The organism is Pseudomonas sp. P4_C1 (assembly GCF_056402155.1).
The window spans coordinates 111,430-166,876 of sequence record NZ_JBFUHY010000005.1 but is presented as its reverse complement, the minus strand read 5'-3'; the positions used below and the strand labels follow the sequence as shown (position 1 = coordinate 166,876).

Sequence of the window (55,447 nt, the reverse complement as noted above, 5' to 3'; positions counted from 1 at the left end):
ACGTCGGCGTGATGGCGTTCGAGTTCTTCGAAGTCGACGGTGGCCTCAAGGCCAACGAAATCGCCCCGCGCGTGCACAACTCCGGGCACTGGACTACCGAGGGCGCTGAGTGCAGCCAGTTCGAAAACCACCTGCGGGCCGTCGCCGGTCTGCCGTTGGGTTCGACGGCCAAGGTCGGCGAAAGCGCGATGCTCAACTTCATCGGCAAAGTGCCGGACACCGAGAAGGTCGTGGCCATCGCCGATTGCCATCTGCATCACTATGGCAAGGCCTTCAAAGTCGGCCGTAAGGTCGGTCACGCCAACCTGCGTTGTGCGGATCGCGAAACGCTGACCGCGCAGATCCTCAAGGTCGAAGCGCTGATCGCCGAATAGTTTCATGTGGCAGCGGCGGAACCATTCAGGGGCCGCCGTTCTCTCATGGCAGGATGCCAAAGTCTGACTAGGCTTTGGCTAGGTGTCCTGTCTCACCAATACTGTTCCTTTTTGACGGGGTCTGTTGCCGTCATGCTGCGTTGCCGCTCCTCGCCATAGCCAGCTATGACTCGTCGCGGCGCCTTGCCTGACAACAACAGTCACTCGCCAAAAGAGGAACATTATTGGTGAGACCGGACACAGCCACTTCATTCAGAGGGAAATGCCATGGGAATTATCGGAACCATCTTTATCGGCTTGATTGTCGGCCTGCTGGCACGGTTCCTGAAACCGGGCGATGACAGCATGGGCTGGATCATGACCATCCTGCTCGGTATCGGCGGTTCGCTGGCGGCCACTTACGGCGGTCAGGCCCTGGGCATCTATCAGGCTGGCCAAGGCGCAGGTTTCATCGGTGCGTTGGTTGGCGCGGTCATCCTGCTGGTGATTTACGGCCTGGTCAAAAAGAACTGAGCCAATCGACAAAGTCCTCTCGGCGGCACAAGCCGGGAGGGCTAGAATGCTCGGCGTTTCCTGTTCTTCCCTTTGCCGAGCACCTTCATGCGCCGTCTTTTGTTGACTCTTGTTTTACTGGGTTCGGGCCTTGCCCATGCCGGCGAACTGCCGGAAACCGACTGGCTTGAATTGATGCCAAAGTCGGACCAGAAGGCCCTCGAGGCCATGCCTGAAATCGACCACAACTCCCCTGAAGCCAATGGCACTTTCACCGACAAGGGCGGAATGAAGCAGGCCAAAGGCTTGCCGGCGGTGATGTACTCGACCAAAACCGTAGCGTCGATGAACGACAAGAACATCCGCATCGGTGGTTATCCGGTGCCGCTGGAGTCCGACGCCAAGGGCCGCAGTACATTGTTCTTCCTGGTGCCGTACCCGGGCGCGTGCATCCATGTGCCGCCGCCGCCGCCCAACCAACTGGTGCTGGTGCGTTATCCAAAGGGCTTGAAGCTGAACGATATCTACACGCCGCTGTGGGTCACCGGCACGCTGAAAGTCGAGAAGGTCAGCAATGACCTGGCCGATGCGGCGTATGCGCTGGATGCGCAGACGGTCAGGGTAGTGAAAGAGTCGGATCTGTAACGCGCCGCCAGAAGGCCTGGCACAAGAAACTGTGGGAGCGAGCTTGCTCGCGATGAGGCGATAACATTCAACATTTATGTTGCCTGTTACACCGCCATCGCGAGCAAGCTCGCTCCCACATTTGTTTTGTGGTGTTGCTTAGAGCGGCTTGCTACCGACGCTCACGCCCAGCGTATGGCTCGCCCCTGGTGCCAGGTTCACCACATCGCTCATCACGTTCGCCGTCTCGATGCACAGCATGCGCTGCCAACCGTCGTCGGCCATGTCGCTGAACGCGGCGGCGCGGTCGATCCACGGGTTCCAGATCACCGCCGTACGCGAGCCGGTGCTGGTCAGTACGATGCGTCGCTCCCAGGCCGGATCGACGATGTTCAGCTGTGGCGGGACGTCGAGATAGATGCGGTCAGTTTCGCCGGAAAAGCGCAGATCACCGGATTGTTGCTTGGTTTTCCAGTCTTCCAGCGTTTCGATGTAGCTCAAGTCATTCAAGCCTTCGACATGCACGTCGCGCACATCACTGACGGCAAAGTAACTGTGCAGCGCCTGGCTGATGCTGACGGTTTCGGCGCCCCGGTTGTGGCTGGTCAGCTGGATGTGCAATTGCTCGTCGAGGTGAATATTCAGCGTCAAATCCACCTGGTGCGGCCAGCCGGGAAAGCCGCCTTCGGGGTAGGGCAGAAGGAATTCGACCTTCAGGCTTTCGCCTTCGGCTTTGATGCCGCCCAGCTCCCAATCCATCGCTCGCACTAAGCCGTGAGCCGACGGCGCTTCATTGCTGACGCGCATCGCCTGCACGCTTTGCGGGTTGCGCGCAAAGTTGCCGAACCACGGCCAGCACACCGGCACGCCGGCACGGATGCTTTTGCCTGTCTTGAACACGGCTTCGTCGTTGAGCCAGATCAGCGGCGGCTGGCCGGCCAATTGATAGCTGAGGATGTGCGCGCCTTGCTGGGCCACCAGTAATTCGGCTTGACCGTGGCGGATGCGCCAGCAGTTCAGTTCATCCAGTTTTACAGCTTCAACATTGGGCGTGCTCATGGGACAGCTCTCGATCAGTAACGTGGACGACTATCGACCGCAAAACGGCTACCAGGTTTAGAAGCTCTTTCAGCGAGCCCGAGGCGGAACCGAACGGGTGCGACCGCTGCCGTCGATGGCAACGAATACAAACACCGCTTCGGTAACTTTACGCCACTCGCTGGACAGTGGATCGTCGCTCCAGACCTCGACCATCATCTTGATCGAGCTGCGGCCGATTTCCAGGGCCTGGGTATAAAAGGAGAGCTGCGCGCCCACCGCCACCGGAACCAGAAAGGCCATGCGGTCGATCGCGACGGTGGCAACGCGTCCGCCAGCGACTTTGCTGGCCATAGCGGTGCCCGCCAAATCCATCTGCGCCACCAGCCAGCCGCCGAAAATATCGCCGAAGCCGTTGGTTTCGCGAGGAAGCGCGGTGATTTGCAGGGCCAGGTCGCCTTGCGGGATCGGATCTTCTTGTTCGAGCTCTATCATTCCGGGGGTGCCTCTGACCCGTGACTCTTCGTTGGTATTGCTGGTGGTAGCCGTCTTCGGGAAAAACGATTCAGCACCGAACATACTACGTTCGTCACGTTTTCCATAAGGCGCCTAAAGGGAAACTCTGCGAAATCGCCTATGAACCCTGACAGGCGTTTTCGCACAGCAACCCCTCAAAAACCGGAGCAGGCTTTGAGTATATCGGTCGGTAGACTCCGCGACGACCGTCCGGTTCTCATTTTGACCGTCAAAAACGCACCTCTATGTGCTTTTTCGAACAATTTGCTATCGTGCCGGACCTGCTCAAACCTCAGCCAGCGTTGTTGAGGTTGCAGATCCGACTATAAGAGAAGCCCTTGCCATGACCACAGCGCCCTCGAGCATCGCGCAGCCAGACCAACCCGCACGTCCGCTGACCCGCAACGACTACAAGACTCTATCGTTGTCTGCTTTGGGCGGCGCGCTGGAGTTCTACGATTTCATCATCTTCGTGTTCTTCGCCACGGTGGTGGGCAAGCTGTTCTTCCCGGCGGACATGCCCGAGTGGCTACGTCTGATGCAGACCTTCGGCATCTTCGCCGCCGGCTACCTGGCACGGCCACTGGGTGGCATCGTGATGGCGCACTTCGGCGACCTGCTGGGCCGAAAGAAAATGTTCACCCTGAGCATTTTCATGATGGCGGTGCCGACCTTGATCATGGGTCTGCTGCCGACTTATGCACAGATCGGCATGTGGGCACCGATCCTGCTGCTGCTGATGCGGGTGATCCAGGGCGCGGCCATTGGCGGTGAAGTGCCGGGGGCGTGGGTCTTTGTTTCCGAACACGTTCCGCAGCGGCATGTCGGCTACGCCTGCGGCACCCTGACCAGCGGCCTGACGGCGGGTATCCTGCTCGGCTCGCTGGTCGCCACGGCGATCAACAGCATCTACACCGCGGTGGAAGTAGCGGATTACGCCTGGCGCATTCCGTTCCTGCTGGGTGGCGTGTTTGGTTTGTTCTCTGTGTACCTGCGTCGCTGGTTGCACGAAACCCCGGTGTTCGCCGAGCTGCAACTGCGTAAGGCCCTGGCCGAAGAGGTGCCGCTGCGGGCGGTGCTGCGTGACCATCGTGGTGCGATTGCCATTTCGATGTTGCTGACCTGGCTGCTGTCGGCCGCCATCGTGGTGCTGATCCTGATGACCCCGACCGTGTTGCAGATGGTCTATCACGTCTCGCCAACCACGTCCCTGCAGGCGAACAGCGTGGCGATCGTATTCCTGAGCTTTGGCTGCATCATTGCCGGCGCACTGGCCGATCGCTTCGGTGCGGGACGAGTCTTCGTGATCGGCTGTACAGCGTTGCTGGCCAGTTCCTGGACCTTCTACCACAGCCTGGCAGACCATCCCGACTGGCTGTTCCCGATGTACGCCCTGACCGGTCTGCTGGTCGGCACCATCGGCGCGGTGCCGTACGTGATGGTCAAGGCGTTCCCGCCCGTGGTGCGTTTCAGCGGCCTGTCGTTCTCGTACAACGTCGCCTATGCGATTTTCGGTGGTCTGACGCCGATGATCGTCAGCCTGTTGCTCAAGGAGAGTGCGATGGGGCCTGCTTATTATGTGGCGGTGCTGTGTGGGGTGGGGATTCTGGTAGGTGCATATCTCTGGAAGAAGGGCCGCTGACAGCGAACGATCACAGCACTCCTCACATCTATAGTTACAACTGAAAGGGCAGCCTTCCGAGCGGAGTGCTGGCCTTTCATCCAATTGTCATATTTCAGCCATAGAGTGTTCACACGGCCTGCTGATACTTGGCCCCGAATAACACACCCTATCTGCTAGGAGTAAGGCATGAAACTGAAGCGTTTGATGGCGGCAATGACTTTTGTCGCTGCTGGCGTTGCGACTGCCAACGCGGTTGCCGCTGTTGACCCTGCTATCCCGAGCTACACCAAGACCACTGGTGTGTCGGGCAACCTGTCCAGCGTTGGTTCCGACACTCTGGCCAACCTCATGACCCTCTGGGCCGAGAACTACAAAAAAGAATACCCGAACGTAAACATCCAGATTCAGGCCGCTGGCTCCGCCACTGCACCACCTGCGCTGACTGAAGGCACCTCCAACCTGGGCCCGATGAGCCGCAAGATGAAGGACACCGAACTGGCTGCCTTCGAGCAGAAGTACGGCTACAAGCCAACCGCTATCCCGGTTGCCGTGGACGCCCTGGCTGTATTCGTACACAAGGACAACCCGATCCAGCACCTGACCATGGAGCAGGTCGACGCGATCTTCTCGTCGACTCGTCTGTGCGGCGCTAAAACCGAAGTCAAAACCTGGGGCGACCTGGGCGTGACCGGCGACCTGGCCAACAAGCCGGTTCAACTGTTCGGTCGTAACTCGGTATCCGGCACTTATGGCTACTTCAAGGAAGAAGCCCTGTGCAAAGGTGACTACAAGCCAAACGTGAACGAGCAACCAGGTTCGGCTTCGGTCGTGCAGTCGATCAGCTCCTCGCTGAACGGCATCGGTTATTCGGGCATCGGTTACAAGACCGCTAGCGTGAAAACCGTTGCTCTGTCCAAGAAGGGCAGCACCGAGTTCATCGAAGACACCGAAGAAAACGCCCTGAACGGCAAGTACCCGCTGTCCCGCTTCCTGTACGTATACGTGAACAAAGCCCCGAACAAGCCTCTGGCCCCGCTGGAAGCCGAGTTCGTGAAACTGGTTCTGTCGAAACAGGGCCAGGAAGTTGTTGTGAAAGACGGTTACATCCCACTGCCGGCCAAAGTAGCTGCCAAAGCTCTGGCTGACCTGGGTCTGGCGGAAAGCGGCGCTGAAGTCGCAAAAAAGTAACAAATTGAGTCTAGAGTGAATCGCTCTGGACTCACATGGGGGCGGCAGGAGCCGCCCCCATACACCTCGAATTCTCTATCCACTGCTGGTTACCGCTAGCGGCGGATTTGTCGCGTCACTGCATTGTCATCTTTCTGTCATACAGGATCGCTAGGGTGTGCGCATGAATGATCTGGCCAATTCCAACATGACTACTAATCCCCCCAAGCGAATTGACTTCAATACGCCTGAGCTACAACGCAAGCGCCGCATTCGCGCGCTCAAAGATCGCCTGACCCGCTGGTACGTCCTCGTTGGCGGCCTAGCTGTACTGGGCGCGATCACCTTGATCTTCTTCTTCCTTGCCTACGTCGTCGCGCCCCTGTTCCAGGGTGCCAGCCTGACCGCCAAGGACGCCATCACGCCGGCCTGGATGCAAGACGCCGGCAAGCCGCTGATGATCTCCCTGGAAGAGCAGAACCAGGTTGCGATGCGGGTTTCCGACAAGGGCCAGGCATTGTTCTTCGACATCGACAGTGGCGCTGAATTGAAGCGCGTCGATCTGTCGATCCCGGCCGGCACCACCGTGACATCCATCGGAGAAGATCAGCCAGGTCACCCGCTGGTGGCCGTGGGTCTGTCCAACGGTCAGGCTCTGGTGTTCCGTCACACCTATAAAGTCAGCTACCCGGAAGGCAAGAAAACCATCACCCCGGCCGTCGAGTATCCGTACGGCGAAGCGCCAATCGCGGTCAACGAAGCCGGCGGTGCGCTGGAGCACGTCAGCCTCAACGCCAACGATTCGACCCTGATGCTGGTTGGCGCCACCGGTTCGCAACTCAATGTTCTGTCGCTGACCAGCGAAGAGAACATGATGACCGGCGAAGTCACCAACGAGCAGAAGCGCATCGACTTGCCGCAGATGAACGAGCCGGTGAAGAACATCTTCGTCGACCCGCGTCAGCAGTGGCTGTACGTGATCAACGGGCGTGCCCAGGCCGACGTGTTCAGCCTGCGCGACAAGAGCCTCAACGGTCGCTACAAGCTGCTTGAAGACGGTGAAGCTCAAGTCACTGCCAGCACCCAGCTTGTGGGCGGTATCTCGCTGATCATCGGTGACTCCAAAGGTGGCCTGGCCCAGTGGTTCATGGCTCGCGACCCCGATGGCGAGCAACGCCTGAAGCAGATCCGCACCTTCCAGATGGGCACCACGCCTATCGTTGAAATCACTGCTGAAGAACGCCGCAAGGGCTTCGTTGCCCTTGACGCTTCCGGCAAGCTTGGCGTGTTCCACAGCACCGCCCACCGCACCTTGCTGGTGGAGCCAGTCGCTGAAGGCCAAGGCGTTTTCGGTCTGTCGCCTCGCGCCAACCGCGTGATCGTGGAAGCCGGCGGCAAGTTGCACCCGCTGCTGCTCGACAACCCGCACCCGGAAGTATCGTGGAGCGCACTGTGGAGCAAGGTCTGGTACGAGAACTACGACGAACCTAAGTACGTCTGGCAATCGACCGCCGCCAACACCGATTTCGAACCCAAGCTGAGCCTGTCGCCGCTGACCTTCGGTACCCTGAAAGCCGCGTTCTACGCCATGCTGCTGGCCGCTCCACTGGCCGTTGCCGCTGCGATCTACACCGCGTACTTCATGGCCCCGGGCATGCGCCGCAAGGTCAAGCCGGTGATCGAGTTGATGGAAGCGATGCCGACGGTGATCCTCGGATTCTTCGCTGGTCTGTTCCTCGCGCCGTATGTGGAAGGGCACTTACCGGGCATCTTCAGTCTGCTGATGTTGCTGCCGATCGGCATTCTGGTCGCCGGTTTCACCTTCAGTCGCCTGCCTGAGTCGATCCGCCTGAAAGTCCCGGATGGCTGGGAAAGTGCGCTGCTGATTCCAGTGATCCTGTTCGTGGGCTGGCTGTCGCTGTACATGAGCCCGTTCATGGAGAACTGGTTCTTCGGTGGCGACATGCGCATGTGGATCTCCCACGACCTGGGCATCACCTACGACCAGCGCAACGCCCTGGTGGTCGGCCTGGCCATGGGCTTCGCGGTCATCCCGAACATCTACTCCATCGCCGAAGACGCCGTGTTCAGCGTGCCTCGCGGCCTGACCCTGGGGTCCCTGGCCCTCGGTGCCACGCCGTGGCAGACCATGACCCGCGTGGTGATCCTCACCGCCAGCCCGGGCATCTTCTCGGCGCTGATGATCGGCATGGGCCGGGCGGTCGGTGAAACCATGATCGTGTTGATGGCAACCGGTAACACCCCGGTCATGGAAATGAACCTGTTCGAAGGCCTGCGCACCCTGGCAGCCAACGTTGCAGTGGAAATGCCCGAATCGGAAGTCGGCGGCAGCCACTACCGCGTGCTGTTCCTCTCGGCGCTGGTGCTGCTGTTGTTCACCTTCGTCATGAACACCCTCGCAGAACTGATTCGTCAGCGTCTGCGCAAGAAATACTCGTCGCTTTAAGAAAGGTAGAAGTCTGTGAAACAGAACTCCCTGAAAGGATGGTTCAAGAGCGGCGCCCCCGGCGTCTGGATCAGCGGTGGCGCGGTGTCCATCGCGGTCATCATGACCATTGGCCTGCTGGCAGTGATTGCCGTGCGTGGCCTGGGTCATTTCTGGCCGGCGGATCTGATCCACGCCAGCTACGACGTACCGGGCCAGGGCCAGCACCTGGTCATTGGCGAAGTGGTGCAGAAGGAAGAAGTGCCACGTGCCCGTCTGAAGAGCGCCGGCCTGCCGGTGCCTGACGAAGGCCCTGAATTCATGACCCGCGAGCTGATCAAGGTCGGCAACCGTGACCTGAACGGCAACGACTTCACCTGGATCGTCGGCGAGTGGCTGACCAACCAGGCGACACCGCCAGAGCTGATGGCCGTCGAGCGTCGCGAGTGGGGTAACTTCTACGGTTATCTGGTCAACGTCAAACAGGATGGCAAGGTCATCGCCGAAGGCGAAGCGGCATGGCCTGAGTTGCAGGCCCGTGTCGACCGCGTCAACAAGCTGGCTGCACAGCTCAAGAACCTGGAAAAAACCGACATCGGCGCGATCAACGCCGGTCTCGAGCGCATTCGCTTGCACGGCCGCAAGCTTGAGCTGGAAGGCAAACTCGACGCCACCGCACAAGCGGACATGGAATCCGAGCGCGCCGAACTCAATGCTCGCTATCAGGATGTTGAAGCGCGCCTGAGCGACCTGCACGCGCAGTTCAACCGCGACAGCCTGACCGCCCGCGATGCGAACGGTAAGGAAATCGAAATCGGTATCGGTAAAGTGGTTCACGCCTATCAGCCGAACGCCATGAGCACGACCACCAAGATCGGTTTCTACTTCAGCAAGGTCTGGGAATTCCTGAGCGACGACCCGCGTGAAGCCAACACCGAAGGCGGGATCTTTCCGGCCATCTTCGGCACCGTGATGATGACCCTGATCATGGCGATGATCGTGACCCCGTTCGGCGTGCTGGCGGCGGTGTACCTGCGTGAATACGCCAAGCAGAACGCGCTGACCCGGGTGATCCGCATCGCGGTGAACAACCTGGCGGGCGTTCCGGCCATCGTTTACGGCGTGTTCGGCCTGGGCTTCTTCGTCTACGTACTGGGTGGCTCGCTCGACCGTCTGTTTTTCCCGGAAGCACTGCCGGCACCGACCTTCGGTACACCGGGCCTGCTCTGGGCTTCGCTGACCCTGGCGCTGCTGGCGGTGCCGGTGGTGATCGTGGCCACCGAAGAAGGCCTGGCGCGGATTCCTCGCACCGTGCGTGAAGGCTCGTTGGCCCTCGGCGCGACCAAGGCGGAAACCTTGTGGAAGATCGTGCTGCCGATGGCCAGCCCGGCCATGATGACCGGCATGATCCTCGCCGTGGCTCGCGCCGCGGGTGAAGTGGCGCCGCTGATGCTGGTGGGTGTGGTGAAACTGGCGCCGTCGCTGCCGGTGGACGGTAACTACCCGTACCTGCACCTGGACCAGAAGATCATGCACCTGGGCTTCCACATCTATGACGTCGGCTTCCAGAGCCCGAACGTCGAAGCTGCGCGGCCGCTGGTGTACGCCACGGCGCTGCTGCTGGTGCTGGTGATTGCGACGCTGAACCTGTCGGCGGTGTACATCCGTAACCACCTGCGCGAGAAGTACAAGGCTTTGGACAGCTAAGACAAATCCTGTGGGAGCTGGCTTGCCAGCGATGGCATCACCGCGGTGCTACTGGCAGACCGAGTCACCTGCATCGCTGGCAAGCCAGCTCCCACAAGGATCGGCGCAAGCCTCAGATTTTCAGTAACCCATTGGCCAGGCCAGTGGTTAAACGAACCGAATTTGTTAGCACAGGGAGCCTCCCATGCAGCACGAAGCACATACCCACGGCATCAACATGTCGGCGCTGGGTCGCGACAAGCAGAGCCTGAACCTCGAGCAGGAAACCGTGGCCATCGAAGTGCCGGGCCTGAGCCTGTTCTACGGCGAAAAACAAGCGCTGTACGACGTCAGCATGAATATCCCGAAGCAGCGCGTGACCGCCTTCATCGGCCCGTCCGGCTGCGGCAAGTCCACGCTGCTGCGTACCTTCAACCGCATGAACGACCTGGTGGATGGCTGCCGTGTCGAAGGCGAGATCAACCTGTACGGCAGCAACATCTACCGCAAGGGCGAAGACGTGGCCGAACTGCGTCGCCGCGTCGGCATGGTGTTCCAGAAGCCGAACCCGTTCCCGAAAACCATCTACGAAAACGTGGTTTACGGTCTGCGCATCCAGGGCATCAACAAGAAACGCGTGCTCGACGAAGCTGTCGAGTGGGCGTTGAAAGGCGCGGCATTGTGGGACGAGGTCAAGGACCGTCTGCACGAGTCGGCACTGGGCCTGTCCGGTGGTCAGCAGCAGCGTCTGGTGATCGCCCGCACCATCGCCGTGGAGCCGGAAGTGCTGCTGCTCGACGAACCGTGCTCGGCACTTGACCCGATCTCTACGCTGAAAGTCGAAGAGCTGATCTACGAACTGAAATCCAAGTTCACCATCGTCATCGTGACCCACAACATGCAACAGGCGGCGCGGGTGTCCGACTACACCGCGTTCATGTACATGGGCAAACTGGTGGAATTCGGCGACACCGATACCCTGTTCACCAATCCGGCGAAGAAGCAGACCGAAGACTACATCACCGGTCGCTACGGCTAGCAGCAGCCACAAGCCGCACGCTTCAAGCGGCAAGTAGGAGCGGTTCGGGTACGACACACATCAGCTTGCAGCTTGTAGCTTGCAGCTCACAGCTTTTGCGGAGCAGACAACATGATTTCTAAGGAAGGCCTTACACACCACATCTCCCAGCAGTTCAACGCCGAACTGGAGGAAGTGCGCAGCCACCTCCTGGCCATGGGCGGGCTGGTCGAGAAACAGGTCAATGACGCGGTGACCGCGCTGATCGAGGCCGACTCCGGCCTGGCCCAGCAGGTGCGCGAGATCGACGACCAGATCAACCAGATGGAACGCAACATCGACGAAGAATGCCTGCGCATTCTGGCCCGTCGTCAGCCGGCGGCTTCCGACCTGCGCCTGATCATCAGCATTTCCAAATCGGTGATCGACCTGGAGCGCATCGGTGACGAAGCGACCAAGATCGCCCGTCGCGCCATCCAGCTGTGTGAAGAAGGCGAAGCGCCGCGCGGTTACGTCGAAGTGCGCCACATCGGTGACCAGGTGCGCAACATGGTCCGCGATGCACTGGATGCCTTTGCCCGTTTCGACGCCGAGTTGGCGTTGTCGGTGGCGCAGTACGACAAGATCATCGACCGCGAATACAAGACCGCACTGCGTGAGCTGGCGACCTACATGATGGAAGATCCGCGTTCTATCTCGCGGGTTCTGAGCATTATCTGGGTGCTGCGTTCGCTGGAGCGTATCGGCGACCACGCACGCAATATCTCGGAGCTGGTGATTTACCTGGTGCGCGGCACTGACGTGCGGCACCTGGGCCTCAAGCGCATGAAGGAAGAAGTTGAAGGAACCAGTGGCGAAACCGCTAATGTTCCGGGCAAAACTGACGATAAGTAAGATTGCCCAAGTAAAGCGCCCGGCCTTTTGGCCGGGCGTTTTTGTTTGCGGCTTACAAATTCGAAAAGCAGCACCCGCGAACGAAAAGTCCGGCGTGACTGAAGGTTTTTGGCAATGTGCCATCAGCAAGGCGGTATGCTGGCCGGGATTTTTTAAAGGGGTGGTGGATGAGTAAGGTCAGTGTGTTGGTCGTGGACGACGCGTCGTTCATTCGTGACTTGGTGAAAAAGTGCCTGCGCAATTATTTCCCGGGCATGCGGATCGAAGACGCGATCAACGGCAGAAAGGCCCAGGCCATGCTGGCCAAGGAAGCCTTCGACCTGGTCCTGTGCGACTGGGAAATGCCGGAAATGTCCGGCCTGGAATTGCTGACCTGGTGTCGTGAGCAAGACAACCTCAAAACCATGCCATTCGTGATGGTGACCAGCCGTGGCGACAAGGAGAACGTCGTCCAGGCGATCCAGGCCGGAGTTTCCGGTTACGTCAGCAAGCCGTTCACCAACGAGCAACTGCTCACCAAGGTCAAGCAGGCGCTGCACAAGGTCGGCAAACTCGACGCCTTGATCAACGTAGCCGCGACCAAAACAAGCTCGGCATTCGGTAACGACTCCCTCGCCGCCTTGACCGGTGGCAAGGCGCCCGTTGCCACGCCAACGGCCGCACCCGCACCTGCACCGTCCAAGGGCTTGCTCAACAATCCGCCGGTCAAGGCGCCAGCGGCCTCTTCGGCACCCGCCAGCGGCCGTGGCCAGGGTCAACTGCGTTTGCCGAACGGCATCCAGCAATGTGTGATCAAGGCCTTGAGTCTCAAGGAAGCCCTGCTGGTGGTGAAGCGCAGTGAGACCCTGCCGCAGATCCTCGACAGCGCCGTGCTGGACCTGGAGCAAGGCGACAATGCCGAAGTCGCCCGCCTCAACGGCTATCTGCACGCCGTCGTGGCCCACGAACCGAAGCCTGACAGCGACTGGCTGCAACTGACCTTCCGTTTTGTCGATCAGGATGCGCAGAAGCTCGATTACATCTCGCGCCTGATTGCGCGGGGTACGGCGCAGAAGCACTTCATTCCTGGCGCTTGATTTAGCGTCGCCTGCAAGTCCGCTTTCGCGAGCAGGCTCGCTCCCACAGGTCCGGCGTGAATCCTGTGGGAGCGAGCCTGCTCGCGAAGGGGCCATCACTGCTACCGCATATCTGCTGAACACCTTTTCTGAAACATCTGCCGACTACCCGGGTCCATTGCAGCTGCTAGGCTCAATCCCAGGCCTCACTCGACAGAATCCTTGCTCATGTTCACGCGCCTGCTGTTTTTATGTGGCCTGTTCATGGTCGCCACCTCGGCCATGGCCATGACTATCTACAAGTCCAAAGACGCTTATGGTGTGGTTTCCTACAGCGACCGCCCCAGCAAAGGCGCCCACGTGTTCGTTTTTCGCGATGGCATGGTCGAGCACCTTGAGCGTCAGGTGCGCCTCGTCGTCATGAAGAAAAATGGTGTGCACAGCGTTTACGTGCGCAATGACCTGTATGCGCCGGTAGAAGTCGAATTGAGTTTTGCCGGGGTGAAGAACGCCAGCGGTGTGCCGGGCGGGACGATTCGGCGCGTGATACCGCTACGCAGCAGCGTTCGCCTGGCGCAGCTTACGGCGACTAAAGGTGGAAGGCCCCTCGCGTACGTCCCGAAGTTCAAATACTCCCTGGGCGACCCCTCAGGGCCCACGGTGGGCTATCGGTACCCCTTGCCCTGGCGTGGCGGACCGTTCCGGATCAGTCAGGGTGCCAATGGCCCCTACAGCCATTTCGGGCCCAAGAGCCGATATGCCATAGACATCGCAATGCCTGAGGGTACGCCGATCATTGCCGCGCGTGGCGGCGTGGTGGTGAAAACCGAAAATCGCCAGAGCGGGCGCGGCACTGATGCATCCGGCAATTTCGTGCGGGTGCTGCACGATGACGGGACCATGGGCGTTTACCTGCACCTGAAGAAAGGCTCGGTCTGCGTTCGGGAAGGTCAGAGGGTAAAGGTCGGCAGTGCGTTGGCGTTGTCCGGCAACACCGGCAACAGCACCGGGCCGCATTTGCACTTCGTGGTGCAGCGCAATACCGGGCTGGGGCTGGTGTCGATTCCTTACCAGTTCAACCAGCCGGTGGGTGCGTTGCCCAACTTTGCGTTGGGCAAGAAGTGAGGCGTTGTCTGGTCTGACGCCATCGCGGGCAAGTCGGATAAGCCGGTTAATCCAGCATCAACACCTTGGCCAGAACGATCTTCGGCCCTTTCATCTTCTTGATGATGATCCGCAGGCCTTCGACTTCCAGCACTTCTTCCTCTTCCGGAACACGCTTGAGGCTCTCGTAGACCAGCCCGGCGAGGGTTTCGGCTTCGACGTGGTCGAGGTCGATGCCCAGCAGTCGTTCAACCTTGAACAGCGGTGTATCGCCCCGCACCAGCAGCTTGCCCGGCTGATACGCGAGGATCCCGCGTTCGGCCTTGCGGTGTTCGTCCTGGATGTCGCCCACCAGCACTTCCAGCACGTCTTCCATGGTCAGGTAGCCGATGATGTTACCGTCGGCCTCTTCGACTACAGCGAAGTGCGAGCCACCCTTGCGGAACTGCTCCAGCAACTGCGACAACGGCATGTGCCGCGACACGCGCTCCAGCGGTCGGGTCAGTTCGGCCAGGTTGAACGACTCGGGAATGTGGTCCAGCGCCGCCAGTTCCAGCAGCAGATCCTTGATGTGCAGCAGGCCGACGAACTCCTGGCGTTCGCTGTCGTACACCGGATAACGGCTGAACTTGTGGCGACGGAACAACGCCAGGATTTCCTTGAGCGGCGCATTGAATTCCAGGGTGACCAGGTCTTCTCGGGAGTTGGCCCAGTCGACCACTTCCAGCTCGCCCATTTCCACCGCTGACGCCAGCACGCGCATGCCTTGGTCGCTCGGATCCTGGCCACGGCTGGAGTGCAGGATCAGTTTCAGTTCTTCGCGGCTGTAATGGTGTTCGTGGTGCGGGCCGGGCTCACCTTGGCCAGCGATGCGCAGGATCTGGTTGGCGCTGGCGTTGAGCAGGTAGATGGCCGGGTACATGGTCCAGTAGAACAGGTACAGCGGCACGGCGGTCCACAGCGACAGCAATTCGGGTTTGCGGATCGCCCAGGATTTCGGGGCCAGCTCGCCGACCACGATGTGCAGGTAGGAAATGATGAAGAAGGCGGTGAAGAACGAAACAGCCTTGACCACTTCAGCGGAATCTACGCCCACGGCACTCAGTACAGGCGCCAGAAGGTGCGCAAACGCAGGTTCACCCACCCAGCCCAGGCCCAGGGAGGCGAGGGTGATACCCAATTGGCAGGCCGACAGGTAAGCATCGAGCTGACTGTGCACGGTGCGCAGGATGTGCCCGCGCCAGCCGTTTTTGTCAGCGATGGCCTCGACCCGGGTCGAGCGCAGCTTGACCATGGCAAATTCCGCCGCAACGAAAAACCCGTTGAGCAAAACCAGGATCAGAGCAAAAAGAATCATGCCGAAGTCGGCGAAAATTGTAGCGAGGGTCAAGCCAGGGGAAGGGTCCATGATGGAGTTTTGCGGGTTCCGTATAATCGAGAGGGAAGTAAAAAACCGCGCCTGAAAGGCAGGCGCAAGTCAGCCAATGTAGCGGCTGACCGGCCAGTTGCCTAGTGGTGCGTGCTGACCGGTATCAGTCGGCGGTGCTGATAACCCGGGATTTGGTGACCTGGGCCGGGGCAAAGTGGCAGGTGAAGGTGCTGCCGTGGCCCGGTACGCTGCTGATTTCCATCCGCGCCCGATGCCGTAACAAGACGTGTTTGACGATCGCCAGCCCCAGGCCGGTGCCTCCGGTGTTGGAGTTGCGGCTGGAGTCGACGCGATAGAAGCGTTCGGTCAGGCGCGGCAGGTGTTTGGCATCGATGCCGATCCCGGAATCCTGCACGCTCAAGTGCGCCCCTTGGTCATCGCCCCACCAGCGAATGCGGATATTGCCTTCGGCCGGGGTGTATTTCACCGCGTTGAACACCAGGTTGGAAAACGCGCTGCGCAACTCCGCTTCGCTGCCCTTGAGCAGAATCGTCGGGTCGGCTTCCAGGGTGATTGTCTGGTTTTTCTGGCCGGACAACTGCTGCGCATCGCTCTTGATCGATTGCAGCAAGCCGTCGATCGGCACCGGCTGGTTGTCCGACGGATAATCGGTGGCTTCCAGCTTGGCCAGCAACAACAGATCATTGAGCAGGGTCTGCATGCGTCCGCCCTGTTGCTGCATCTGCTGCAAGGCACGGCTCCAGCGCGGGTTCACCTCGTCGACGTTATCGAGCAAGGTTTCCAGGTAGCCGCAGATCACCGTCAACGGTGTGCGCAGTTCATGGGAAACGTTGGCGATGAAGTCTTTGCGCATTTGCTCAAGCTGATGGATACGTGTCACATCGCGCACCAGCATCAAGTGTTCGTTGTTACCGTAACGGGTGATGTACAGCTGGATGCGCACGCGGTCGTTGGTCGGCGAAGGAATTTCCAGCGGCTCGGCGTAGCTGTCTTGCTCGAAGTATTCCTTGAAGCGCGGATGGCGCACCAGGTTGGTCACCGGCTGGCCGCTGTCCTGCGGGGTCTTGAGGCCCAGCAGGGTTTCGGCGGCGCGGTTCCACCATTCCAGGTTGCCGTCGCTGTCGAGCATGATCACCGCGTCTTTCAGCGCGGCGGTGGATTCCTGAACCCGGTCGATCACCGCTTGCAGGCGTCCGCGTACCCGTTGGTCGCGGCGTTGCAGGTGATAAATGCTGTCGAACACTTCCCCCCACAGGCCATAGCCGTCGGGTGGTGCTTCATCGGGTTTATGCAGGCGCAGCCACTCGTGCAGACGCAGCAATTGCTTGAGGGTCCAGGCCAGGTAAAGACCCAGGCCTGCGGCGAGGCTCCAGCCGTAATAGCCGGTGATCAGGCCGATCACCAGGCAGGCGGTGACCAGCAGCAGCATGTGGCGAATCAGGGTGCCATGCCAGTTTTGGTTCACGAAAAAAATACGTCCTTGAAAGTGGAACCGCTGCGATCATCAGGCCTTGGTCGAGAACCGGTAGCCAGTGCCGCGCACGGTTTGTACCAGATTTTCGTAAGCATCGCCGAGGGCTTTGCGCAGGCGTCGAATGTGCACGTCAACCGTACGCTCTTCGACGTAGACGTTGCCACCCCAGACCTGATCCAGCAACTGGCCACGCGTGTAGGCGCGCTCCTGGTGGGTCATGAAGAATTGCAACAGGCGGTATTCGGTCGGACCCATCTCGGCGGGACGGCCATCGATGGTCACGCGGTGGCTGATCGGGTCCAGCAGCAGGCCGCCGACTTCGATCGGTGCTTCGCCATCGGTCGGGCCGGCACGGCGCAGCACGGCCTTCAGGCGCGCGACCAGCTCACGGGGGGAAAACGGCTTGGTGATGTAGTCATCGGCGCCGACTTCCAGGCCCTGGATCTTGTTGTCCTCTTCGCCCTTGGCGGTGAGCATGATGATCGGGATGTCCCCGGTCAGTTCATCACGCTTGAGACGACGGGCCAGCTCGATGCCGGAGGTGCCGGGCAGCATCCAGTCGAGCAGGATCAGGTCCGGTTTGCGGTCGACGATAATGGCGTGGGCCTGCTGGGAGTTTTCAGCCTCCAGGCAGTCATAGCCGGCCATTTCCAATGCAACGGCGATCATTTCGCGAATAGGCGCTTCGTCGTCGACGATCAGAATGCTCCTGCCAACCATGCCCTTAATCCTCTTGTCATTTAACTGTCTTGCGCCGCATTAGATAACGGAATTATTGCAGTCGTGTGACAGTATTTTAGTCGGTCGGCGATTGGCTGGATCCTGGGCTAAGCTTTAAGTCCGAATCCTGACAACCACAAAAGGAAGGTTTCCATGAACTACATTGCTCAATCCTGGAAGGCTTTGCTGGTCACTGCTGCGTTAACGCTGCCGACACTGGCCTTTGCCGCCGAACCGGGCATGATGAAAGACGGCATGATGGTCGACCACAAAGGCATGACGGTCTACACGTACGACAAGGACGCGGGTGGCAAGTCGATGTGCAACGGCGACTGCGCCAAATACTGGCCGCCAATGATGGCGCCGGCGGGTGCCAAGGCCGAAGGTAAATGGACAGTCATCAAACGTGATGATGGCAAGATGCAATGGGCCTTCGACGGCAAGCCGCTGTACTACTACGAGGACGACAAAAAACCCGGAGACATGACGGGTGACAAGAAAAAAGACGTCTGGCACGTTGTTCACGAGCATATGTAACGGTTGTAGCGTGCCGCACCAGATCGCTGCCTTCGTTGCTCTGCAGGAGCTGCTGAAGGCGGCGATCTTTTTGATGCTTCAACGCAGCGCGTAATCCAGCACAATCCCGACGAAAATCGCCAAACCCGCCCAGTGATTGTGCAAAAACGCCTTGAAACAGCGCATCCGGTCCTTGCCTCGGGTGTACCAGAATTCCCACGCAAAACAGCCCGCCGCCGCCAGCAAGCCGAGATGGAACCAGCCACCGAGCTCGAACTTCGACCCGGCCAGCAACAAGCAGGCCAGCGCCAAGCCTTGCAGGGTCAGGATGATCACCCGGTCTGCATCGCCAAACAGAATCGCCGTGGATTTCACGCCGATTTTCAGGTCGTCATCGCGGTCAGTCATCGCGTAATAGGTGTCGTAACCCACCGTCCACATCAGGTTAGCGATCCACAGCAGCCACGCGACAGCCGGCAATTCACCGGTTTCGGCGGTAAAGGCCATCGGCATGCCCCAGGAAAACGCCGCGCCCAGTACCACTTGCGGGTAATAGGTGTAGCGCTTCATGAACGGGTAACTGAACGCCAGCGCCAGGCCGCCCAATGACAGCCAAATGGTCGCGGCATTGGTGCACAGCACCAGCAGGAAACTCACGCCCATCAGTAACGCGAAGAACACCAGCGCCTCTTTGGAACTGATCTTGCCGCTCACCAGCGGCCGCTGTTCGGTACGCTTCACATGGCCATCGACTTTGCGGTCCGCCCAGTCGTTGATCACGCAGCCGCCGGCGCGGGTCAGCACCACGCCGAGGACGAAAATAACGATATTGGCCAGGGACGGCGAACCCTTGCCAGCAATCCACAGCGCCCACAGCGTCGGCCACAGCAGCAGGTAAATGCCGATCGGCTTGTCCATGCGCGTCAGCTGAATGAAGTCCCAGGCCCGAGGATTCAAGCGGTTCAAGGACTTGAGCAGGCTTTGGTACATCAGTGGTTCTCCGGTTGGACGCGGGCGGCGTTCCATAGGGAAGGCAGGAAAATTTCGGCCACCAGCACGCTCAGCGCGCCACGGTCAAAACGCGAACGGCGGCCCCACAGCCCTGGCGATTGCACCTCGGCGGGCAGCCACGCTTGCGGATAATGGCAAACCTCGATGGCCCGGCGCTGAAAGGCCTGATCGCAAAACAGCAATTCGCCCAGCGAGCGGCTGCCCAGTTCGTCCATGTGCAAGCCGTCGCCTTGCAATGCACTGCGTGACGCCACGCTGCGCGCAAACACCCACGCCTGGCCGTGACCGCGCAAATACACCTCACGAACCCAGCCCTCACTGCCTTCGGTCAGGTCCAGTGCTGCGCATTCGTCGGCACGCAGGGGCTGCCAGCCTTCGAACGTCGGCGAGACGCTGAAGGCATCATTCGACAGATGAATCAGACGTCTGGTCAGCGAGCCTTCGTCGAACAGCCAGTCGAGGGTGGAGGCATCGGGGAGGGGCGCCAGTTCGCTGCGCGAGAGCCAGAGAGGAGCTGGAGAGGGGGATTCTGTGTGTTGCACAATGAGTCATTATTGGCAGCAAATGAGGCGGCGAGCTTAACATGTTGGCCGCTGATATCGATTGAAATGGCCTGCCGTTGCGCCGAACAGGCTTGCATCCGGCGGCCCCGATCAGTACAAAACGCGCTGAGTTGGGCGGCAGTGCTACAACCATCGACCGTCCGGCCGGCAAAACGCCTGAACCCTGAGGAAGTACCTGAATGAAAAAGTGGCAATGTATCGTCTGCGGCCTGATCTACAACGAAGCCGACGGTTGGCCGGATGACGGCATTGCGCCGGGCACCCGTTGGGAAGACGTCCCGGCAGACTGGCTGTGCCCGGACTGCGGTGTGGGCAAAATGGATTTTGAAATGATCGAAATCGCTGCCTGAATAATTGAGGAGTAAGGAATGAACGCACCTGTCGTAATCATTGGTACCGGCCTGGCGGGCTACAACGTGGCCCGCGAGTTTCGCAAACTCGATAGCGAAACCCCGCTGCTGCTGATTACCGCCGATGACGGACGCTCCTACTCCAAGCCGATGCTCTCCACCGGCTTCGGCAAAAACAAGGATGCCGACGGTCTGAGCATGGCCGAACCCGGCGCCATGGCCGAACAGCTCAGGGCCGAAATACGCACCCACACCCGCATCAGCGGCATCGACCCGGGCCACAAACGCCTGTGGATCGGTGAAGAAGCGGTGATCTACCGCGACCTGATCCTGGCCTGGGGCGCCGAAACCGTGCGCGTGCCCATCGAAGGCGACGCGGCGGACTGCGTATTCCCGATCAACGACCTGGAAGACTACGCATGCTTCCGTGCGGCGGCGGCCGGCAAGCGCCGCGTACTGCTGCTCGGTGCCGGCCTGATCGGCTGCGAGTTCGCCAACGACCTGACCCTGGGCGGCTACGAAGTGCAACTGGTTGCACCGTGCGAACAAGTCATGCCGACCCTGTTGCACCCGGCGGCCGCCGCTGCGGTGCAGGCAGGCCTCGAAAGCCTCGGTGCGCGTTTCCACCTCGGGCCGGTGCTCAACCGCCTGCAGCGCGTGGCTGACGGCCTGGAAGCGCACCTGTCCGATGGCCAGGTGATCCCGTGCGACGTGGTGGTCTCGGCCATCGGCCTGCGCCCACGGGTCGACCTCGCGGCAGCGGCCGGTCTGCAGGTCAACCGCGGCATCATGGTCGATCGGCACCTGAAGACCTCCCACGCCAACATCTACGCCCTGGGCGACTGTGCCGAGGTCGACGGGTTGAATCTGCTGTACGTCATGCCTCTGATGAGTTGTGCGAGGGCGCTGGCGCAAACCCTGGCCGGCACCCCGACCGCCGTCACCTATGGGCCGATGCCGATCACCGTCAAAACCCCGGTGTGCCCGTTGGTGGTGTCCCCGCCGCCACGGGGCGCAGAGGGCATTTGGACCGTCGAAGGGCAGGGCGCCGACATCAAGGTTTTATGCCGCGATGCCGCGGGCAAGCTGCTCGGTTACGCCCTCACCGGTGCCGCCGTGATGGAAAAACTGGCCCTGAACAAAGAGCTTCCAGCTCTGTTGGCGTAAATACCGGTCGTTCTGTCGGAATCACCCCCCTTTTGCCCCAACAATGGCCGCGCCGATACTGGCGCGGGGCCTCACTGCGTGCCATCCTCACTCCTGTCTGCCGCAGAGTAGAGCACCTGCGGCGCTTTGGGCGCTGCTCCGCAGAGAGCAGCACGGACATAACAACAACAAACCGTCAAAGGGGCTTCACTCACATGCGTAAACCAGAACTCGCTGCAGCCATTGCTGAAAAAGCAGACCTCACCAAAGAACAAGCCAACCGCGTTCTCAACGCCGTTCTTGAAGAAATCACCGGTGCCCTGCACCACGGAAAAAGCGTGACGCTGGTGGGCTTCGGGACCTTCCTGCAACGCCATCGCGGTGCACGCACGGGCAAGAACCCGCAAACCGGTGAGCCAGTGAAAATCAAGGCCAGTAATACCGTTGCGTTCAAGCCGGGCAAGTTTTTGAAAGACAGCGTTAATCCGTAATCCGTTTTCACCTCCCGCGCAGCGGGGGAGTGGAATAAAAAATGGGCACGCCAACCAGGGTTGGGTGCCCATTTTTTGTGGGGGGGGCGAATCAGCCGAGCCCGCTTTGTTGTTTGGCGAGGATCGCCGCCATTTACGGCTCATCCAGATGATCCAGTGCCCGCTCTACCAGCAAATGCGCCCCCTCAGCCACGCGACTGATCGCCAGGGCTACTGAGCGGCGCGAGCCGTCTACATCATCGGCCAGGTCAGCGGCGATGGCGCTGATGGACAGCAGATCTTCCGAGGCATTGGCCAGTAGGGTTTCGGTATGGATGTCCGGGCAGACGCTGAAGAGCTGACCCCTGCGTTTCGACTTTTCTTGTTCTGGTGGAGCGAAGTGGTGGTCGAGGACGCGTTCGGCAGCCTCGTGGAGTTTTTTGGAATCGAGGGATTCGTAGGGGGATGTGGCTTCGTTTTCGGATGCGTCGGGTATCGGAGTCATTGGTGTAAATCCTTGGTTAAGAAGTTTTGCTCCCGATTTCGGACTTGCACATCCGGTCGCCGTTTTTGGTGGTGACGATCAGAGGTTATCGATGAATTCAAAATTCGCCTAGTTCATGTATAAGGCAGCATTTTGAAGGAAGTTTCCGATAGGTTTGCAGGGTAGAGGGATCAAAAGATCGCAGCCTTCGGCAGCTCCTACAGAATGTGTTTCTTCAGGTACAGAAGTGGCGTGTGGAGTGGCTGGAGTGATGTGTTGATAATTGTGACTTAGTAGTCATCGTGCAGGTAATGGTAATGATCTTCTGCTAATGCAGCTGGATACTGGTGTTATCACCTGAAGCCGTTAAACTGCCCCGGCCGTTCATTTTTCTCTTGAGGCTGTGCGCATGAAATTTCGTTTTCTGCTGTGGATGCTGGGTTTATTGATGGGTAAGGCCAGCCGGACCAATCCGGCGTTTCAGCAGCAACTGGGTGACAAGGACCTGGTGTTTCAGCTGCAGACCCTGGACGGAAAAGTGGCGCGGCATTTCCGCGTGAAGGAGCAACGCATCACCAGCCAATCGGGTGTGCATGCCGAGCCAGCGTTTGCGATTGCCTTTAAAGACGCCGCGTACGGCTTTGCCACGATGCAGGCGAAGAACAAGCAACTGGCGTTCATGACGGGGATTCAGGACAAGTCGATTCAGATCAAGGGCAACCCGGCGCTGGTGATCTGGTTTCAGGGGTTGACCAAGTATTTGAAGCCGAAGAAGGCCAAGCCCAAGGCTTGAGGCCTTTCAGGTAGACCGAGTGATATTCATTGCGAGCAGGCTCGCTCCCACAGGGTTCACCTGAATCCTGTGGGAGCGAGCCTGCTCGCGATGCTTTTCAGCCTTGAGTGAACTGCGAAGCCAGTTCACGCAGCAGCAGTTCAGCCTCAAGCACTTTACTGACGACATCGTCGGCTTTGTCGCGACTGATGCCCAGGCGTTCGAGCAGGGCGTCGGGGATGCCTTCGTCGGGGCCGGAGCCGATGCCACGGCTGCGCAGCAGGCGCACCGACAGGCAAACCAGGTTCGGGTATTCGGCGTAGGCGCCATCGTAGGCCGGGTCGTGCTGGAAGCGCAGGGCGGTGGCCAGTTCTTCAGGCATGTCCCAGAAACGCATCAGCCATGAGCCGATCTGTTCACGACTGATGCCCAGCAGGTGTTGTTCCACGAAGCTGTGGCACAGGTGCGGGTTGACCTCCAAGTGGCGGCAGATCAGTGAAAAGTGCGGCGGGAACACGTGGGCCAGCAGCAGGTAGCCGAAGTTGTGCAGCAGGCCGGCCAGGTAGGTCAGGCCGGCTTCCGGACGCTGTGCACGAGGCATGGCGCGGGTCAGGCCTTCGATGACGGCGGCGGTGTAGATCGATTGCTGCCAGTACGGCGTGGAATGTTGCGGGTGATCCTTGGGCAGGCTCAGGGTTTTACCCAGGGCCAGGCCCAATGCCAGGTTGATCACCAGGTCGAAGCCCAACACGCGCACGATGGCATCTTCCACCGAGCGGATCTTGCCCGGCGAGGCGTAATACGGCGATGCCGCCCAGCTCACGACTTGTGCAGCCAGCGCCGGGTCGGTTTCGACCACGCCGGTGATGTCGTCGATGGTGGCATTGGGGTCGACGCGCAGCTTGATGATTTTTTGCGCGGTTTCGGCCAGTGGCGGAATTTCGATGGTCGCTTCCAGACGCTGCTGGATGCGCCGCGCGGTGAACGCCTGGACGGCCTGGGTGATTTCCTCGCGGTCGTCATCGGGGCGGTCGAGGTTGGGACGAATGCTGGACAGGTTTTCGCCGAAGTTGGCGGCGCTGGCCTTGGTCAGCATGGTCTTGAAGTCTTCGCTGGAGATTTCCAGCAGCACGCCCGGCTCACCGGAATTGACCAGCAGCTTTGGTTCGCGCAGCAGGCTTTCTTCGTACAGGCACGGAGAACTGGTGAGCGCCGGCAGGCCAGGCAACAGGCTCAGGTTGTGTTTGCCGAGCATTTTTTCCAGGCGTTCGACGGGTACGGCAGTGAGGCGGCGACCGGTGAGTTCGGTCAGGCGATTGAGGTCGAGCAACTGGCTCTGCGGGAACAACACCATCAACGCACCGACGCTGTCATCCAGCAGAACGGCCTGCACTTTGCGCGCGGCATTGAGGCCGTGATGGTCCAGCACTTCTTCGTAGGCAATGGCCAACTTGCCCAGCATCAGCCGAATAACCGACGGAGCGTGCGGGGTGGCGGGTGCGAGGGCAACTTCGGTCATGGACTGTATCCGTTTCAAAACAATTGCAGGAGTATAACCAGCTTGCTCAAACCCATGGCCCGGAAACTGCGACGGTGCTTACACTTGGCCGTATTGCTGCCCGTGACGCAGCCAGCGGTCGAGTAGCGGGCTGACGTGGGTCGGCCAGCGTTCGAGCAATGCCTGGGCTGCATCCCGTACGGCGGGCAACAAATCGGCATCGCGCATCAGGTCTGCGACCTTGAATTGGAGCAGGCCGGTTTGCCGGGTGCCGAGCATTTCGCCGGGGCCGCGCAGTTCCAGATCCTTTTCGGCGATGACGAAACCATCGTTGGTTTCGCGCATGATACCCAGGCGCTGGCGGCCGATCTGCGACAGCGGCGGATGGTAGAGCAGCACGCAATGGCTGACGGCACTGCCCCGGCCGACGCGGCCACGCAACTGGTGCAGTTGCGCCAGGCCCAGGCGTTCGGGGTTCTCGATGATCATCAGGCTGGCGTTGGGTACGTCCACGCCCACTTCGATCACCGTGGTCGCGACCAGCAGTTGCAGGTTGCCGGCCTTGAACTCGGCCATCACCGCGGCTTTTTCTGCAGGCTTCATGCGGCCGTGGATCAGCCCGACCTTCAACTCGCCGAGGGCGGCGGTGAGGTCCTCATAGGTGGTTTCGGCGGCCTGGCAGGTCAACTCTTCCGACTCTTCGATCAGTGTGCAAACCCAATAGGCCTGACGCCCTTCGGCGCAGGCGCTACGCACCCTCTCGATGACTTCGACCCGCCGGGTGTCGGTGATCAGCACGGTGTTGACCGGGGTTCGGCCGGGGGGCAGTTCGTCGAGGATCGAGGTGTCGAGGTCGGCGTAGGCGCTCATGGCCAGCGTGCGCGGAATCGGCGTGGCGGTCATGATCAACTGGTGCGGGCACATGCGCCCGCCGACGCCCTTCTGCCGCAAGGCCAGACGCTGCTGCACGCCGAAACGATGTTGTTCGTCGATGATCACCAGCGCCAGGTTCTTGAATTGCACTTCGTCCTGGAACAGCGCGTGGGTGCCAACCACCATCGGTGTGCCGCTGGCGATTTGCTCCAGCGCGGCTACGCGGTTCTTGCCCTTGAGCTTACCGGCGAGCCACGCGACTTCGATGCCCAGCGGTTCGAGCCAGCGCTTGAAGGTGATGAAGTGCTGCTCGGCGAGAATCTCGGTGGGCGCCATCAGCGCGACCTGATAGCCGGCCTCCAATGCTTGCAGCGCTGCAAGGGCGGCTACCACGGTTTTACCGGCGCCAACGTCGCCCTGGATCAGCCGTAGCATCGGCTCGTGCTGGCTGAGGTCGTAAGCGATTTCGTTGCCGACCCGTTGCTGGGCACCGGTCGGGTTGAAGCCGAGGTTGGCCAGGTATTTGGCCGGCAGTTGCGTGGCTTTGGGCATCGCGGGCGCACGCAGGGAGCGCATGCTTTCGCGCAGACGCTGTTGTGACAATTGATGGGTCAGCAGTTCTTCGAAGGCCAGGCGGTGCTGTGCCCAGTGGTGACCGAGGGCCAGTTCATCGACGTCGGCATCGGCGGGCGGGTTGTGCAGGTAGCGGATCGCATCGGCCAGCGGCGCTAACTGGTAGTCGCGGGCCAGTTCGTTCGGCAGCCAGTCGGGCAGGCTGCTGGGGCCGAGCAGGGTGAGGGTCTGCATGCACAACTGGCGCAAGCGCTGTTGGGTCAGGCCTTCGGTGAGCGGGTAAACCGGGGTCAGGGTTTCATCCACCGGAGGTGGTTCGTCGCCGGTGATGGCGCGGTATTCCGGGTGGTAGATCTCCAGCCCCGAAGCACCGGGCCGCGCCTCGCCGTAGCAGCGAATCCGCGTGCCGCGTTTGAGGCCTTCTTTCTGCGCGTTGCTGAAATGGTAGAAACGCAGGCTTAAGCCACCGGTGCCGTCCTGTAGTCGAACCACCAGGCTGCGCCGACGGCCCATGACCACGTCGGCGCCGCTGACGGTACCTTCGATGACCGCGTCCTGTCCGGGTCGCAAAGCGCCAATCGGAACCACGCGGGTGCGGTCCTGATAGCGCAGCGGCAGGTGAAACAGCACGTCCTGGAGGTTTTCCAGGCCGACTTTGGCCAGTTTCTCGGCCATGGCTTCACCGACACCCTTGAGTGCCGTCACCGACACTTGCGACAACTCGCTCATGACCGTTGCTTAGCCCGCAGCGACTTGCGTCGCTGGCTTGGCCACCGAGCACAGGCGAATGGAGTCGGCGAGGATTTCAATCGCCTTCGGACGCGGGAAGCTGGCGCGCCAGGCAATGGCCACGGTGCGGAACGGTACGGGTGCCGAGAGCGGGCGCACTTCGATCACGCCGGGGGCGTAGTGATGGCTGTCGACTGCCGATAACGGCAGGATCGAAATACCCAGGCCGGACGCGACCATGTGGCGAATGGTTTCCAGGGAGCTGGATTCCACCGTGGTGTGCTTGGCGCCGTCGTTGCCTTTGGTCAGGGTCGGGCAGGCTTCCAGTACCTGATCGCGGAAGCAGTGGCCTTCGCCGAGCAGCAGCAGGCTCTTGTCGTTGAGCAGGCTGGCGTCGATGGATTCTTTTTGCGTCCACGGGTGCTGCGCTGGCATGAGCACGTAGAACGGCTCGTCGTAGAGTTGCAGGGTCAGCACGTCGGCTTCATTGAACGGCAGGGCGATGATGATCGCGTCGAGTTCGCCGTTGCGCAGTTTGTCGCGCAGCACGTGGGTGAAATTTTCCTCGATGTACAACGGCATCTGCGGGGCGACCCGGTGCAGTTGTGGAATCAGGTGCGGAAACAGGTAAGGCCCGACGGTGTAGATCGCGCCGACTTTGAGCGGGGCGGTCAGTTGATTCTTGCCGGCTTGGGCCAGTTCGCGGATGCCCTGGGCTTGTTCCAGCACTTTTTGCGCCTGGGCAACGATGCCTTCGCCGACTGGGGTCAGGCGCACGGCGCTTTTGCTGCGCTCGAAAATCAGCACACCGAGTTCGTCTTCAAGCTTTTTCACGCCCACCGAAAGGGTCGGCTGGCTGACGTGGCAACGCTCGGCCGCGTGGCCGAAGTGCTGCTCTTGGGCGAGGGTAACGATGTAGCGTAATTCTGTAAGAGTCATAGCAAGCGTCCATGAAGTTGCGGGCCAAGCATACCGGCTGCAATCGATAGACGCACGTTATCAGACTGAGTGTGTCGAGTGACACCGGACAATGCCGGATTGCCGCTGGCAGATAAGCGAAAGGCACCTTTCGGTGCCTTTTGGGCTTGGAACGCGACCTTCCTGCTGGCAGAAACCTCTGTGGGAGCGAGCTTGCTCGCGATGACGGTTTAACATTCAACGTAGATGTCGAATGTTATGCCCTCATCGCGAGCAAGCTCGCTCCCACATGGGCTGGCGGTGTTTTTTAGCGCCGGCGTTTTTCCAGCGAGTAAACAAAGGGTGCAACAATTTCGATGGAGCCATTGGTCAGCATGTCGGCCGGTGGCTTGGGCAGCGGTTGGGCGCGGCGGATCATTTCCAGGGTGGCCCGGTCCAGATCGGCAGTGCCCGAGGCGCCTACCAGCTCAAATGACAGTACATTGCCTTCGGCATCCACAACGAAACGCAAGCGGTTCATGCCTTCCTTGCCCCGCGCCTGTGCGCTCGCAGGGTACTTTTTGTACTTCTGCAGGTGCGCCAGCAGCGTGCCTTGCCAACTGGCCTTGGCCGCCAGTTGAGCCGGCGAAGGGCCGGGCGCAGGTTGCGCGGATTTCTCCGTTGGCGCCTGAGTCTGTTGCGTTTCGGCCGGTTTCTCTTCGGCCGGCTTTTCCTTCGGCGGTTCGGGTTTCTTCTCTACCGGCTTGGGCGGCTGCGGCTTCGGCTTGGGTTTGACCGGCTTGGGCACGGCAATTTCAGCTTTCGGCGCTTCGGCGAGCTTGGGTATCGGCAGTTCTTCAACCGGAGCCGGTGGCTGCGGCGGGGTGACTACCTTCGGCGGAGCAGGCGGTGGCGGGGCAGGAACCGGTGCCAACTCGACCATCATTGCCTGAGGGGGCAATTCGATGGGCGGACGGGCGGACCAGTTCAGCGCCAGCGCGATGGCCAGCGCGTGAACACCCAGCACCACGGCCAGGCTACCGCTGTAACGCGTCAGCTTATGGCGCGTCGTGATCATTTTTTGGCTGCCGACTCGAGACCGACCAGACCCACCTTCAGGTAACCGGCAGAGCGCAGGTTGTCCATCACGCTCATCAGGTCGCCGTAATCCACGCCTTTGTCGGCCTGGAAGAAGATTGTCGTGTCTTTCTTGCCCTGGGTTTTGGCATCGAGCGTGGCGCCGAGTGCTTCGGCCTTCACTTCGTCTTCGCCGAGGAACAGGCGCTGGTCAGCCTTGACGCTGAGGAACACCGGTTTCTCTGGCCGCGGCGCCGGTTTGGCGGTCGAGGCGGGCAGGTCGACCTTGATGTCCACGGTGGCCAGAGGGGCCGCCACCATGAAGATGATCAACAGCACCAGCATCACGTCGATGAACGGCGTGACGTTGATTTCGTGGTTTTCGGACAGATCGTCGTCTGCCCCTTCTTTCAAATGCAGGCCCATGGCCGATTACCCCACTTTCACCATGTGCGGTTGCGAGCTGCGCTCAGGCTGGTGGTCGAGGTCGCGGCTGACCAGCAGCAGGACCTGTGCCGAAGCGTCGGACACCTGGGCCTTGTAGCCGGCAATGGAGCGGGCGAAGACGTTGTAGATCACGACTGCCGGGATCGCTGCAACCAGGCCCAGCGCGGTAGCCAGCAGGGCTTCGGCGATGCCTGGAGCGACGACGGCGAGGTTGGTGGTCTGGGTTTTGGCAATGCCGATGAAGCTGTTCATGATGCCCCACACGGTGCCGAACAGACCGACGAACGGCGCAGTCGAGCCGATGGTCGCCAGTACGCCGGTACCGGTGCTCATGTTGCGACCGCAGGCCGCGACCAGGCGCTCAAGACGGAAGCTGACGCGTTCCTTGATGCCTTCTTTCTCACGGCTGTTGACCGACAGGCGCATCTCTTCGAGGGCGTCATGTACCAACAGGTTGGCCAGGGTGCCTTCCTTCGCCGCAGTGACGCTGGCTTCCTTGAGGGAGGCAGATTTTTTCAGTTGGGCGATTTCACCACGCAGTCGACGCTTGGCGCCCATCAGCTCAAGACCCTTGGCGATCCAGATGGTCCAGGTGATGATCGAGGCGATGGCCAGGCCGATCATCACGATTTTCACGATGATGTCGGCATTCTTGTACATGCCCCACGGCGACAGGTCATGGGCCATGCCCAGGGTGTTGTCGGCTTCGAGGACTTCAGGAACGTCTTCACCCAAGGTTTCTGCCGGTGCTGCCTGGGCAGGATCGGTCGCGGCCGGTGCAGGTGCTGTAGCGGCGGCCGGAGTAGCGGGTACCTGGGCATCGGCGAAAGCGGCGACTGGTGCGAGCATCAGGCTGAGGAGCAGGGCGGCCACCGCGCTCCAGGCGCGAGGTCGATTGGTTGGCGAAGCGGAGAATTGATTGCGTGTCATGCTGGCCGGACCTGAGAGAAAAAACGGGTGATGTTCTTCCAGGCCTCGAAGGCCGAGAACAAAAGTGGGGAGGCATTATTGCAATTAATTCTTGTTAACAAAAGTAATAGCGTCTCTTTTTTTCCTGCATTGCTAGCCGCCTGTCTATTGCCGGCGCTAGTCTGTGGCTTTCCGATGGGAGTTTTCTGATGTCTGCGCCTACTGTTTTGATCGCCGGCTGCGGTGACGTCGGCAGCCGCCTGGCCACACAATTGCTGGCGGCGGGGTGGGAGGTCCATGGCCTGCGACGCGACGTTTCACGTCTGCCCAAGGGCGTCATCGGTGTTGCCGGTGACCTGTTCGACAAAGACTGCCCGGCTACCTGGCCAATCGGCGCGGTGGATTATCTGGTGTATTGCGCGGCGGCCACCGATCACGACGAAGCCGGCTACCGCGCTGCGTATATCCAGGGTCTGGAGCATGTGCTGGAGTGGCTGAACGACTACGGGCAGATGCCCAATCGCCTGTTGTTCGTTTCCAGCAGCAGTGTTTACGGTCAGCAGAATGGCGAATGGATCGACGAGACTTCACCGACCGTGGCGGCGGGCTATTCCGGGCGTGTGATGCTCGAAGCCGAGCAGCTTGCCCTCAAAAGCGGAATTCCGGCGAGTATCGTGCGCCTGACCGGCATTTATGGTCCGGGCCGTGAGTGGCTGCTGACTCAGGTTCGTCGGGGGTATCGCGTGGTAACCGATCCGCCGTTGTATGCCAATCGGATTCATGCCGACGATGCCGCTGGGTTGATGGCGTGCCTGCTTGAGGCGGATCGGCGTGGCGTGGCGCTGGATGATGTCTACATCGGCGTCGATGACGCACCGGCCGCGCTGGCGGATGTGGTGGGCTGGTTGCGTGAGTATCTGGGTGTGACCGAATGGGCCGATGACGACAGCGTGCGTCGCACTGGCAGTAAGCGCTGCAGCAATTCGCGGGCGAAGGCCTTGGGCTGGAAGCCGAAGTACCCGAGTTTTCGCGAGGGGTATGCGGCGATTCTTGAGGGGCGCTGCTGACTTTCAGGCACTCTGAAACAACTGTGGGAGCGAGCTTGCTCGCGATGAGGCCATAACATCCAACATCATCGTTGACTGTTATGCCGCCATCGCGAGCGAGCTCGCTCCCACAGTGTTTTGTGGTTTTCTCAACGGACGCTTACTGCTTTTCGAGCAACCACTTGCGCTCACCCGGGGTGAACGAGGGCATCTCGTCCGCCTGCGCGGTGTTCACGGTCTGGAAAATCTCCAGTTCCTTGCCCTTGCGCGCAAAGATCCAGGCGTTGCCCTGGCCATTTTGTTGCAGCCACATATTGTCGTTGCCGCCGCTCATGGATGCGCAATCGCCGGCCAGGCACAACGCATAGCGGTCGCTGCCTGGCAGGCCGGTCACCTGGCCATCGGCCTGGAATTGCACGTTGCTGCCTTCGCCGGGACCGCTGACGATTGTCCAGCCGCCGCCCATGTAGGCTGAATACAGTGCACGCTCGAAGCTGGCGCCGATCGGAGCGCCCTCCGGCACCGGGATCTGGGCGCGGTCGAAGACCTGTTCGGGCTCGTTGTCGCTGGCGGACTGGCTCAGTTGCTTGCCGTCACGCTTCAGCTCGCTGGCCGAACTGCCATAAAAGTCGACTTTCCAGGCACCGGACTCTTCACCCAGCAGTTTGCCTTCGACGTTTTCAAAGCCGTTGGTGTAGCGGGCCTGACTGGCCTTGGTGTTGATGTCCCATTCCAGATTCGGGCCATAGGCCTGGAGCGCTTCACGCAGGGGGACACCTTTGGCTGCAGCATCGATCGCCACCTGGTTGATCCAGGTGCCGCTGACATCACGATCGGCAGGGTTGCTGGCACATCCGCCCAGGAACAGGGCGAGCAGCGAGAGAGCGAGCGCGTTGCGCATGGTGGAATCCTTTCAAGCTTTCTTTACAGCAGAGCAGTCGGCGCAGATTGGGGCTGCGCCGCTCGCATTACTCGATGACCAGGATGGCATCCATTTCAACCTGCGAACCCTTTGGCAGGGCTGCTACACCGATGGCGGCGCGGGCAGGGTAAGGCTGGTCGAAGTACTTGCCCATGATCTCGTTGACCTTGGCGAAGTGGCTCAGGTCGGTGAGGAAGATGTTCAGCTTGACGATGTCCTTGAACGAACCGCCAGCGGCTTCAGCCACGGCCTTGAGGTTCTCGAACACCTGGACGGTCTGGGCTTCGAAGCCTTCAACCAGTTCCATGGTTTTTGGGTCCAGGGGAATCTGACCCGACATGTAAACGGTGTTGCCAGCCTTGATCGCCTGGGAGTAAGTACCGATGGCGGCCGGGGCCTTGTCGCTGGTGATAACAGTCTTGGTCATGTATGACTCCTTGTAATGTGTTGGCGAGCTATGCACGCATGCGGGTGATGCGAATCACCCCGGACAAGGCGCGCAGTTTCTTGATCACGCGGGCCAGGTGCACGCGGTCGTGCACGCTGACCACCAACTGGACCACGCTGATGCGACCATCGCGTTCGTCCATGCTGATTTTCTCGATATTGCCGTCGGCCGCGTTGACGCTGCTGGCCAGCAGGGCGATCAGGCCGCGCTGGTGCTCCAGCTCGACGCGCAGCTCGACGTTGAATTCGCCGGTGACATCCTTGGCCCACGAGAGCTGGATGCATTTTTCCGGGTTGTGGCGGATTTCGCTGATGTTGCGGCAATTATCCAGGTGCACGACCATGCCTTTGCCGGCGGACAGGTGGCCGACAATCGGGTCGCCCGGGATCGGCGTGCAGCACTTGGCGTAGCTGAGCACCAGGCCTTCGGTGCCGCGAATCGCCAGCGGGCCTTCCGGACTTGGCAAATGTTCGCCTTCGCCCAGCAGTCGGCGGGCCACCACATAGGCCATGCGATTGCCCAGACCGATGTCTTCGAGCAAATCTTCGATCAGTTCGAGACGGTACTCGGTAAGCATGGCCTTGACGCGTTCAGCCGGGATTTTCTCCAGCGCGCTGTCGAAACCGTTGAGGACCTTGTTCAGCAGGCGTTCGCCGAGGCTGATGGATTCGGAGCGGCGTTGCAGTTTCAGTGCGTGGCGGATGTGCGTGCGCGCCTTGCCGGTGACCACGAAGTTAAGCCAGGCCGGGTTCGGGCGGGCGCCGGGGGCGCTGACAATCTCGACCGTGGAGCCGCTTTGCAGCGGTTCGGACAGCGGCGCGAGACGACGATTGATTCGGCAGGCAATACAGCTGTTGCCCACGTCGGTGTGCACTGCGTAAGCGAAGTCGACCGCGGTGGAGCCCTTGGGCAGCTCCATGATCCGGCCTTTGGGGGTGAACACGTAGACCTCGTCCGGGAACAGGTCGATCTTCACGCTTTCGATGAACTCCAGCGAGTTGCCGGCGCGTTGCTGCATTTCCAGCACGCCTTTGACCCACTGGCGGGCGCGGGCATGGGTGCCTTTGGGCTGCTCGTCGCCACTGGATTTGTACAGCCAATGGGCGGCGATGCCGTTGTTGGCCATCTCTTCCATTTCGCGGGTGCGGATCTGGATCTCGATCGGTACGCCGTGCATGCCGAACAGCGTGGTGTGCAGCGACTGATAGCCGTTGGCCTTGGGGATCGCGATGTAATCCTTGAAGCGTCCCGGCAGTGGCTTGTACAAATTATGTACAGCGCCCAGCACGCGGTAGCAGGTATCGACCTTGTCGACGATGATCCGGAACGCGTAGACGTCCATGATCTCGTTGAAGGCCCGACGCTTGCCGCGCATTTTCTTGTAGATGCCGTAGAGGTGTTTCTGCCGGCCGCTGACCTCGCCCTGGATGCCATCGATAGCCAGGCAGTGGCTCAAGGACTCTTCGATCTTGTTGACGATTTCCTTGCGGTTGCCCCGGGCGCGTTTGACCGCCTGGTAGATCCGCGCGGAACGCATCGGGTGCATGGCCTTGAAACCGAGGTCTTCGAATTCTATGCGGATGGCGTGCATGCCCAGCCGGTTGGCGATGGGCGCATAAATTTCCAGGGTTTCCTTGGCGATGCGTCGGCGTTTTTCGCCGGACAACACTTCCAGGGTGCGCATGTTGTGCAGACGGTCGGCTAGCTTGACCAGGATCACGCGAATGTCGCGGGCCATGGCCATGGCCATTTTCTGGAAGTTTTCAGCCTGGGCTTCCGCCTTGGTCTCGAAATTCATCTGGGTCAGTTTGCTGACCCCGTCGACCAGTTCGGCCACGGTTTCGCCGAACTGCGCTTGCAGCGCTTCCTTGGCAATGCCGGTGTCTTCGATCACGTCATGCAGCATTGCAGCCATCAGGCTCTGATGGTCCATGTGCATGTCGGCAAGAATATTCGCAACCGCGAGTGGGTGCGTGACGTACGCCTCGCCGCTACGGCGGCGTTGGCCGTCGTGGGCTTGTTCGGCGTAGAAATACGCTCGGCGGACCAGGTTTACCTGGTCCTTGCCGAGGTAGGTCGATAAGCGATCGGCGAGGGCGTCTATGCTCGGCATGATATCTCCTGCCGTAAGCTTTTATCCCGCGCCGTGCTACGTCGACCAGGCATAGGCTTAGACGGCCTCGTTGGACTCGTCCTCGAATGCAGCAAAAAGCGGTTCATCTTCAACGATTTCGGCTTCGGCGATAGCTGCGTAGTCGATCAGGCCTTCAGCGATTTCGCGCAGGGCGACGACGGTAGGCTTGTCGTTTTCCCATGCTACTTTCGGCTCTTTGCCGCCGGTGGCCAGTTGACGGGCACGCTTGGTAGAGAGCATGACCAGCTCAAAGCGGTTATCCACGTGTTCTAGGCAGTCTTCAACGGTTACGCGGGCCATGGTCTTCCTCGTAGCAAATGCAATATGCGCGCTGCCCGGATGGGCGAGCGGACTCAACAGTTTAAAAAATCACCAGCGATTAGGGAAGCGCTGATTTTTTGACCAAGCCCTTCAACGCGCTGCAAGTACCAATGTAAAGCCCTTGCAGCTGTTTTGGGAAGAGCTGTCAGGCAAGCAATTCAGCAAGTAATTTGCCGTGGCGCTGCTGCTGGCGTTTCTGAATCAGCTGATTGGCGCGGAAAATCGCCTTCAGATCGTGCAGTGCGTGGGCGAAATCGTCGTTGATGATCAAGTAGTCGTAGTCGACATAGTGGCTCATTTCGCTGACGGCTTCGCGCATCCGGCCGTCAATGATCTCGTCACTGTCCTGGCCGCGATTGGTCAGGCGCTGGTGCAGGGCCTGTAATGACGGCGGCAAAATGAAGATCGAGCGGGCCTGAGGCATCAGCTTGCGCACTTGCTCGGCACCTTGCCAGTCGATTTCCAGAATCAGGTCGTGGCCTTCGTCCAGGGTCTGCTGCAGGTGGCTTTGCGAAGTTCCGTAGAGATTGCCGAACACTTCGGCGCGCTCGAGGAAATCTCCGTGCTCGATCATTTTCACGAACTCGCTACGGTCGACGAAGTGATAGTTCACGCCATTCACTTCACCGGGGCGCATGGCGCGGGTGGTGTGGGAGACCGAGACGCGGATCTCCGGATCGGCGTCGGTCAGGGCCTTGACCAGACTGCTCTTGCCCGCGCCAGAAGGGGCGGAAATGATGTACAGGGTGCCAGTGCTGTGTGTCATGTCGGGGTAGCCTTACTCAATATTCTGCACTTGTTCGCGCATCTGCTCGATCAACACCTTGAGGTTGACCGCAGCCTGGGTGCTGCGCGGGTCGAAGGCTTTGGAGCCCAGTGTGTTGGCTTCGCGATTGAGTTCCTGCATCAGGAAGTCCAGGCGCCGACCGGCAGCGCCGCCGGATTTGAGCACCCGGCGAACTTCGATGATGTGGGTGCTCAGGCGATCCAGTTCTTCGGCGACGTCGCTTTTTTGCGCGAGCATGACCATTTCCTGTTCCAGGCGCTGCGGGTCCATCTCGGCCTTCATGTCGGCGAAGCGGTCGAGGACTTTCTGGCGCTGGGTGGCGAGCATTTGCGGGACCAGTTCGCGCAAAGTCACCACGTCGTCTTCGATGGAGGTCAGACGCTCGTTGATCAGCCGCGCCAACTCCGCGCCTTCGCGCTCGCGGCCGGCCTTGAGTTCCTTGAGGCCCTGATTGAACAGAGCCAGCGCTTCGGCGTTCAAGGCTTGCGGATCGATGGCGTCGCCTACCAGTACGCCGGGCCAGGCCAGGACTTCCAGCGGGTTCAGCGCAGCCGGGTTCTTGATCAGGCTGGCGATGGTCTCGGCGGCGGCGACCAGTTGCGCGGCACGTTCCTGATCAATTTGCAGCGCCTTGCCGGTGTTTTCTTCGGTGAAGCGCAGGGTGCATTCGAGCTTGCCCCGCGATATACCCTGGCGCAGGGCTTCACGAACAGCGCCCTCGAGGTCGCGAAAGGACTCCGGCAGGCGCAGGTGGGGTTCCAGGTAGCGGCTGTTGACCGACCGCAGCTCCCAGCTCAGGGTGCCCTGGACGCCGGCGTTTTCGACGCGGGCGAAGGCGGTCATGCTGTGCACCATGGCGGTACCTCGCAATGCAGATCGGCACCGAACCGAGGTTCCGGGAATCCGATATCAATGAATTAAAGCCGACTGACGGCAAAGGCGCAGGATTGTAGCGCAGTGGCGCGGATGCGCCCAAACACACGGTGTGACAAAGAGCGGCAGGCCTTCGCCGACGTGCGGTGCAGAGCCCTCGGTCGTCGGCGGAATTTTTTAGACGTGCCCAGTGGCGGCCGGCGGCTCTATAATGCTCCGCAGTTTTCCGTCCCCAGTACAGGTACTCCCTATGATACGTCCAAGTGGTCGCGCTGCCGATCAGCTCCGCTCGATCCGCATCACCCGCAACTACACCAAACACGCCGAGGGTTCTGTGCTGGTCGAGTTCGGTGATACCAAGGTCATCTGCACCGTCAGCGTTGAGCCGGGCGTACCGCGTTTCCTGAAAGGCCAGGGCCAGGGTTGGTTGACTGCCGAGTACGGCATGCTGCCGCGTGCTACCGGCGAGCGTAACCAGCGTGAAGCCAGCCGTGGCAAGCAAGGTGGTCGCACCCTGGAAATCCAGCGTCTGATCGGTCGCTCCCTGCGCGCTGCGCTGGACATGTCCAAGCTGGGCGACGTCACCCTGTACGTCGACTGCGATGTGATCCAGGCCGATGGCGGTACCCGCACGGCTTCGATTACCGGTGCCATGGTTGCGCTGATCGATGCCTTGAAAGTCATCAAGAAGCGTGGCGGCCTGAAGGGTGGTGACCCGGTCAAACAGATGATCGCTGCTGTCTCCGTGGGCATGTACAAGGGTGAGCCGGTGCTTGACCTCGACTACCTGGAAGACTCGGCCGCCGAGACGGACCTGAACGTGGTGATGACCAGCGCTGGTGGTTTCATCGAAGTCCAGGGCACTGCCGAAGGCGCGCCGTTCCAGCCTGAAGAGTTGAACGCCATGCTCGAGCTGGCGAAGAAAGGCATGAACGAGATCTTCGAACTGCAAAAGGCCGCATTGGCCGACTGACCGGACTGCTCCAGGCAAGGAGGACGCCATGAGTGATGAGCAACTGCCACTGCCCACGCCGAGCCAAGAGGTGCGTCAGTGGGCCATGTTTTGCCACTTGTCCGCCTTGCTGGGGATCTGGATTCCGTTTGGCACGATCATCGGCCCGCTGATTCTCTGGCAGATGAAGCGCGAGATGGACCCGTTCATCGATGCTCAGGGCAAGGAAGCGCTGAACTTTCAGATCTCCGTCGCCATTGCCTCGGCCATTTGCTTCTTGCTGATGGTGGTGATTATCGGGTTCTTCCTGTTTGGCCTGATCGCCATCGGTGCGCTGGTGCTGACGATCATCGCCGGGGTGAAGGCCAATGAAGGGCAGCCTTATCGGTATCCGTTCACCTGGCGGTTGATCAAGTAAGCCAGGACGCTGATGCTGTTTTAAGCGCAGTTCAATACAAATGCCCCGACATGTTGGGGCATTTGTATTTTTGCAATCAGATTAATCTCTAATGTTGCGTACTTGGTCGCTCGCTGTTCAAGCGAAGTTCATTCGTGCAAATAAAACTTCTTACACGTTTAGTCACAAACTGCAAAGCTCAGTGCAGCTTGTATGCTTGGCAATGAGGCTTGGCGATTGATAAAGTTGCCGCAAGTAATATTTATAATGAAATATTTCGATATATTCGGACCATTGACGGCCTCTGAATCCAATACTAGTCAGTGTTGAGATGGATCAACCTGTTCAAGAGGCGTGCCCAGGTAAAAAGTTCGCCCCTGAATGTTACGGCAAGAATATCCCAAATGCTTCAGCTCGATTTTTATGGAACACTTGTTGCCGCCTCTTTAGTACTTTTGCTGGGGCGCGCTCTTGTCTCACGTATTGGCTTTTTACGTATTTATAATATCCCGGAGCCTGTAGCAGGCGGCCTGGTGGTTGCTTTGGGCCTTCTGGCTTTGAGAACCCTCGATTTTGAAATCCGATTTGATACCTCGCTGCAAACTCCCTTGATGTTGGCGTTTTTTGCCACCATCGGCTTGAGTGCAGACTTCGCCAGCCTGAAGAAGGGCGGGCGCGTCGTGGGGATCTTTCTGCTGGCGGTTGTCGGACTTCTGGTGATCCAGAATGCGATGGGCATCGGACTCGCAACGGCGTTGGGGCTCGATCCCTTGATGGGCTTGCTGACGGGTTCGATTACCTTGGCAGGCGGCCACGGTACAGGTGCTGCGTGGGGGGCGACGTTCAGCGAGAAGTTCGGTCTGGCGTCTGCCTCTGAACTGGCCATGGCCTCTGCGACGTTTGGCCTGGTGCTGGGCGGTTTGATTGGTGGGCCGGTTGCCCGCCTGCTCATCAGCCGTGTCCAGACACCCGGCCTCGAGCAGGAAAAGCCACGGTTGCCCAAGGGTTTTGAGCAGCCGAACAAAGAGCGCTCGATCACGTCATTTTCACTTGTCGAGACACTGGCTCTGATCGCGGTCAGCCTGCTGACGGGCTCACTCCTGAATGGGTGGCTTCAAGGAACCGCATTTGAGTTGCCGACATTCGTTTGCGTGTTGTTCGTGGGCGTGGTTTTACGAAACGGGCTTTCGGCGCTTGGCGTGTATCAGGTGTTTGAGCGTGAAGTCTCAGTGCTGGGGAACGTCAGCTTGTCGCTGTTTCTGGCGATCGCTCTGATGTCGCTCAAGCTGTGGGATCTGGCTGCACTGGCTTTGCCGATCTTCATCATCCTGGCTGCACAAACGCTGGTCATGGCACTGTTCGCGATTTTTGTGACGTTCAGGATGATGGGCAGTAACTACGATGCGGCTGTACTGGCGTCAGGGCACTGCGGTTTTGGACTGGGTGCCACGCCAACAGCCATCGCTAACATGCAAGCGGTGACACAGCGCTACGGACCTTCGCAGATAGCCTTCCTGGTGGTGCCAATGGTGGGTGCTTTCTTCATCGACATCATTAATGCGATCGTGATCAAGTTGTACCTTGCACTGCCGTTTATCGCCGCGGCTTGAAGTTCAGGTCGCTGGGAGCCCCTGGATAGAGCGCATAAAAAATGCCCGTATCTTGCGATACGGGCATTTTTTCGACTGTCTATCAGACTGCTCAGTGAAAAATCACTTAGATCGTCAGCGTCCAGTCGTAGTCCACGATCAGCGGTGCGTGTTGCGAGAACCGCGGCTGGCGTGGCAAGCGTGCGCTACGCACGAAGCGGCGCAGGCCTGGGGTCAGCAGTTGATAGTCGAAGCGCCAACCGAGGTTAAGCATCTCCGCCTGTTCGTTGTCTGGCCACCAGCTGTACTGGTCGCCTTCACGGCTGACTTCACGCAGGGCATCGACATAACCCATGTTGCCGACAATCTCGTCCATCCAGGCACGTTCAGGTGCCAGGAAGCCCGGAGATTGCTGGCTGTCGCGCCAGTTCTTGATATCCAGCTTCTGTTGCGCCACATACAGCGAGCCACAGTAAATGTACTCGCGACGTTTGCGCCGCTGTTTATCCAGATAACGGGCGAAGTCGTCCATTAGCTTGAACTTCTGATTCAAGTCTTCATCGCCGTTCTGCCCCGAAGGGAGCAGCAAGGTCGCGATGCTGACCTTGTCGAAATCGGCTTGCAGGTAGCGCCCGTAGCGGTCGGCCGTCTCGAAACCGAGACCGCTGATGACAGCCTTCGGTTGCAACCGCGAATACAAAGCCACGCCGCCTTGGGCGGGGACTTCGGCATCGCAGGCATAAAGGAAGTAGCCATCCAGTTGGAAGGCTGGGTCATCCAGTTCAAAGGCGGAGGCACGGGTGTCCTGCAGGCAGATGACGTCGGCATTCTGTGCTTGCAGCCAACTGAGCAAACCACGCTCGACTGCAGCCTGAATACCATTGACGTTCACACTGATGATCCGCATAAATGGCCCCAAAAATCGCGTGCGTGTATGATACACGGCGTCAAGCTAATTAGCTAAATCCGTGGTATTTGGGGTTTTTTCATGCAAGCGTATCAGCGCGATTTCATCCGTTTTGCCATCGATCGCGGCGTTTTGCGCTTCGGTGAGTTCACCCTGAAGTCCGGGCGCACCAGTCCTTACTTCTTCAATGCGGGCCTGTTCAACTCGGGTTCGGCCCTGGCGCAACTGGGTCGTTTCTACGCCGCTGCCATTGCCGAGAGCGGCATTGCGTTCGACGTGCTGTTTGGACCGGCTTACAAAGGCATCCCGTTGGCGGCGACCACCGCCGTGGCACTGGCCGAACATCACAACCGTGACCTGCCATGGTGCTTCAACCGCAAGGAAGCCAAGGCCCATGGCGAAGGCGGCAGCCTGGTCGGCGCACCGTTGACCGGCGATGTGCTGATCATCGACGACGTAATCACCGCTGGCACCGCGATCCGTGAAGTGATGCAAATCATCGCTTCCCAGGACGGCGCCAAGGCCGCCGGCGTGCTGATCGCCCTGAACCGTCAGGAACGTGGCAACGGCGAATTGTCGGCGATCCAGGAGGTCGAGCGTGACTTCGGCATCCCGGTGATCAGCATCGTTTCGCTGAATCAGGTGCTGGAATTCCTGGCGGATGACCCGCAGCTCAAGCAGCATCTGCCGGCCGTGGAAGCCTACCGCGCCCAGTTCGGCGTCTGATGGCTTTGTGACATACCTGTGGGAGCGAGCTTGCTCGCGATAGCTATTTATCAGCCAGCATAACCGTCGACTGACACTCCGTCATCGCGAGCAAGCTCGCTCCCACAGGGAAGGCGACACAAATAAAAAGACCCCGCTCAGCCAGGCCGAGCGGGGTCTTCTTGTTTGCGCTATCGCTTAAGGACGCTTGCGATTGCTGATCAGGGTGCCCACGCCGGTATCGGTGAAGATTTCCAGCAGGATCGCGTTCGGCACGCGACCGTCGATGATCAGCGAGCTGCCCACGCCGCCCTGGACCGCTTCCAGTGCGCAGCGGATCTTCGGCAGCATGCCACCGTAGATGGTGCCGTCGGCGATCAGGTCGTCGACTTGCTGGGTTGTCAGGCCGGTCAGGACCGTGCCCGACTTGTCCATCAGGCCGGCGATGTTGGTCAGCAGCATCAGCTTCTCGGCTTTCAAAGCTTCGGCGACTTTACCGGCCACCAGGTCAGCGTTGATGTTGTACGACTCGCCGTTGGCGCCGACACCGATGGGTGCGATCACCGGAATGAAATCGCCCTTGACCAACAGGTTCAGCAGGTCGGTATTGATGCCGACTACTTCGCCCACGTGGCCAATGTCGATGATTTCCGGGGTGGTCATTTCCGGCGTCTGACGGGTAACAGTGAGCTTCTTCGCGCGAATCAGCTCGGCGTCTTTACCGGTCAGGCCGATGGCGCTGCCGCCGTGACGGTTGATCAGGTTGACGATGTCTTTGTTGACCTGGCCGCCGAGGACCATTTCCACCACGTCCATGGTCGCCGCGTCGGTGACGCGCATACCGTCGACGAAATGGCTCTCGATCGACAGGCGCTTGAGCAGGTCACCGATTTGCGGGCCGCCACCGTGAACCACCACCGGGTTGATGCCCACGGCCTTCATCAGCACGATGTCGCGGGCGAAGCCGGTTTTCAGCTCCTCGCTTTCCATCGCGTTGCCGCCGTATTTGATCACCAGGGTCTTGCCGACATAACGGCGGATGTAAGGCAACGCTTCGGACAGGACCTTGGCGGTGTTGGCGGCGGCTTCGCGTTCGAGGGTCATTCAGGGCTCCGGGTGAATCAGAACGGTAGTTGGAGATCAGGTGCAACGCGCTTGAGCTGGATGTGGAACACATCCTTGATGCGTTGCAGTTCAGCCTCGTCATCGGCCTCGAAACGCAGCACCAGCACCGGTGTGGTGTTGGATGCGCGTACCAGGCCCCAGCCTTTGGCATAGTCGACTCGCACGCCGTCAATGGTGGTCAGGTCGGCGCCTGCGCCCCACTGCGCATCGTGCAATGCATCAATGATGCTGAATTTGCTCTCTTCGGTCACATGGATATTGATTTCCGGCGTAGAAATATCGTTCGGGAAGGTCGCGAACAGCTCTTCGGCCGAGGATTTTTCCTTGCTGAGGATCTCCAGCAAGCGCGCGGCGCTGTAAATGCCGTCGTCGAAACCGAACCAGCGCTCCTTGAAGAAGATGTGCCCGCTCATTTCGCCAGCCAGCAGGGCGCCGGATTGTTTCATTTTCTTTTTGATCAACGAGTGACCGGTCTTCCACATTAACGACCGGCCACCGTATTCCTTGATCAGCGGAATCAGGCGGCGAGTGCATTTGACGTCGAAGATGATCTCGGCGCCCGGGTTGCGCGCCACGACGTCGCGGGCGAACAGCATCAGCAGGCGGTCCGGGTAGACGATGCTGCCGGTGTTGGTCACCACGCCGACGCGGTCGCCATCGCCGTCGAAGGCCAGGCCAATGTCAGCGTTGGTTTCCTTGACCTTGGCGATCAGGTCCACGAGGTTTTCAGGCTTGCCCGGGTCCGGGTGGTGGTTCGGGAAGTTGCCATCCACCTCGCAGAACAGCGGGATGACTTCACAGTTCAGCGCTTCGATCAGTTGCGGGGCGATCACGCCGGCGGCGCCGTTGCCGCAGTCCACGACCACTTTCAGGCGACGGGCCAGCTTGATGTCCTGGACGATTTCGGTGGTGTAGCGGTCGAGGATCTCGACCTGGGTGATGCTGCCCTGGCCGCTGCTCAGGTTGTTGGTCTTGAGGCGGTCATGCAGGGCCTGGATCTGTTCGTTGGCCAGGGTGTCGCCGGCAATGACGATCTTGAAGCCGTTGTAGTTCGACGGGTTGTGGCTGCCGGTAAGCATCACGCCGGATTTGCCGGCGAGCACGTTGGCGGCGTAGTAGAGCGCCGGAGTCGGGACCAGGCCGACATCACTGACGTGGCAGCCGCTGTCGGCGATGCCTTTGATCAGTTGCGCGACCAGCTCCGGGCCGGACAAGCGGCCATCGCGCCCGACGGACACGTTTGGCTCGCCCTGGGCCAGGCTTTGGGAGCCGACGGCGCGGCCGATCCAGTAAGCGGTTTCAGCGTTCAGGAATTCCGGGACGGTGCCGCGGATGTCATAGGCGCGAAAGATGCTGTCAGGGAACTTGGGTGCGACTTTGGCCGGGGTGTTCATCTGTGGAAATGCTCCATCTCGAAAGTGGCTGGACAGGCCGCCGATTCATTCGGCAGCAGGTTCAAACTGAAGGGTATGACGGCGTTTTCCACAGAGAGTTCGTGGTATGAAAGGGCCATGATGCCCCTGACGGTAGGGGTTTGACCGGGCAATGCCTTGATTTTCGGAGCTAAACCTTGCAGATGACAATTTGAATTTTGTGGCGAGGGAGTCCGTTCCACCGCCACAAGAAGAGCGTGACCGGATCAACGGGTACCGGTATGACCGAAACCGCCAGTGCCGCGCTCGGTTTCAACAAACTCTTCAACCATTTCGAAGTGAGCCTGCACTACCGGTACCAGCACCAATTGCGCCAGGCGCTCGCCAACCGGCATGGTGAATTCGGTCTGGCCACGGTTCCAGCAGGAGACCATCAATGGGCCTTGGTAGTCGGAGTCGATCAGCCCCACCAGGTTGCCCAGCACGATGCCGTGCTTATGGCCCATCCCCGAGCGCGGAAGAATCAGCGCTGCCAGGTTCGGGTCGCCGATATAGACCGACAGACCAGTGGGGATCAGCACGGTTTCACCCGGCTTGATCACGGTGTCCTGTTCCAGCATGGCGCGCAGGTCGAGGCCGGCGGAGCCCGGTGTGGCGTATTGCGGCAGCGGGAATTCGGTACCGATGCGGGGGTCGAGGATCTTGGCTTGCAAAGCGTGCATGTAAATTAAACCTGGTTCAGACGTTCGGCGATAAAAGTGATCAGCTGGCGAGCAATCTTGCTCTTGCTGGTCTGGGCGAAAAGTGTGGCGTGTAGCTCACGGTCGATCACGCTGCAGGCGTTTTCTTCGCTGTTGAAGCCAATGCTCGGGTTGGCGACGTCGTTGGCGACGATCAAATCGAGGTTCTTGTCTTTCAGCTTGCGCGCAGCGTAATCGAGCAGGTGTTCGGTCTCGGCGGCGAAACCGACACTGAACGGGCGGTCGGGGCGGGTGGCGATGGTGGCCAGGATGTCCGGGTTACGCACCATCTGTAGCAATAAGCCGTCGCCGTTTGTAGGATCTTTCTTGAGTTTCTGTGGGGCAACGACTTCCGGGCGGTAGTCCGCGACTGCTGCCGAGGCGATGAACAGGTCGCAAGGGATCGCCGCTTCACAAGCGGCCAACATGTCGCGGGCGCTGACCACATCGATGCGGGTGACGCGATCCGGGGTCGGCAGATGCACCGGGCCGGTGATCAGGGTTACGCGGGCACCGGCTTCCACGGCGGCTTCGGCCAGGGCAAAGCCCATTTTCCCGGAGCTGTGGTTGGTGATGTAGCGCACCGGGTCGATGTTTTCCTGGGTCGGACCGGCCGTGATCAACACGTGTTTACCGGTCAGTGCCTGACGCTGGAAGCAGTCGGCAGCGCATTGGGCGAGTTCAAGGGCTTCGAGCATGCGCCCCAGGCCCACGTCGCCGCAGGCCTGGCTGCCGGAAGCCGGGCCGAAGACCTTGATGTCGCGGCTTTCGAGGGTTTGCAGGTTGGCCTGGGTCGCCGGATCGCGCCACATCGCCTGGTTCATTGCCGGTGCAACGGCGACCACCGCGTCGGTGGCCAGCACCAGCGTGGTCAGCAGGTCGTCGGCAATGCCTTGGGCCAGACGGGCGATCAAGTCCGCCGTGGCGGGGGCGATCAGTACCAGGTCGGCCCATTTGGCCAGTTCGATGTGGCCCATGGCCGCTTCGGCCGCCGGGTCCAGCAGGTCCAGGTGGACCGGGTGCCCGGACAGGGCCTGCATGGTCAGCGGGGTGATGAACTCTGCGCCGCCACGGGTCATGACCACGCGCACTTCCGCGCCCTGATCGATCAGGCGGCGAACCAGGTCGGCGCTCTTGTAGGCAGCGATGCCGCCGCCGACGCCCAGAACAATGCGTTTCCGATACAGCCGCTGCATAGGCCTGCCTTTCAATTCGTTGGTGACATACGTGGCGAACCCCCCTCCCCAGGGTGAATTCGCCCGCAAAAAAGATGGGCTACGATATCACAGCGACCGCTATGGAACAGCGGTGCCCACAGACAGGGAGGTGCTATGAGTATTCGCGATTGGCCGGCGGCGGAACGGCCGCGGGAGAGGTTGCTTGAACAGGGCGCGGGAAGCCTTTCGGATGCCGAACTGCTGGCGATCTTTTTACGCACGGGCGTGGTGGGTAAAAGTGCAGTAGATCTGGCGCGACACCTGTTGAATCAGTTTGGCAGCCTGCGTTTGCTGCTTGAGGCCGATCAGGAAACGTTCAGCAAGCAGTTGGGACTTGGGCCGGCGAAATTTGCACAGTTGCAGGCTGCGCAAGAAATGAGCAGGCGTCATCTGGCCGAGCGTGCGCGCCAAAAATCGGCACTGGAGAATCCTCACGCGGTTCGCGAGTACCTGAAATCGATGCTGCGCCATGAGCCACACGAGGTATTTGGTTGCCTGTTTCTCGATTCCAAGCATCAGGTGCTGACGTTTGAGACGCTGTTTCGCGGCTCCATCGACAACACCAGTGTTCATCCGCGAGAGGTGGTCAAGCGCGCCTTGGCCAACAACGCAGCGGCATTGATCCTCTGCCACAATCATCCTTCGGGCAACACCGACCCCAGTCAGTCCGACCGGGTGCTGACCAAGCGCCTGCAAAAGGCGCTGGAGTTGATTGACGTGCGGGTGCTTGACCATTTCATCATCGGCGACGGCGATCCGTTGTCCATGGCGGAGTATGGGTGGATGTAGGCAGGATGATGCGAGCCCCTGTAGGAGCGAGCCTGCTCGCGATGGCGTCGTGTCAGTCACCTTGTCCGATAATTGAAAGAATGCAATCGCGAGCAGGCTCACTCCTACAGGTTTTGTGTATGGCGGGTTATTTGAAATTGACCTTCGAATAATCCTGTCGACCGAACGGGCTGACCGAGTATCCCTCGACATCCTTGCGCGTCAGCGCGAAAGCAGTTGGGTGGGCCAGGGGCAACCACAGCGCCTGCTGCTGGATCTGCGTCTGCGCCTGTTCGTAGAGCTTGCTACGCACACCTTGCTCGCCAGTGGTCTTGCCGGCGCTGATCAGCTTGTCCAGATCCTGGTTGCAGTAACGGGCGAAGTTGGTCCCGGACTTGACCGCGGCGCAGGAAAACTGCGGCGTGAGGAAGTTGTCCGGGTCACCGTTGTCGCCAGCCCACCCCATGAACAGCAAGTCGTGTTCACCGGCCTTGGCGCGGCGGATCAGCTCGCCCCATTCGATCACACGTATTTCTGCCTGAATGCCGATTTCGGCCAGGTCGGACTGCAGCAGTTGCGCACCGAGGCTCGGGTTGGGGTTGAGCAGGCTGCCGGAAGGGCGGGTCCAGATGGTGGTCTGGAAGCCTTCCTTGAGTCCGGCTTTGGCCATCAAGACTTTGGCCTTTTCGATGTCGTGAGGGTAGCCCGGCAGGTTTTTCGCGTAGCTCCAGGTGTTGGGCGGGTACGGACCGTTGGCCGCCTCGGCGGTGTCTTCGAACACGGCTTTGACATAGCTGGCCTTGTCGAAGGCAAGGTTGATGGCCTGACGCACTTCTGGCTTGTCCAGCGGCGGATGCTGGCTGTTGATGCCGACGAATGCGGTCATGAACGCGTCAGTCTTTTCGACTTTCAGAGCCGGCTCTTTCAGCGCTTCCTGTACGTCCAGAGGCTTGGGCGACAGGGCGATCTGGCATTCGTTACGGCGCAATTTCTGCAGGCGCACGTTGGCGTCCGGCGTGATTGCGAAGATCAGCGGGTCTACAGAGGGTTTACCGCCGAAGTATTCGGGGTTGGCTTTGTAGCGAACCGAGGCGTCCTTCTGGAAGCGCGTGAAAACGAACGGCCCGGTGCCGATTGGCTGGCTGTTGAGCTTCTCCGGCGTGCCGGCTTTCATCAGTTTGTCGGCGTATTCGGCCGAATAGATCGAGGCGAAGCCCATGCTCAGGGTCGCCAGGAAGGTCGAATCCGGGTGGTCGAGGGTGAAGCGCACGGTCTGCGGATCGAGGGCGTCGATCTTCTTGATCAGTGCAGGCAACTGCATCGATTGCGCATGCGGGAAGCCGCTCTGGGCGACTTTGTGCCACGCATTGGCCGGGTCGAGCATGCGTTCGAAGCTGAAAATCACATCCTCGGCGCTCAGGTCACGCGTTGGGGTGAAGTACTCCGTTCGATGGAATTTCACCAGCGGGTGCAACTTGAAGACGTAGGTCAGGCCGTCGGTGCTGACTTCCCAGCTGTCGGCGAGGCTGGCGACCACTTTGCCACTGGCTGTGTCGAAGTCCACCAGGCGGTTCATCAGCACATCGGCCGAGGCGTTGGTGGTGGTCAGCGAGTTGTACTGCACCACGTCGAAGCCTTCAGGGCTGGCTTCGGTGCAGACGCTCAGGGCGGCGGCAAAGGCCTGTGGGCTCAGCAGAAGCGGGGCGAGCAACAGCGGTAGGGCAGCGAGGCGCATGGTCGGCTTCCTTTACAGATCGAAGGCCCATCTGCAAGTGCAGTCTGGAAAAGGCTTACCCTAGTGGGCTCTTTTGCAAATGACTATCCCCTTTTTCATTTTGAGGAGACTATAGGCGACTGAATTTGCTGTGCAGCGGTTGAGCAAACTCCCTGGTCGGCTCGGTGAGCGATACTCTGCGACGAGCGGTCGCCATCGACGATAGCCTTTGTCCAAGGCGCTCGAAGCCCGGAAAACGGGGATTTTGTGAATTCTACGCACACTGAATGTTGTTGCTCTCCAGTCTTTCTGGTATAAAGCAGCGCTCTTTTCTAGGGGCCCGGTTCCTTCACTGTAGGTGTAGCCGGTAAGACCTCTAAAGAAACGCGGCGCCTGGCGCCAAATGACTGAGAGATTAAGCGGCCAACCCATGCCGGGTTGGGCATGTGGTTTTAGAGGGCTGAGGCATGTCTAGAGTATGTCAAGTTACCGGTAAGGGTCCGGTAACCGGGAATAACATTTCCCACGCAAACAACAAAACCCGTCGTCGTTTCCTGCCGAACCTGCAGCATCACCGCTTCTGGGTTGAAGAAGAGAAACGTTTTGTGCGTCTGCGCGTATCTGCCAAAGGCATGCGTATCATCGACAAGCGTGGCATCACTGTCGTGCTGGCCGAACTTCGCCGCGATGGCAAGGTTTAAGGGAGCTAATCATGCGTGAATTGATTCGTTTGATTTCGAGCGCCGGTACTGGTCACTTCTACACTACCGACAAGAACAAGCGTACTACCCCGGACAAAATCGAGATCAAGAAATATGATCCGGTTGTTCGCAAGCACGTGATCTACAAAGAAGGCAAAATCAAGTAATTGATTTTTCCCTCTTACAAAAAAGGCCCGTATCGCGAGATACGGGCCTTTTTTGTTGCCTGAGGGTTTTTGTGTCGGCTTTCAGGGGCTCTTCGCCGGCTCAAACACCTGAAATCTTCAAGCCTTCTGTTCAAACGCCACGTAGATCTTGCGGCATGGCTCCAGCACTTCCCAGGTGCCTTTGAACCCGGCCGGAATGACGAAGCGGTCACCGGCGCGCAAGGTCTTGGCGTTGCCGTCGCTGTCGCGTAGCACCGAAACACCCTGAACGATTTCGCAGTATTCGTGTTCGGTGAAGTTCACCATCCACTGGCCGACGGCACCTTCCCACACACCGGCGTTCAACTGACCACAAGGGCTGTTGTAGTGGTTGTAAACCGCTTGCTCCGGGTCGCCCTTGAGCACTTTGGCCGGGTCCGGACGGTAGCGTTCGGCGACGGTGGTAGCCTGGCTGAAGTCGACGACGTTCTGGATGTTCATTGTTGTTTTCCCTCCGTGATTACGGCGCGAGTGGTTGGTCAGCCCAAAGTCTATGTTTATTAAAATGAACATCGCAAGGCCGTTTGCCGGCGTTATGTCAAATATATTGAAACTTCATGGGCGGCTGGTTTAGGGTGGCGGATGCCTTGGGCCGAATAGCAGGCTGGCCGGGCAGAATTCCTGACAGCGCCCGCGAAGAACGCGGGTGTCGTATCAATAAGAGGAGGACATTCGCATGACCACCCTGACCCGTGCCGACTGGGAACAACGTGCCCGCGACCTGAAAATAGAAGGCCGCGCTTATATCAATGGCGAATACACCGACGCCGCCTCTGGCGAGACCTTCGAGTGCATCAGCCCGGTCGATGGCCGTCTGCTGGGCAAGATTGCCAGCTGTGACGCCGCCGACGCCCAGCGCGCCGTGGAAAACGCCCGCACCACCTTCAATTCCGGTGTCTGGTCGCGCCTGGCGCCGACCAAACGCAAATCCACCATGATCCGTTTCGCCGGCCTGCTCAAGCAGCACGCCGAAGAGCTGGCCCTGCTTGAAACTTTGGACATGGGCAAGCCGATCAGCGATTCCCTGCACATCGACGTTCCCGGCGCGGCGCAAGCTCTGAGCTGGAGCGGCGAAGCCATCGACAAGATCTACGACGAAGTCGCTGCAACCCCGCACGATCAACTGGGCCTGGTGACCCGTGAGCCGGTTGGCGTGGTCGGTGCCATCGTGCCGTGGAACTTCCCGCTGATGATGGCGTGCTGGAAGCTGGGTCCTGCGCTGTCCACCGGTAACTCGGTGATTCTCAAACCGTCGGAAAAATCGCCGCTGACGGCGATTCGCATCGCTGAACTGGCTGTCGAAGCCGGCATCCCGAAAGGCGTGCTGAACGTATTGCCGGGTTACGGTCACACAGTCGGCAAGGCCCTGGCCCTGCACAACGACGTCGACACCCTGGTATTCACTGGTTCGACAAAAATCGCCAAGCAGCTGCTGATCTACTCCGGCGAGTCGAACATGAAGCGCGTCTGGCTCGAAGCCGGCGGCAAGAGCCCGAACATCGTGTTCGCCGATGCGCCGAACCTGCAAGACGCTGCCGAAGCGGCTGCCGGTGCCATCGCCTTTAACCAGGGCGAAGTTTGCACTGCCGGTTCGCGCCTGCTGGTGGAGCGTTCGATCAAGGATAAATTCCTGCCGCTGGTGATCGAGGCGCTGAAAACCTGGAAGCCGGGCAACCCGCTGGACCCGGCGACCAACGTTGGCGCGCTGGTCGATACCCAGCAGATGAACACCGTGCTGTCCTACATCGAGTCCGGCCATGCCGACGGCGCCAAGCTGGTGGCCGGAGGCAAGCGTACGCTCCAGGAAACTGGCGGCACTTACGTTGAGCCGACGATTTTCGACGGTGTGAGCAACGCGATGAAAATCGCCCAGGAAGAAATCTTCGGCCCGGTACTGTCGGTCATTGCATTCGACAGCGCCGAAGAGGCCATCGCGATCGCCAACGACACGCCGTACGGCCTGGCCGCTGCGGTCTGGACGGCCGACATCTCCAAGGCTCACCTCACTGCCCGAGCACTGCGTGCCGGTAGCGTGTGGGTCAACCAGTACGATGGCGGCGACATGACCGCTCCGTTCGGTGGCTTCAAGCAGTCCGGCAACGGTCGCGACAAGTCCCTGCACGCGTTTGACAAGTACACCGAGCTGAAGGCGACCTGGATCAAGTTGTAGGTCGTTAAGGGAGGCCTGTTGTAAGCAGGCCTCCTGAACGACACAGATCCCTTGTGGGAGCGAGCTTGCTCGCGATAGCGGTGTAACAGTCGACTTCAATGTTGAATGTTGTACCGCTATCGCGAGCAAGCTCGCTCCCACAGTGTTTTGTGTTGTACATAAAAAATATCCACAGGAGCGTGGAACATGCGTTGGGCGACTTATTTCGCCGTTTTGGCATCTGTCCTGAGTGTCGGCCTGGCCCTGGGTGTCAGCATGCCGCTGGTGTCCTTTCGTCTGGAGAGTTGGGGCTACGGCTCGTTTGCCATTGGTGTGATGGCGGCGATGCCGGCCATCGGCGTCCTGTTGGGGGCGAAAATCTCCAGTCATTTGGCGGCGCGCTTCGGTACGGCCAATCTGATGCGCCTGTGCCTGTGGGCCGGGGCGGTTTCGATCGGTTTGCTGGCGCTGTTGCCGAGCTATCCGATCTGGTTGGTGTTGCGGCTGATGATCGGGGTGATCCTGACCCTGGTATTCATCATCGGTGAAAGCTGGATCAATCAACTGGTGGTCGAGCAATGGCGCGGGCGGCTGGTGGCGCTGTATGGCAGCAGCTACGCACTGAGTCAGCTGGCCGGGCCGGTGTTGCTGGGCTTCCTTGGCACCGAGCACGATTATGGTTTTTGGGTCGGCGTCGGTTTACTGATGGCTGCTCCGTTTCTGTTGCTGGGGCGCAGTGGTGCACCGAGCAGCGAGGCCAGCAGCGTGACCTTGAGTGATTTGCTCGCGTTCTGTCGTGGCCTGCCGGCGATTGCCTGGGCGGTGTCGCTGTTCGCCGCGTTCGAGGCGATGATTCTGACGCTGTTGCCGGTCTATTGCCTGCGCCAGGGCTTCACCACGGAGATCGCCCTGGCGATGGTCAGTACAGTGGTGGTCGGCGATGCAGTGCTGCAATTGCCGATTGGTGCGTTGGCCGATCGCTTGTCACGCCGTGCGTTGTTTACCGGCTGCGCAGTCGTCTTGCTGCTGTCGAGTCTGGCGATTCCGATGCTGATCGACACATTGCTGATCTGGCCGCTGTGGGTGTTGTTCGGCGCCAGCGCTGGCGGGTTATTCACCTTGTCGTTGATCCTGATCGGCGAGCGTTATCGCGACGATGCGCTGGTGCGGGCTAACGCCCACATCGCCCAGCTGTGGGGGATTGGTTGTCTGATCGGGCCGCTGTTGGCGGGCGCCGGCAGCCAGTGGATCAGCGGTCATGCGTTGCCGTTGCTGATGGCGGTGGGGGCCTTGGGCGTATTGATCGTGGTGTCGCGGCAAGGTGCGTTTGGGGCGATTGTCGAGCCGGCCTAGAGCATTTTCTCCAGCCCAACCGTATTGCTCAGCCACGCATTGAATCGCCGCCACGAACTACCTGGCTCCTTGGTCAGGGTGTGCATTTTTCCGTCGTCTTCGGTGGTCCAGACGATCTGATCGTTTTCCAGCTCCACCTGATAACTCAGGGCCGGTGCCATGCCCTGCAACGCCAGTTCACGGACCTGTGCGGCCAATTCCGGGCTGTCCACCAGCACGCCGACTTCGGTGTTCCACAGCACCGAGCGCGGATCGAAATTGAAAGAGCCGATAAAGGATTTCTGCTGGTCGAAGATCATCGCCTTGCTGTGCAGGCTGGAGTCAGAGCTGTGATAGGCGCTGCTGGAAAACAGATGCGGCCCGCTACCGCTGCCGCCGCCCTCACCGGGCTGGCTACGCAATTCGTAGAGCTTCACGCCGTGCTCCAGCAGCGCCCTGCGATAGGGGGCGTAGCCACCGTGTACGGCGGGAACGTCCGTGGCTTCCAGTGAATTGGTCAGCAAACTCACGGAAACGCCGGCATCGGCGCGCCCGGTCAGGTACACCAGTCCCGGCTGGCCGGGCACAAAGTAGGCCGAGATCATGATCAGTTCTTTGCTGACGTTGTTGAGTTCAGGTGCCAGTTGCGTGGTCAGCAGCAACTGCGGATCGGGCTCGCCCTTGGCCAGTACCTTGCTCGGCGCATCCCACAATGCCTGGTTCCAGGCCCAGATCAGTTCGCGGCGCCAGATGTCCAGGCGCGGGTGGGTGGTGAAGGTCATCAAGTGTTTGTAGAGCGCGTGATTTTGTTTTCGCGTTTCCGCCAGGGACTCTTCCAGCCGGGTGCGGGTGTTTTCCAGGTCCTGGGGGGAAGGTTTGCTCGACAGGAACTCGTCGATCGGCTTGCTCAGGGCGCTGTTCCAGTACTGGTCGAAACTGTGCCCGAGTTGCTCGGCAACCGGACCGACACTGAGCATGTCGATGTCGGTGAAATTCATGTTGGGCTTGGCATCGTAATACTCGTCCCCCAGATTGCGTCCTCCGACGATGGCCATGCTGTTGTCCGCCAGCAACAGCTTGTTGTGCATGCGTCGATGTTGTTGCGACAGATTGAACAGCCGGCCCACGGTACGGGTCACGCCGGTGCTGCGACCAAGATTCAGCGGATTGAACACGCGGATCTGGATTTTCGGATGCGCGGCGAGGGTGGCGATGACCCGGTCCAGGCCGTCGCTGGCGGTGTCGTCGAGCAGTACCCGCACCCGTACGCCCCGATCGGCAGCTTTTAGCAATTCCTCGATCAACATGCGCGTGCTGATGCCGTCGTGCACGATGTAGTACTGCAAATCGAGGCTGCTTTGGGCATTGCGTATCAGTTCGGCACGGGCGGTGAAGGCCTCGGTGCTGTCCGATAGCAGGCGAAAGCCCGATTGCCCCTTGTAAGGTGCAGCCTGTGCCTGGACCGAGCGACCGAATGCCGAGTCTGAAGCCGGTAGCGCCTGGCTCGGTACACGCTGAACGTCGAAGCTGGAGCAACCGCCCAGGAACGTGGCGAGCAGCAAAAGAGCAAGCAGGGGCTTTCTGGCTCTCACGTAGGATCGTTCCGTTTGGCGGCGCAGTTAGGCATATGGACGCTGATTCCCGAATAAAAGTCAGTCGCTCAGCTGATCGGTTTCCGCCAGCAGTTTGAACGCTGTCGCACCGACCTTGCGCACCGCGTCTTCGATCTGCGGTGTTGGTTTGGCAGCGTAGTTCATGCGCAGGCAATTGCGGTACTTGCCCGAGGCGGAGAAGATGCTGCCCACGGCAATCTGTACGCCCTGGTCGTGCAGGGCACGATTCAGTTTCAGGGTGTCGAAGCCGTCCGGCAATTCCACCCACAGCATGAAACTGCCTTGCGGACGACTGGCACGGGTGCCGGCCGGGAAGTAGCGGCTTACCCAATCGATCATCAGGTCGCGATTGCGTTGGTATTGCGTGCGCATCCGCCGCAAATGCGGCTCGAAATGGCCGCCCTTGAGAAATTCGGCGATGGCGATCTGCGGTTGTGGCGCGGTGGAGCCGGTGCTGATGTATTTCATGTGCAGCACCCGTTCCAGATAACGGCCCGGCGCGACCCAGCCGATACGCAGGCCCGGCGCCAGGGTCTTGGAAAACGAACTGCACAACAGGACGCGACCGTCCTCGTCGAAGGATTTGATCGTGCGCGGGCGTGGATAGGTATAGGCCAGTTCGCCATACACATCGTCCTCGATGATCGCCACGTCAAACCGTTGCGCGAGCGTCAACAACGCACGTTTGCGCGACTCGGGCATGATGTAGCCCAACGGGTTGTTGCAGTTGGGGGTCAGCTGTATGACCTTGATCGGCCACTGCTCCAGCGCCAGTTCCAGCGCTTCGAGGCTGATGCCGGTCAGTGGATCGGTGGGGATTTCCAGGGCTTTCATGCCCAGGCCCTTGAGGGTCTGCATGGCACCGTGAAAGCTCGGCGAGTCCACCGCCACAATGTCCCCCGGCTCGCAAGTCGCGCGAATGCTGGTGGACAGCGCTTCATGGCATCCAGTGGTGACCACCAGATCGCTGGCGCCCAACTGGCAGCCGGAATCGAGCATCAGGCGAGCGATTTGTTCGCGCAGTTCGAGGTTGCCGTGGATATTGTCGTAATACAGGCCAGGCATATCCTGCCGCCGGCTGATTCGCGCCAGGTCACGCAGCAGAGGCTTCATGGTCGGACTGGTGATATCCGGCATGCCGCGCCCGAGTTGCACCACATCTTTGCGTGGTACGGCGCGGATCAATTCCAGCACCTGATCCCATTGCGAAATGTCCACCGGCCTTTGAGCCGGGCGGCCGACTGCCGGCAAGTCCGGCAATTCGCGACTGGCCGGAACGAAGTACCCGGACTTGGGTCGTGGCATGGCCAGCCCGCTGTCCTCCAGCACCCGATAGGCCTGCTGCACCGTGCTCAGGCTGACGCCGTGCTCGACACTCAGCGCCCGTACCGAGGGCAGCCGGTCACCGGGGCGATAGAAGCCCTGTTCGATACGTGTGCCGAGCAACTCGGCGAGGTTGACGTAAAGGGTCATGATGCAGCCTCGATTGGT

At 60.0% G+C, this 55,447-nt stretch carries 54 protein-coding genes and 1 pseudogene (1 of these 55 cut by a window edge); 26 read left to right on the top strand and 29 right to left on the bottom strand.

Annotated features, from left to right (window positions below; genetic code table 11):
• From AC1DU9_RS06070 to AC1DU9_RS06060, 3 genes are all read left to right on the top strand, one after another.
• Positions 1 to 374, top strand: partial view of a 5-(carboxyamino)imidazole ribonucleotide synthase gene (locus AC1DU9_RS06070; RefSeq protein WP_223460503.1) — the 3' portion only. The gene continues 709 nt to the left of window position 1, outside the view; only the last 374 of its 1,083 coding nucleotides appear in the window; the start codon falls outside the window, past its left edge; the stop codon is at positions 372 to 374.
• A 267-nt stretch (positions 375 to 641) separates the two neighbouring features.
• Positions 642 to 887: a GlsB/YeaQ/YmgE family stress response membrane protein gene (locus AC1DU9_RS06065; RefSeq protein ID WP_008018299.1), complete on the top strand. Its 246-nt coding sequence runs from the start codon at positions 642 to 644 to the stop codon at positions 885 to 887.
• An 87-nt stretch (positions 888 to 974) separates the two neighbouring features.
• Entirely contained in the window at positions 975 to 1,511 is a 537-nt protein-coding gene (locus AC1DU9_RS06060) for a DUF3299 domain-containing protein (protein WP_223460501.1), read from the top strand.
• 138 nt (positions 1,512 to 1,649) lie between these two features.
• Here AC1DU9_RS06060 and AC1DU9_RS06055 read toward each other — a convergent pair whose 3' ends face one another.
• Together AC1DU9_RS06055 and AC1DU9_RS06050 are read right to left on the bottom strand one after the other, a co-directional pair.
• On the bottom strand, positions 1,650 to 2,549 hold the full coding sequence (locus tag AC1DU9_RS06055) for a D-hexose-6-phosphate mutarotase (protein ID WP_457265673.1): 900 nt from the start codon (positions 2,547 to 2,549) through the stop codon (positions 1,650 to 1,652).
• Positions 2,550 to 2,618: 69 nt separating this feature from the next.
• Complete coding sequence (locus tag AC1DU9_RS06050; RefSeq protein ID WP_007942704.1) at positions 2,619 to 3,023, bottom strand: acyl-CoA thioesterase; 405 nt, start codon at positions 3,021 to 3,023, stop codon at positions 2,619 to 2,621.
• Between the two features lie 364 nt (positions 3,024 to 3,387).
• Here AC1DU9_RS06050 and AC1DU9_RS06045 point away from each other — a divergent pair, with 364 nt between their 5' ends.
• From AC1DU9_RS06045 to AC1DU9_RS06010, 8 genes are all read left to right on the top strand, one after another.
• Positions 3,388 to 4,686 carry an MFS transporter gene (locus tag AC1DU9_RS06045; protein ID WP_457265672.1) on the top strand — a complete coding sequence of 433 codons (1,299 nt, stop codon included), beginning with the start codon at positions 3,388 to 3,390 and terminating at the stop codon, positions 4,684 to 4,686.
• Positions 4,687 to 4,854: 168 nt separating this feature from the next.
• A complete protein-coding gene (locus AC1DU9_RS06040) occupies positions 4,855 to 5,856 on the top strand; it encodes a phosphate ABC transporter substrate-binding protein PstS (protein WP_477809892.1) in 1,002 nt (333 codons plus the stop codon).
• Between the two features lie 412 nt (positions 5,857 to 6,268).
• Positions 6,269 to 8,302, top strand: a complete 2,034-nt coding sequence (locus AC1DU9_RS06035; RefSeq protein WP_457265682.1) for an ABC transporter permease subunit — start codon at positions 6,269 to 6,271, stop codon at positions 8,300 to 8,302.
• Between the two features lie 15 nt (positions 8,303 to 8,317).
• A complete protein-coding gene (gene pstA / locus AC1DU9_RS06030) occupies positions 8,318 to 9,988 on the top strand; it encodes a phosphate ABC transporter permease PstA (protein ID WP_223460495.1) in 1,671 nt (556 codons plus the stop codon).
• Positions 9,989 to 10,172: 184 nt separating this feature from the next.
• Positions 10,173 to 11,006, top strand: a complete 834-nt coding sequence (pstB, locus tag AC1DU9_RS06025) for a phosphate ABC transporter ATP-binding protein PstB (RefSeq protein ID WP_007995399.1) — start codon at positions 10,173 to 10,175, stop codon at positions 11,004 to 11,006.
• 111 nt (positions 11,007 to 11,117) lie between these two features.
• Entirely contained in the window at positions 11,118 to 11,879 is a 762-nt protein-coding gene (gene phoU, locus AC1DU9_RS06020) for a phosphate signaling complex protein PhoU (protein ID WP_007992846.1), read from the top strand.
• Between the two features lie 167 nt (positions 11,880 to 12,046).
• A complete protein-coding gene (locus AC1DU9_RS06015; protein WP_223460492.1) occupies positions 12,047 to 12,955 on the top strand; it encodes a response regulator in 909 nt (302 codons plus the stop codon).
• A gap of 207 nt (positions 12,956 to 13,162) precedes the next feature.
• Entirely contained in the window at positions 13,163 to 14,059 is an 897-nt protein-coding gene (locus AC1DU9_RS06010; RefSeq protein ID WP_223460490.1) for a peptidoglycan DD-metalloendopeptidase family protein, read from the top strand.
• Positions 14,060 to 14,105: 46 nt separating this feature from the next.
• On the opposite strand, the gene AC1DU9_RS06005 is transcribed toward AC1DU9_RS06010, so the two are convergent.
• The 3 genes from AC1DU9_RS06005 to phoB form a co-directional block, all read right to left on the bottom strand.
• Complete coding sequence (locus tag AC1DU9_RS06005) at positions 14,106 to 15,446, bottom strand: hemolysin family protein (RefSeq protein ID WP_218431557.1); 1,341 nt, start codon at positions 15,444 to 15,446, stop codon at positions 14,106 to 14,108.
• A gap of 124 nt (positions 15,447 to 15,570) precedes the next feature.
• On the bottom strand, positions 15,571 to 16,857 hold the full coding sequence (gene phoR / locus AC1DU9_RS06000; RefSeq protein ID WP_256357357.1) for a phosphate regulon sensor histidine kinase PhoR: 1,287 nt from the start codon (positions 16,855 to 16,857) through the stop codon (positions 15,571 to 15,573).
• A 75-nt stretch (positions 16,858 to 16,932) separates the two neighbouring features.
• Positions 16,933 to 17,622, bottom strand: a complete 690-nt coding sequence (phoB, locus tag AC1DU9_RS05995) for a phosphate regulon transcriptional regulator PhoB (protein ID WP_003229608.1) — start codon at positions 17,620 to 17,622, stop codon at positions 16,933 to 16,935.
• A gap of 153 nt (positions 17,623 to 17,775) precedes the next feature.
• Between phoB and AC1DU9_RS05990 the strand changes: the two genes are divergently transcribed.
• Positions 17,776 to 18,159 (top strand): COG4315 family predicted lipoprotein, encoded by a 384-nt coding sequence (locus AC1DU9_RS05990; RefSeq protein WP_223460489.1) that lies wholly within the window; start codon positions 17,776 to 17,778, stop codon positions 18,157 to 18,159.
• A gap of 78 nt (positions 18,160 to 18,237) precedes the next feature.
• Here AC1DU9_RS05990 and ubiA read toward each other — a convergent pair whose 3' ends face one another.
• Complete coding sequence (gene ubiA / locus AC1DU9_RS05985; protein ID WP_223460487.1) at positions 18,238 to 19,128, bottom strand: 4-hydroxybenzoate octaprenyltransferase; 891 nt, start codon at positions 19,126 to 19,128, stop codon at positions 18,238 to 18,240.
• On the bottom strand, positions 19,128 to 19,691 hold the full coding sequence (locus AC1DU9_RS05980) for a chorismate--pyruvate lyase family protein (protein ID WP_223460485.1): 564 nt from the start codon (positions 19,689 to 19,691) through the stop codon (positions 19,128 to 19,130). Before AC1DU9_RS05980 ends, ubiA begins: the two co-directional genes overlap by 1 nt.
• A gap of 200 nt (positions 19,692 to 19,891) precedes the next feature.
• On the opposite strand from AC1DU9_RS05980, the gene AC1DU9_RS05975 reads away from it, so the two are divergent.
• From AC1DU9_RS05975 to AC1DU9_RS05965, 3 genes are all read left to right on the top strand, one after another.
• Complete coding sequence (locus tag AC1DU9_RS05975; protein WP_007995385.1) at positions 19,892 to 20,062, top strand: rubredoxin; 171 nt, start codon at positions 19,892 to 19,894, stop codon at positions 20,060 to 20,062.
• An 18-nt stretch (positions 20,063 to 20,080) separates the two neighbouring features.
• The gene (locus AC1DU9_RS05970; RefSeq protein WP_223460483.1) at positions 20,081 to 21,229 is read left to right on the top strand and encodes an NAD(P)/FAD-dependent oxidoreductase; all 1,149 of its coding nucleotides are present in this window, start codon (positions 20,081 to 20,083) and stop codon (positions 21,227 to 21,229) included.
• Between the two features lie 194 nt (positions 21,230 to 21,423).
• Positions 21,424 to 21,699 (top strand): HU family DNA-binding protein, encoded by a 276-nt coding sequence (locus AC1DU9_RS05965; protein WP_223460480.1) that lies wholly within the window; start codon positions 21,424 to 21,426, stop codon positions 21,697 to 21,699.
• Between the two features lie 133 nt (positions 21,700 to 21,832).
• Here the strand turns inward: AC1DU9_RS05965 and AC1DU9_RS05960 are convergent, their stop codons facing one another.
• The gene (locus AC1DU9_RS05960) at positions 21,833 to 22,183 is read right to left on the bottom strand and encodes a DUF6124 family protein (RefSeq protein WP_223460478.1); all 351 of its coding nucleotides are present in this window, start codon (positions 22,181 to 22,183) and stop codon (positions 21,833 to 21,835) included.
• A 388-nt stretch (positions 22,184 to 22,571) separates the two neighbouring features.
• Between AC1DU9_RS05960 and AC1DU9_RS05955 the strand changes: the two genes are divergently transcribed.
• Positions 22,572 to 22,955: a helicase gene (locus AC1DU9_RS05955; RefSeq protein ID WP_223460476.1), complete on the top strand. Its 384-nt coding sequence runs from the start codon at positions 22,572 to 22,574 to the stop codon at positions 22,953 to 22,955.
• A gap of 97 nt (positions 22,956 to 23,052) precedes the next feature.
• Here AC1DU9_RS05955 and AC1DU9_RS05950 read toward each other — a convergent pair whose 3' ends face one another.
• The 6 genes from AC1DU9_RS05950 to exbB all read right to left on the bottom strand — a co-directional run bounded on the left by AC1DU9_RS05950 (position 23,053) and on the right by exbB (position 29,958).
• A complete protein-coding gene (locus tag AC1DU9_RS05950) occupies positions 23,053 to 24,453 on the bottom strand; it encodes an aminoacyl-tRNA deacylase and HDOD domain-containing protein (RefSeq protein WP_223460474.1) in 1,401 nt (466 codons plus the stop codon).
• 78 nt (positions 24,454 to 24,531) lie between these two features.
• Entirely contained in the window at positions 24,532 to 26,607 is a 2,076-nt protein-coding gene (gene recG / locus AC1DU9_RS05945) for an ATP-dependent DNA helicase RecG (RefSeq protein WP_223460471.1), read from the bottom strand.
• 9 nt (positions 26,608 to 26,616) lie between these two features.
• A complete protein-coding gene (locus tag AC1DU9_RS05940) occupies positions 26,617 to 27,546 on the bottom strand; it encodes a hydrogen peroxide-inducible genes activator (protein ID WP_008000272.1) in 930 nt (309 codons plus the stop codon).
• A 286-nt stretch (positions 27,547 to 27,832) separates the two neighbouring features.
• Positions 27,833 to 28,582 carry an energy transducer TonB family protein gene (locus AC1DU9_RS05935; protein ID WP_015097375.1) on the bottom strand — a complete coding sequence of 250 codons (750 nt, stop codon included), beginning with the start codon at positions 28,580 to 28,582 and terminating at the stop codon, positions 27,833 to 27,835.
• Positions 28,579 to 29,007 carry a TonB system transport protein ExbD gene (exbD, locus tag AC1DU9_RS05930; RefSeq protein ID WP_108217242.1) on the bottom strand — a complete coding sequence of 143 codons (429 nt, stop codon included), beginning with the start codon at positions 29,005 to 29,007 and terminating at the stop codon, positions 28,579 to 28,581. The genes AC1DU9_RS05935 and exbD overlap by 4 nt, the downstream gene beginning before the upstream one ends.
• A gap of 6 nt (positions 29,008 to 29,013) precedes the next feature.
• Positions 29,014 to 29,958, bottom strand: a complete 945-nt coding sequence (exbB, locus tag AC1DU9_RS05925; RefSeq protein ID WP_223460469.1) for a tonB-system energizer ExbB — start codon at positions 29,956 to 29,958, stop codon at positions 29,014 to 29,016.
• Between the two features lie 188 nt (positions 29,959 to 30,146).
• Between exbB and AC1DU9_RS05920 the strand changes: the two genes are divergently transcribed.
• Positions 30,147 to 31,004, top strand: coding sequence for an SDR family oxidoreductase (locus tag AC1DU9_RS05920; protein WP_223460467.1), 858 nt, complete (start codon positions 30,147 to 30,149; stop codon positions 31,002 to 31,004).
• Between the two features lie 139 nt (positions 31,005 to 31,143).
• Here AC1DU9_RS05920 and AC1DU9_RS05915 read toward each other — a convergent pair whose 3' ends face one another.
• The 6 genes from AC1DU9_RS05915 to AC1DU9_RS05890 all read right to left on the bottom strand — a co-directional run bounded on the left by AC1DU9_RS05915 (position 31,144) and on the right by AC1DU9_RS05890 (position 36,450).
• Positions 31,144 to 31,884 (bottom strand): hypothetical protein, encoded by a 741-nt coding sequence (locus AC1DU9_RS05915; RefSeq protein WP_223460465.1) that lies wholly within the window; start codon positions 31,882 to 31,884, stop codon positions 31,144 to 31,146.
• Between the two features lie 67 nt (positions 31,885 to 31,951).
• A complete protein-coding gene (locus tag AC1DU9_RS05910) occupies positions 31,952 to 32,332 on the bottom strand; it encodes a RidA family protein (RefSeq protein WP_003229509.1) in 381 nt (126 codons plus the stop codon).
• A 28-nt stretch (positions 32,333 to 32,360) separates the two neighbouring features.
• Positions 32,361 to 34,466, bottom strand: coding sequence for a bifunctional GTP diphosphokinase/guanosine-3',5'-bis pyrophosphate 3'-pyrophosphohydrolase (gene spoT, locus AC1DU9_RS05905; RefSeq protein WP_223460463.1), 2,106 nt, complete (start codon positions 34,464 to 34,466; stop codon positions 32,361 to 32,363).
• A gap of 57 nt (positions 34,467 to 34,523) precedes the next feature.
• Positions 34,524 to 34,787 carry a DNA-directed RNA polymerase subunit omega gene (gene rpoZ, locus AC1DU9_RS05900; RefSeq protein ID WP_007921129.1) on the bottom strand — a complete coding sequence of 88 codons (264 nt, stop codon included), beginning with the start codon at positions 34,785 to 34,787 and terminating at the stop codon, positions 34,524 to 34,526.
• Positions 34,788 to 34,953: 166 nt separating this feature from the next.
• The gene (gene gmk / locus AC1DU9_RS05895) at positions 34,954 to 35,574 is read right to left on the bottom strand and encodes a guanylate kinase (RefSeq protein WP_223460460.1); all 621 of its coding nucleotides are present in this window, start codon (positions 35,572 to 35,574) and stop codon (positions 34,954 to 34,956) included.
• A 12-nt stretch (positions 35,575 to 35,586) separates the two neighbouring features.
• Positions 35,587 to 36,450 (bottom strand): YicC/YloC family endoribonuclease, encoded by an 864-nt coding sequence (locus tag AC1DU9_RS05890; protein WP_115948392.1) that lies wholly within the window; start codon positions 36,448 to 36,450, stop codon positions 35,587 to 35,589.
• A 268-nt stretch (positions 36,451 to 36,718) separates the two neighbouring features.
• Here AC1DU9_RS05890 and rph point away from each other — a divergent pair, with 268 nt between their 5' ends.
• The 3 genes from rph to gltS all read left to right on the top strand — a co-directional run bounded on the left by rph (position 36,719) and on the right by gltS (position 39,427).
• On the top strand, positions 36,719 to 37,441 hold the full coding sequence (gene rph / locus AC1DU9_RS05885; protein ID WP_223460458.1) for a ribonuclease PH: 723 nt from the start codon (positions 36,719 to 36,721) through the stop codon (positions 37,439 to 37,441).
• 28 nt (positions 37,442 to 37,469) lie between these two features.
• Entirely contained in the window at positions 37,470 to 37,838 is a 369-nt protein-coding gene (locus AC1DU9_RS05880; protein ID WP_007996522.1) for a DUF4870 domain-containing protein, read from the top strand.
• Positions 37,839 to 38,221: 383 nt separating this feature from the next.
• Positions 38,222 to 39,427, top strand: coding sequence for a sodium/glutamate symporter (gene gltS, locus AC1DU9_RS05875; protein ID WP_223460456.1), 1,206 nt, complete (start codon positions 38,222 to 38,224; stop codon positions 39,425 to 39,427).
• A 106-nt stretch (positions 39,428 to 39,533) separates the two neighbouring features.
• Here gltS and AC1DU9_RS05870 read toward each other — a convergent pair whose 3' ends face one another.
• On the bottom strand, positions 39,534 to 40,313 hold the full coding sequence (locus AC1DU9_RS05870) for an exodeoxyribonuclease III (protein WP_003176915.1): 780 nt from the start codon (positions 40,311 to 40,313) through the stop codon (positions 39,534 to 39,536).
• A gap of 81 nt (positions 40,314 to 40,394) precedes the next feature.
• Between AC1DU9_RS05870 and pyrE the strand changes: the two genes are divergently transcribed.
• Entirely contained in the window at positions 40,395 to 41,039 is a 645-nt protein-coding gene (gene pyrE, locus AC1DU9_RS05865) for an orotate phosphoribosyltransferase (protein WP_008047079.1), read from the top strand.
• Between the two features lie 177 nt (positions 41,040 to 41,216).
• On the opposite strand, the gene argB is transcribed toward pyrE, so the two are convergent.
• The 4 genes and pseudogenes from argB to coaBC all read right to left on the bottom strand — a co-directional run bounded on the left by argB (position 41,217) and on the right by coaBC (position 45,452).
• The gene (gene argB / locus AC1DU9_RS05860; protein WP_008047078.1) at positions 41,217 to 42,122 is read right to left on the bottom strand and encodes an acetylglutamate kinase; all 906 of its coding nucleotides are present in this window, start codon (positions 42,120 to 42,122) and stop codon (positions 41,217 to 41,219) included.
• Positions 42,123 to 42,139: 17 nt separating this feature from the next.
• Positions 42,140 to 43,516: pseudogene (locus AC1DU9_RS05855) on the bottom strand (phosphomannomutase/phosphoglucomutase); the annotation flags it as partial.
• Between the two features lie 266 nt (positions 43,517 to 43,782).
• Positions 43,783 to 44,238 carry a dUTP diphosphatase gene (dut, locus tag AC1DU9_RS05850; RefSeq protein ID WP_007975171.1) on the bottom strand — a complete coding sequence of 152 codons (456 nt, stop codon included), beginning with the start codon at positions 44,236 to 44,238 and terminating at the stop codon, positions 43,783 to 43,785.
• A gap of 5 nt (positions 44,239 to 44,243) precedes the next feature.
• Complete coding sequence (gene coaBC / locus AC1DU9_RS05845) at positions 44,244 to 45,452, bottom strand: bifunctional phosphopantothenoylcysteine decarboxylase/phosphopantothenate--cysteine ligase CoaBC (protein WP_102700099.1); 1,209 nt, start codon at positions 45,450 to 45,452, stop codon at positions 44,244 to 44,246.
• Positions 45,453 to 45,587: 135 nt separating this feature from the next.
• Between coaBC and radC the strand changes: the two genes are divergently transcribed.
• A complete protein-coding gene (gene radC, locus AC1DU9_RS05840; RefSeq protein ID WP_218431783.1) occupies positions 45,588 to 46,262 on the top strand; it encodes a RadC family protein in 675 nt (224 codons plus the stop codon).
• 127 nt (positions 46,263 to 46,389) lie between these two features.
• Here radC and AC1DU9_RS05835 read toward each other — a convergent pair whose 3' ends face one another.
• Positions 46,390 to 47,976 (bottom strand): ABC transporter substrate-binding protein, encoded by a 1,587-nt coding sequence (locus AC1DU9_RS05835; protein WP_223460454.1) that lies wholly within the window; start codon positions 47,974 to 47,976, stop codon positions 46,390 to 46,392.
• Between the two features lie 446 nt (positions 47,977 to 48,422).
• Between AC1DU9_RS05835 and rpmB the strand changes: the two genes are divergently transcribed.
• A complete protein-coding gene (gene rpmB, locus AC1DU9_RS05830) occupies positions 48,423 to 48,656 on the top strand; it encodes a 50S ribosomal protein L28 (protein WP_007975166.1) in 234 nt (77 codons plus the stop codon).
• A gap of 11 nt (positions 48,657 to 48,667) precedes the next feature.
• On the top strand, positions 48,668 to 48,823 hold the full coding sequence (gene rpmG, locus AC1DU9_RS05825) for a 50S ribosomal protein L33 (RefSeq protein ID WP_003177274.1): 156 nt from the start codon (positions 48,668 to 48,670) through the stop codon (positions 48,821 to 48,823).
• A 117-nt stretch (positions 48,824 to 48,940) separates the two neighbouring features.
• On the opposite strand, the gene AC1DU9_RS05820 is transcribed toward rpmG, so the two are convergent.
• Positions 48,941 to 49,303, bottom strand: a complete 363-nt coding sequence (locus AC1DU9_RS05820) for a cupin domain-containing protein (protein ID WP_223460452.1) — start codon at positions 49,301 to 49,303, stop codon at positions 48,941 to 48,943.
• A gap of 235 nt (positions 49,304 to 49,538) precedes the next feature.
• On the opposite strand from AC1DU9_RS05820, the gene AC1DU9_RS05815 reads away from it, so the two are divergent.
• Together AC1DU9_RS05815 and AC1DU9_RS05810 are read left to right on the top strand one after the other, a co-directional pair.
• Positions 49,539 to 51,032, top strand: coding sequence for an aldehyde dehydrogenase (locus AC1DU9_RS05815; RefSeq protein WP_223460450.1), 1,494 nt, complete (start codon positions 49,539 to 49,541; stop codon positions 51,030 to 51,032).
• Positions 51,033 to 51,218: 186 nt separating this feature from the next.
• Positions 51,219 to 52,364, top strand: a complete 1,146-nt coding sequence (locus AC1DU9_RS05810) for an MFS transporter (RefSeq protein ID WP_223460448.1) — start codon at positions 51,219 to 51,221, stop codon at positions 52,362 to 52,364.
• On the opposite strand, the gene AC1DU9_RS05805 is transcribed toward AC1DU9_RS05810, so the two are convergent.
• Positions 52,361 to 53,935, bottom strand: coding sequence for a phospholipase D family protein (locus AC1DU9_RS05805; RefSeq protein ID WP_223460446.1), 1,575 nt, complete (start codon positions 53,933 to 53,935; stop codon positions 52,361 to 52,363). The two genes, AC1DU9_RS05810 and AC1DU9_RS05805, sit on opposite strands and share 4 nt — an antisense overlap.
• A gap of 60 nt (positions 53,936 to 53,995) precedes the next feature.
• Positions 53,996 to 55,429 carry an aminotransferase-like domain-containing protein gene (locus AC1DU9_RS05800; protein WP_223460443.1) on the bottom strand — a complete coding sequence of 478 codons (1,434 nt, stop codon included), beginning with the start codon at positions 55,427 to 55,429 and terminating at the stop codon, positions 53,996 to 53,998.
• Positions 55,430 to 55,447 lie beyond the last annotated feature (18 nt).

Bases quoted from the DNA above. Each gene is read 5' to 3' on its own strand.
- AC1DU9_RS06065 (WP_008018299.1), top strand. From the start codon at position 642: ATGGGAATTATCGGAACCATCTTTATCGGCTTGATTGTCGGCCTGCTG.
- AC1DU9_RS06060 (WP_223460501.1), top strand. From the start codon at position 975: ATGCGCCGTCTTTTGTTGACTCTTGTTTTACTGGGTTCGGGCCTTGCC.
- AC1DU9_RS06055 (WP_457265673.1), bottom strand. From the start codon at position 2,549: ATGAGCACGCCCAATGTTGAAGCTGTAAAACTGGATGAACTGAACTGC.
- AC1DU9_RS06050 (WP_007942704.1), bottom strand. From the start codon at position 3,023: ATGATAGAGCTCGAACAAGAAGATCCGATCCCGCAAGGCGACCTGGCC.
- AC1DU9_RS06045 (WP_457265672.1), top strand. From the start codon at position 3,388: ATGACCACAGCGCCCTCGAGCATCGCGCAGCCAGACCAACCCGCACGT.
- AC1DU9_RS06040 (WP_477809892.1), top strand. From the start codon at position 4,855: ATGAAACTGAAGCGTTTGATGGCGGCAATGACTTTTGTCGCTGCTGGC.
- AC1DU9_RS06035 (WP_457265682.1), top strand. From the start codon at position 6,269: ATGCAAGACGCCGGCAAGCCGCTGATGATCTCCCTGGAAGAGCAGAAC.
- pstB (WP_007995399.1), top strand. From the start codon at position 10,173: ATGCAGCACGAAGCACATACCCACGGCATCAACATGTCGGCGCTGGGT.
- phoU (WP_007992846.1), top strand. From the start codon at position 11,118: ATGATTTCTAAGGAAGGCCTTACACACCACATCTCCCAGCAGTTCAAC.
- AC1DU9_RS06015 (WP_223460492.1), top strand. From the start codon at position 12,047: ATGAGTAAGGTCAGTGTGTTGGTCGTGGACGACGCGTCGTTCATTCGT.
- AC1DU9_RS06010 (WP_223460490.1), top strand. From the start codon at position 13,163: ATGTTCACGCGCCTGCTGTTTTTATGTGGCCTGTTCATGGTCGCCACC.
- AC1DU9_RS06005 (WP_218431557.1), bottom strand. From the start codon at position 15,446: ATGGACCCTTCCCCTGGCTTGACCCTCGCTACAATTTTCGCCGACTTC.
- phoR (WP_256357357.1), bottom strand. From the start codon at position 16,857: ATGCTGCTGCTGGTCACCGCCTGCCTGGTGATCGGCCTGATCACCGGC.
- phoB (WP_003229608.1), bottom strand. From the start codon at position 17,622: ATGGTTGGCAGGAGCATTCTGATCGTCGACGACGAAGCGCCTATTCGC.
- AC1DU9_RS05990 (WP_223460489.1), top strand. From the start codon at position 17,776: ATGAACTACATTGCTCAATCCTGGAAGGCTTTGCTGGTCACTGCTGCG.
- ubiA (WP_223460487.1), bottom strand. From the start codon at position 19,128: ATGTACCAAAGCCTGCTCAAGTCCTTGAACCGCTTGAATCCTCGGGCC.
- AC1DU9_RS05975 (WP_007995385.1), top strand. From the start codon at position 19,892: ATGAAAAAGTGGCAATGTATCGTCTGCGGCCTGATCTACAACGAAGCC.
- AC1DU9_RS05970 (WP_223460483.1), top strand. From the start codon at position 20,081: ATGAACGCACCTGTCGTAATCATTGGTACCGGCCTGGCGGGCTACAAC.
- AC1DU9_RS05965 (WP_223460480.1), top strand. From the start codon at position 21,424: ATGCGTAAACCAGAACTCGCTGCAGCCATTGCTGAAAAAGCAGACCTC.
- AC1DU9_RS05960 (WP_223460478.1), bottom strand. From the start codon at position 22,183: ATGACTCCGATACCCGACGCATCCGAAAACGAAGCCACATCCCCCTAC.
- AC1DU9_RS05955 (WP_223460476.1), top strand. From the start codon at position 22,572: ATGAAATTTCGTTTTCTGCTGTGGATGCTGGGTTTATTGATGGGTAAG.
- AC1DU9_RS05950 (WP_223460474.1), bottom strand. From the start codon at position 24,453: ATGACCGAAGTTGCCCTCGCACCCGCCACCCCGCACGCTCCGTCGGTT.
- recG (WP_223460471.1), bottom strand. From the start codon at position 26,607: ATGAGCGAGTTGTCGCAAGTGTCGGTGACGGCACTCAAGGGTGTCGGT.
- AC1DU9_RS05940 (WP_008000272.1), bottom strand. From the start codon at position 27,546: ATGACTCTTACAGAATTACGCTACATCGTTACCCTCGCCCAAGAGCAG.
- AC1DU9_RS05935 (WP_015097375.1), bottom strand. From the start codon at position 28,582: ATGATCACGACGCGCCATAAGCTGACGCGTTACAGCGGTAGCCTGGCC.
- exbD (WP_108217242.1), bottom strand. From the start codon at position 29,007: ATGGGCCTGCATTTGAAAGAAGGGGCAGACGACGATCTGTCCGAAAAC.
- exbB (WP_223460469.1), bottom strand. From the start codon at position 29,958: ATGACACGCAATCAATTCTCCGCTTCGCCAACCAATCGACCTCGCGCC.
- AC1DU9_RS05920 (WP_223460467.1), top strand. From the start codon at position 30,147: ATGTCTGCGCCTACTGTTTTGATCGCCGGCTGCGGTGACGTCGGCAGC.
- AC1DU9_RS05915 (WP_223460465.1), bottom strand. From the start codon at position 31,884: ATGCGCAACGCGCTCGCTCTCTCGCTGCTCGCCCTGTTCCTGGGCGGA.
- AC1DU9_RS05910 (WP_003229509.1), bottom strand. From the start codon at position 32,332: ATGACCAAGACTGTTATCACCAGCGACAAGGCCCCGGCCGCCATCGGT.
- spoT (WP_223460463.1), bottom strand. From the start codon at position 34,466: ATGCCGAGCATAGACGCCCTCGCCGATCGCTTATCGACCTACCTCGGC.
- rpoZ (WP_007921129.1), bottom strand. From the start codon at position 34,787: ATGGCCCGCGTAACCGTTGAAGACTGCCTAGAACACGTGGATAACCGC.
- gmk (WP_223460460.1), bottom strand. From the start codon at position 35,574: ATGACACACAGCACTGGCACCCTGTACATCATTTCCGCCCCTTCTGGC.
- AC1DU9_RS05890 (WP_115948392.1), bottom strand. From the start codon at position 36,450: ATGGTGCACAGCATGACCGCCTTCGCCCGCGTCGAAAACGCCGGCGTC.
- rph (WP_223460458.1), top strand. From the start codon at position 36,719: ATGATACGTCCAAGTGGTCGCGCTGCCGATCAGCTCCGCTCGATCCGC.
- AC1DU9_RS05880 (WP_007996522.1), top strand. From the start codon at position 37,470: ATGAGTGATGAGCAACTGCCACTGCCCACGCCGAGCCAAGAGGTGCGT.
- gltS (WP_223460456.1), top strand. From the start codon at position 38,222: ATGCTTCAGCTCGATTTTTATGGAACACTTGTTGCCGCCTCTTTAGTA.
- AC1DU9_RS05870 (WP_003176915.1), bottom strand. From the start codon at position 40,313: ATGCGGATCATCAGTGTGAACGTCAATGGTATTCAGGCTGCAGTCGAG.
- pyrE (WP_008047079.1), top strand. From the start codon at position 40,395: ATGCAAGCGTATCAGCGCGATTTCATCCGTTTTGCCATCGATCGCGGC.
- argB (WP_008047078.1), bottom strand. From the start codon at position 42,122: ATGACCCTCGAACGCGAAGCCGCCGCCAACACCGCCAAGGTCCTGTCC.
- dut (WP_007975171.1), bottom strand. From the start codon at position 44,238: ATGCACGCTTTGCAAGCCAAGATCCTCGACCCCCGCATCGGTACCGAA.
- coaBC (WP_102700099.1), bottom strand. From the start codon at position 45,452: ATGCAGCGGCTGTATCGGAAACGCATTGTTCTGGGCGTCGGCGGCGGC.
- radC (WP_218431783.1), top strand. From the start codon at position 45,588: ATGAGTATTCGCGATTGGCCGGCGGCGGAACGGCCGCGGGAGAGGTTG.
- AC1DU9_RS05835 (WP_223460454.1), bottom strand. From the start codon at position 47,976: ATGCGCCTCGCTGCCCTACCGCTGTTGCTCGCCCCGCTTCTGCTGAGC.
- rpmB (WP_007975166.1), top strand. From the start codon at position 48,423: ATGTCTAGAGTATGTCAAGTTACCGGTAAGGGTCCGGTAACCGGGAAT.
- rpmG (WP_003177274.1), top strand. From the start codon at position 48,668: ATGCGTGAATTGATTCGTTTGATTTCGAGCGCCGGTACTGGTCACTTC.
- AC1DU9_RS05820 (WP_223460452.1), bottom strand. From the start codon at position 49,303: ATGAACATCCAGAACGTCGTCGACTTCAGCCAGGCTACCACCGTCGCC.
- AC1DU9_RS05815 (WP_223460450.1), top strand. From the start codon at position 49,539: ATGACCACCCTGACCCGTGCCGACTGGGAACAACGTGCCCGCGACCTG.
- AC1DU9_RS05810 (WP_223460448.1), top strand. From the start codon at position 51,219: ATGCGTTGGGCGACTTATTTCGCCGTTTTGGCATCTGTCCTGAGTGTC.
- AC1DU9_RS05800 (WP_223460443.1), bottom strand. From the start codon at position 55,429: ATGACCCTTTACGTCAACCTCGCCGAGTTGCTCGGCACACGTATCGAA.